Raw genomic sequence first — 57,671 nt, forward strand, 5'->3', positions numbered from 1 at the left:
CCTGGGGCTTTGTGGGCAGTGCCACTGTTGTTTTTCTCTATTTTTACTTGTTTTATCAAGTTTTAGTAGCTGGCTTGCGGAGCAATTCGCGTTTCTGTATGTACATCTGTGTCGCCCTCATTTTTTCGCTGGTCTTTCAAACGGTGGAGAATATCGGTGCGGTGATTGGACTGTTGCCGTTAAAAGGTATTCCGCTTCCGTTTTTAAGTCAAGGAGGCACTTCGTTAGTGATGGCTATCACTTCTTTAGGATTTGTCAAAGGAAGAGAAGCCGCTACCTGAAAACACAAATAAAAACCAAGACTGGAACTCGCTTGCCGACAAGCTCTAGTCTTGGTTTTTACTATTGAAATTGTTTTTGGCATTCAGCCAAAAGTTGTTGAAGTTGTCGACTCATGTAACGTTCTTTTAAATAATAAACTGCCATGTTTCGTTTAGGTAGTTCTTGGTAAGTTAGTGTATGAATCGAATTGTCTAAAAGTTGAATATTTGTGTATTCGGGGACAATAGCGAAACTATCGGAATGAGACACCAAGTGAGTAATAAGTGAAAGAGTATCCACTTGAATGACTTTCTCTGGAGAAAAATTAGAAAACGTAGTATCTAGCCAATTGGTTAATTTGTTTTGCTCGGAAAATTCGGTATTTAAACGGACGAAGGGGTACATTGTTAGTTCTTTTAAAATTTCTTCCGTCGTAGCTTTGGCCAAAGCTGGATGATCGTTTCTTAAAATGAATTGATAATTTGCTGTAAATAAATCAATTTTACCAATATGTTCAGGTAATGGTAAGTCAGCAAAGGAAATACCAAAATCTGCATCCATTGTTTCCAAGGATTGAAGAATATTTTCTGTAATAATAGTGTGGACTTGTAAGTTGGATGAACGATCCGTTAATGTTGTCATTAGTAAGTCATTCAATTTATATTCTAAATCACAGAGATAAGTGGCTACATAAATATGGTTGGAAGAATGATTAATTTCTTTTAGCTCTTCTTCAATTGAGACCAACTCATTGGTGATGCGCCAACAATATTTTTCTAAAATTAATCCAGCTGGCGTTAAGGTGGTAGTTTGACCTTGGCGATTAAAAAGTTCCGCGCCTAACGTTGCTTCAAGAATTTTTATTTGCTTACTTAGGGCAGCTTGAGAAATTGCTAAATTTTCGGCTGCTTTAGTAAATTGTTTCACTTTGCATAACTCTAAAAAATAATGTAAACGAAATAGTTCCATGGGAATTCCTCCTTTTTCTATTCCTAGAATAAATAACGTAATTGTTCGAATAAATAACGGTGTGCTTCACAATGTCCGTGATGATTATTCTGAACTAAATAGATGGCTCGTTCTGGACTATCTTCCAGAGGAATACCAACTAAGTTACGTCTGTTTAGTTCATCAGTGAGTGAATAGGGAAGGATGCTACAGGCTTTTTCTCGTTGGACCATGTCTAAGACTAAATGAAGAGAAGGGAGTTCGATGACGATTTGCCGATTTTCCCAATTGATTTTACGTTCCCAACGTTTAAACACTTTTTTTTCATATACTTGATCGGAATATGCAGCAAAAGGTAAAGAACGAATTTCGTCAATCGTTACGCTATCGGCATGGGCTAAAGGATGATTTTTATTGACACAAAGGAGATAGCTTTCTGTATAAATTAATTCTTTCTCTAATGGAATCGAGGTATCCAAAAATATCCCAATCCCAATGTCAATTAAATCTGTTTCCAAAGCTGTTTCAAGATCGTAATAATACTTAAAATCAATACTTACATACGGATAGGATTGATTAAATAACAACAAGACTTCTCCAAATGCTTTATCTATATCAATTAAGTTTGTTCCAATCCGAATGGTCGTTGTCGATCCTTGGGTCACTAATTCATTAATCTCTTCTTGCGCTTCCTTAATGAGTGCAAAAATCATTTCTGTTCGCTTGGCGACGACTTCGCCTGCTGGAGAAAGCCGACAATGTTTCTTGTCTCTTAAAATTAATGAAGCACCTAATTCACGTTCCAACTCCTTGAGCTGGGTACTTAAATAAGGTTGACTCGTATGGAGCTTTTGAGAAGCTAAAGTAAAACTCGCATACTTTGAAACTGCCATAAAATATTCTAGTTGTTGTAATTTCATTTTCCTCACCGCCGTTTCTTTAACTATACAAAAAATAGCAGAAGAAAAGCTTCTCGACAAGGCTATCTGACGGTCTTTAGATTAATTTAACCAGTTATGATTCTATGAATAAATACGAATCATACCAGAAAACCATAGTAAATAAGCGGATTATTTTTCTTTTTGTTACTGAATGGACAAAAAGTTATCTGCTAAAAACTTTTTCTATATCGTTATTTTTTCAAGGAAGAATTATACTTGTTGTTGTAATTAAATAAGATTTGTTAGGTGAGGCTCCTATACAAACATAGGCTACTGCCCAAAAATGTCGAGAGACGCCAATGGGTAGAACAGGAACTGTCGAATGAAGGCTTTTCTTAAGGTAGCTAAAAGCAATCGCTTTTTACGTTGTATAGTGCTAAAGCTCAACGATAAGAACGATTATTCTTTGACACGTTGAGTTTTCAGCGTGTCTTTTTTTGTGGAAAGGGTGAGGAAAATGGAAGATGAACCGATCGTCAATTCAAGTCAACAACAGATAAATGAGGTGAAAGAAAATGGAAAAGAAAATGCGTCACTTGGGCCATGACTATAGTTACAAAAAGTTTGCCCATTCAGAAGTAGAAAAAGTTTTACAACGTTTCGGCTCAACTTGGGATGGCATTAAACACCAAGATATTGAAGAATTACAAGAACGTTATGGCCGCAACAAAATTATGAATGAAAAAAAAGCTTCACGGCTGCGACTTTTTATAAAATCGTATATCACGCCGTTTACTTTGGTGTTACTAGCACTAGCCACGATTTCATTTTTTACAGAATATGTCTATGCTGCGCCAGAGGAAAAAGATGTTACTGGCGTGTTAATTATGTTAGCGATGGTCATCTTAAGCGGCACGATGAGTTTTGTCCAATCAGTCAAATCAAGCAATGCAGTTGAAAAATTACAAAATATGATTAAAGTTACAGCGACAGTCATTCGTGACAAGAAGCAAATGGAAATTCCTATCGAGGAAGTTGTGTGTGGCGACTTAGTCCAACTATCCGCTGGCGATATGATTCCAGCCGATTTACGTTTAATCCAATCTAAGGACTTATTTGTTTCCCAATCATCCTTGACTGGAGAGAGTTTTCCCATTGAAAAACACGCGACTCATCAAAAAGATAGTGATCAAATTGATACAGAATACGACAATCTTTTGTTTTTAGGAACAAATGTCATTAGTGGCACTGGTTTGGGCATTGTCATTAAAGTTGGTAATCAAACTTTATTCGGACGGATGGCTTCTGATAACGGAGAAGAGCAGCAGCAGACGAGTTTTGAAACAGGAATTAATAAAACAACGTGGGTGCTGATTCGCTTTATGTTGGTTATTACGCCAACTGTTTTTCTAATTAATGGGTTAACAAAAGGCGATTGGGTGGAAGCGTTAATGTTTGCGATTGCCACAGCTGTCGGCTTGACACCAGAAATGTTACCTATGATTGTAACAACCAATTTAGTCAAAGGTTCTCGAGAAATGGCTAAAGAAGGCACGATTATGAAAAATGTCAATGCCATTCAAAATTTTGGCGGGATGGATGTACTTTGTACGGATAAAACAGGTACCTTAACACAAGATAAAGTAATTTTAGAATACCACTATAATATTGGGTGCCAAGAAGATCAAAAAGTCTTGGATTTAGCATTTCTAAACAGTTATTTTCAAACAGGTTTGCGTAATTTAATGGATAACGCCGTTATTCAAGCGGCGACGCAAGAAAGTGATATACAATCAGATGATTTTTATAAAGTAGATGAAATTCCTTTCGATTTCAATCGACGTCGAATGAGCGTGATTATCAAAGAGTTTAAAACGCGAGAAACACGCTTAATTACCAAAGGTGCGGTTGAAGAAATGCTCTTGGTCTGCACACAGGTACTTTTAGATGGCGAAATTGTGCCCTTAACAGAGACGCTGCGTCAAAAAATTACCAAAGACGTTGAAGCTTTAAATCGAGATGGTTTGCGCGTTCTAGCAATTGCCGATAAAAAAGTCGAAGCGGCTGAATGGGAGTATACAACTAAAGATGAATCAGAGTTGATTTTACAAGGCTATCTTGCCTTCTTGGATCCGCCAAAAGAAACAGCAGCGGCAGCTATTCACGCCTTGCATCAACATAATGTAGCTGTGAAAGTATTAACGGGGGACAATCAGTATGTGACACATTCTGTTTGTAAAGAAGTTGGTCTGGCTGGCGAAAAAATTATTACAGGAAATGAACTTCAACAATTAAACCAAGAAGAATTAAGAAAAACCGTTCAAGCGTATAATATTTTCGCCAAAATTACGCCTGACCAAAAAGTTCGTATTGTAAATGCGTTAACTGAAAATGGTCAAACTGTTGGCTTTTTAGGTGATGGAATAAATGATGCTGGAGCAATGCGTGCTGCTGATGTAGGAATCTCTGTTGATACAGCTGTCGATGTGGCGAAAGAATCGGCGGATGTAATTTTATTGAGAAAAGATTTAATGGTTTTAGAAAAAGGAATTTTATCTGGACGGCGCGTGTTTACGAACACGATGAAGTACGTCAAATTAACAGCAAGTTCTAATTTTGGCAATGTGTTTTCCGTGATCCCAGCAAGTATCTTTTTACCATTTTTACCGATTGCTCCGATTCAATCGCTATTATTAAATCTAATTTACGATACTTCGTGTATGTCAGTTCCTTGGGACAAAGTAGATGAAGAATACGTAGAAAAACCAAAAAAATGGGAACCAAAATCAATTGGTAATTTTATGCGTTGGTTTGGCCCAACGAGTTCTATTTTTGATATTGTTACCTATTTATTTATGTATTTCATTGTGTGTCCGGCTATCCTAGGTGGCTCATTCTTTGAATTAAATGGAGCAGATCAATTGCTCTTTATCGGTATTTTCCATGCAGGGTGGTTCATTGAGTCCTTATGGTCCCAAATGCTCGTCTTGCATTTCCTACGAACAGAAAAAATGCCTTTCCTTCAAAGTAGTGCTTCTGGAATTATGACGTTAGTCACTACAGCAGGGATTGTTCTCGGAACTGTTTTACCCTTTACCGCTTTCGGTGCAGAACTAGGATTTGTCGGTTTATCACCAAGCTATTTCTTGTATTTAATCCCGACAATTGTTGCTTATTTAGCACTGGTTGCGTTCATTAAAGTTTTATACGTCAAACGTTACGGTCAATTACTGTAACTGATTTGTACTATTATATATAGAAAAATTTTTTTACTTTTCTTTCAAGGTTGAGGAGGTGTCGGTTTTTATGACAGCTCCTCGTTGTTGTTTAAAGTAACTGTGCGAATTTTTTTATGGATTTATTTGTCATTTACAGTTAGTATGGCTAGTAGAGACTTTCCAAAAAGAACGAGCTTTTTGGTAATAAGGAGATAAAACGAGCTAATGACAAAAACAAACCAACTTTCAACTTCAACGCCGATGTTCGATCGGTCGGCCTATATTCATATTCCATTTTGTGAGCATATTTGTTATTATTGCGATTTTAACAAGGTCTTTTTAGAAGGACAACCAGTTGATGAATATATTCAGAGTTTATTAAAAGAAATTCAACTTACGCAAGCATTGTATCCAGAACAAGAAATGAAAACCATCTATATTGGCGGAGGCACGCCAACTTCATTATCAGCGAAACAGTTAGATGTGCTACTAAAAGGGGTTCGCGAACAGCTAACGTTTGATGACCGAAATGAATTTACGGTGGAAGCAAACCCTGGTGATTTAACCCAAGAAAAATTACAAGTCATGAAAAACTATGGCGTCAATCGTCTTTCGATGGGCGTTCAGACATTTGATGATCGCTTGCTCAAAAAAATCGGTCGCAAGCACACCGCCGCAGATGTTTATGAAACAATGAAATTTTTAGAGAAAGAAAATTTTACCAATGTCAGTATTGACTTAATCTATGCTTTACCTGGACAAACATTGGAAAGTTTTCGCGATACTTTGACAAGAGCCTTAGCATTGGACTTGCCGCACTATTCGCTTTATTCATTAATTCTTGAAAATAAAACAATGTTCATGAACTGGGTTCGTCAAGGACGGTTACAGCTGCCTGAAGAAGAAATCGAAGCACAAATGTTTGACGAAACGATTGAAGCAATGGAGAAAAAAGGACGTCACCAATATGAAGTTAGTAATTTTGCTTTAACAGGAAAAGAAAGCCAGCATAATCTGGCTTATTGGAATAATGACCACTACTATGGATTTGGCGCAGGTGCCAGCGGCTATCTTGGGCAAACTCGTTACAAAAATCACGGTCCAATCCAACATTATTTGAAACCCTTGCGAGAAAATCAATTGCCAATTGTGGAGACTGAAGAATTAACTCGTCTAAATCAAATAGAAGAGGAGTTATTTTTAGGCTTACGTAAAAAAGTAGGCATTTCTAAACAAAAATTCCAACAAAAATTTCATGAACCAATTGAAGCAATTTATGGAGAGGTCATTCAACGCTTAATCAAAGAAGAATTATTAATTGAAGAAGCAGATATCTTACGTTTAACGAAAAAAGGACTATTTGTGGGGAATAATGTTTTTGAAGCTTTTTTGTTAAGTGAAAAAGAGTAAAAAAATAAAAAAATCATCAAAGTGTGACAAAGCATTTCGATGATTTTTTTATTACAAAAGTTGGTATTGATGGTTTTTGAAGGTGGTTTGTAGCAATTAGCACTCTTGCGTGAAGAGTGCTAAAAAGTTGCGTATTTCCCTTGACAAAAAGGTAAGGACTTGTTATATTAGTATATGTAGTTAGCACTTAGATGTTAAGAGTGCTAATGAAGGGTGGTAATAACGATGATTACAGAAAGACAACAAAATATCTTGAGACTTATCATCCAAAATTACACGAACACGGGCTTACCTGTCGGTTCTAAGAAATTGATGGAGGATGGCATTGCCTCTAGTTCTGCCACAATTCGTAATGATATGAAAGCATTAGAAGAATACGGCTTATTAGCTAAGACTCATTCTTCTTCAGGGCGAATTCCCTCAATGGCTGGTTATCGTTACTACGTGGATCATCTTTTACAACCAACACAAGTAGAAGAGAACGAACTTAGAAGAATCCGTCAATCTTTTGGAAAAGAATTTCATGAGATTAATGATATTATTCGACAATCCGCTGAAATTCTATCAGAATTGACAAGTTATACTGCTTTTTCATTAGGACCTGAAGTGAAAGAACGGAAATTAACCGGCTTTCGAATGGTTCCTTTGAATGATCGGCAAGTCCTTGCTATTATAGTGACAGATAAAGGCAATGTTGAAAACCAAGTATTTGCCATTCCTGCCGCTGTTTCTAGCCAAGATCTTGAAAAAATGACACAAATCATCAATGATAAGTTGGTTGGACAACCTTTGTTGACCGTTTATCATCGTTTGCGGACGGAGATTCCGATGATTTTACATCGCTATTTCCAAACGCCAGAAGGAATGATGAACTTATTCGATGAGATGTTAGGACATGCCTTTGAAGAAAAAGTCTTTGTCGGTGGTCGCATGAATTTGTTAGATTTTGGCATCAAACAAGATATTGAACAATTGAAATCTGTCTATTCCTTTATGCAAAATTCTGATGAGCTGACGCATTTATTAAATGGTTCTGCAACAACAGAAAATCCAATTGTTTTTCGTATCGGCTCAGAAATTGGCAACAATCTCTTAGAAGATATGAGCATGATCACTGCTACGTATGAAGTATCAGGACATGGCAAAGGAACAATTGCCCTGCTAGGACCAACCAGTATGCCGTATTCAAAAATATTCGGTTTGGTAGACACGTTTCGACATGAGCTAGCTTCACAACTAGGTGACTATTACCGTTTTTTAGGTAATTAAGCAAACCTTGTTAGGATAAGAAGTAGATGCATAAAGAGAAAGGAAGTTGCTGAAGTGAGTAAAAAAGAAGAGAAGCAAGAAGAATTACAAGAAGAAATGGAAGCTGTTGATGCTGCTGGCGTTTCTGAAGTAGAAGTTGAAGCAACAGAGATTGAAAATCTTAAAGCAGAGCTTTCCGAAATGGAAGACAAGTTCTTGCGGGCAAGAGCCGAAATTGCTAATATGAGCAATCGAAATAAAAACGAACGAGAATTATTAGTTCGTTACCGCTCACAAGATTTAGGTAAAAAGATTTTACCATCCATTGATAATTTAGAACGAGCAATGGCTATTGAAGTATCAGATGAACAAGGCGAAAGCTTGAAAAAAGGTATTTCGATGGTGCTAGAAAGTATTACTGTGGCTTTAAAAGAAGAAGGAATTGAAGAAATCCCAGCAATGGGTGAAACCTTTGATCCAAATTTACATCAAGCCGTTCAAACAGTCCCTGCTTCTGAAGAAACCCCAGCAGATACCATTGTTGAAGTTCTACAAAAAGGGTACAAATTACAAGATCGTGTGTTACGACCATCAATGGTCATTGTTGCACAATAACAAACGTTAATTAAAAATATATTATTATAGAAAACTAATACAGATTGGAGATATTCACTATGAGTAAAATTATTGGTATTGACTTAGGAACAACAAACTCAGCTGTCGCAGTACTAGAAGGCGGCGAAGCGAAAATTATTGCAAACCCAGAAGGTAACCGCACAACTCCTTCGGTCGTTTCATTCAAAAACGGTGAAATTCAAGTGGGCGAAGTAGCAAAACGTCAAGCTGTTACAAATCCTAACACGATTTCATCTATTAAACGTCACATGGGTGAAGCTGGCTACAAAGTTGATGTTGAAGGAAAATCATATACACCACAAGAAGTTTCTGCAATGATCTTACAATATTTAAAAGGTTTTGCTGAAGACTATTTAGGTGAAAAAGTTGAAAAAGCAGTTATTACAGTTCCTGCATATTTCAACGATGCGCAACGTCAAGCAACAAAAGATGCTGGTAAAATTGCTGGTTTAGAAGTAGAACGGATCGTTAACGAACCAACAGCAGCAGCTTTAGCTTATGGCTTAGATAAAACAGACAAAGATGAAAAAATTCTTGTCTTTGACCTTGGTGGTGGTACATTCGACGTGTCAATCCTTGAATTAGGCGATGGCGTTTTCGATGTATTATCAACAGCCGGTGATAACAACCTAGGTGGGGATGACTTTGATAATAAAATCATTGACTACATGGTTGCAGAATTTAAAAAAGAAAATGGCATTGACTTAGCTAACGATAAAATGGCATTACAACGTTTGAAAGATGCTGCTGAAAAAGCGAAAAAAGACTTATCAGGTGTAACAAGCACACAAATCAGCTTGCCATTTATTACTGCTGGCGAAGCAGGACCATTGCACTTAGAAATGAACTTAACTCGTGCAAAATTTGATGAATTAACAAGTGATTTAGTTGAACGTACAAAAGTACCAGTACGTCAAGCCTTGAAAGATGCTGGTTTAAATCCTTCTGAAATCGACGAAGTTATCCTAGTTGGTGGTTCAACACGTATTCCAGCTGTAGTTGAAGCTGTTCGCAAAGAAACAAACAAAGAACCAAACAAATCAGTTAACCCTGACGAAGTAGTAGCAATGGGTGCTGCAATCCAAGGTGGCGTAATCACTGGTGATGTTAAAGACGTTGTCTTATTAGACGTAACACCGTTGTCATTAGGGATTGAAACAATGGGTGGCGTATTTACAAAATTAATTGATCGTAACACTACGATTCCAACAAGTAAATCACAAGTATTCTCAACTGCTGCTGACAATCAACCAGCTGTTGATATTCACGTTTTACAAGGTGAACGTCCAATGGCCGCTGATAATAAAACATTAGGTCGTTTCCAATTAACAGATATTCCTGCAGCTCCTCGTGGTGTGCCACAAATTGAAGTAAGCTTTGACATTGATAAAAACGGGATTGTAAATGTTCGTGCGAAAGACTTAGGCACTCAAAAAGAACAAACAATCACGATTAAATCTTCTTCAGGTTTATCTGATGATGAAATCGAACGTATGGTGAAAGATGCTGAAGCAAACGCTGAAGCAGATAAACAACGTAAAGAAGAAGTTGACTTACGTAACGATGCAGATGCTTTATTATTCACTGTTGATAAAACATTGAAAGAATTAGAAGGCAAAGTAGATGCTGAAGAAGTGAAAAAAGCAGAAGATGCGCGTGATGAATTAAAAGCAGCCATCGAAGCAAACGATATCGAACAAATGAAAGCAAAACGTGATTCATTGAATGAAATCGTCCAAAACTTAACAGTAAAACTTTACGAACAAGCTGCGCAACAACAAGCACAAGAAAATCCTGAAGCTGCCCAAGGTGGCGCTGATGATGTTGTTGATGCTGATTTTGAAGAAGTAAATGGTGATGACAAATAATCAATAACAATTGATTTTAGGGACTGGATCATTAGTACAATGACTAATGTCCCAGTCCCTTGTCTTTTGTGAGAAAATCAACCACAATCAAGTTAGCAAGAAACTATTTAGGTTTTGAAAGAACTGTGGTATGATTACAACGATGTTAAACAAGCTGAAAATACCTATTCACAGCTAGTAACACTGATTCAAGGTGTGACAGATAATCCAACCAGAGAGACCGAAAGCAATCGATGAATTTGGCTGGTTCTAAACACATTGTAAAGTTTGAAGAAAGTTGGAGGGAAGTCAATGGCGACGAAACGAGATTATTATGAAGTGCTAGGATTAGCAAAAGGTGCTTCAGATGATGAAATTAAAAAAGCATACCGCAAACTTTCCAAAAAGTACCATCCAGATATTAACAAAGAAGCCGATGCGGAAGAAAAATTTAAAGAAGTTTCTGAAGCGTATGAAGTATTAAGTGATCCACAGAAAAAAGCGGCCTATGACCAATATGGCCATGCAGGAACTGATCCTAATTACGGTGGCGGCGCTGGTGGCTTTGGCGGTTTCGGTGGCGGCGGATTTAGCAGTAGTGGTTTTGGTGGATTCGAAGATATTTTCGATTCATTCTTTGGCGGCGGCGGTGGCCGTTCTGTTGATCCAAATGCACCAAGACAAGGCGCCGATTTACAATATACAATTCAATTGAAATTTGAAGAAGCTATTTTCGGTGTCGAAAAAGAGATTAAGTACAATCGAGAAGATACTTGTGCAACCTGTGGCGGTAATGGCGCCAAACCAGGCACACACCCAGAAACTTGTCATAAATGTCATGGCTCTGGAACAATCAATGTTGAACGTCAAACGCCATTAGGTCGTATGATGAGTCGTCAAACTTGTGATGTGTGTCATGGCACAGGGAAAGAAATTAAAGAACCATGTCCAACTTGTCATGGCACAGGTCATGAGAAAAAAGCACATACTGTCAAAGTAAATGTGCCTGCTGGAGTAGAAGACGGTCAACAAATGCGCTTAGCTAACCAAGGAGAAGCGGGTACCAATGGTGGACCATATGGTGATTTATATGTAGTCTTTCGTGTTGAAGATAGTGATATTTTCGATCGAGATGGCGCAGAAATCTACTATGATTTACCAGTAAGTTTCGTCCAAGCGGCTCTAGGGGACGAAGTAACTGTCCCAACTGTTCATGGTGACGTGAAATTAAAAATTCCGGCTGGAACACAAACTGGCACAAACTTCCGCTTAAGAGGCAAAGGTGCGCCACGTTTACGTGGTGGGGGCAATGGTGATCAACACGTGAAAGTGAAATTAATAACACCAAAAAATCTTAATGAAGAACAAAAGGATGCCCTACGAGCTTTTGCAAAAGCTGGCGGACAAAATGTAACTGAACAACAAGAAGAAGGCTTCTTTGATAAAATGAAAGATGCGTTTGGCGGTAAGAAGAAAAAATAAACCAATCGAGTCAGAGACAAAAGTAGTTAGCTCCAAGTGTTCATCACTCTTGAAAGCTAAATTGCAACGAGTAATTGCAGATACTGCTTTTGTTTAGCTGATTATTTTAAGATTTAGAGAGTGGGACATAAGTCGTTTTGACTTATGTCCTATTTTCGTTTTTTATTTCCAAACATTTTACGAGAATATTTTAAAATTTAGCGTATACTTAATATAAGCAAGTTAGGAGGGCTTATTTATGAAACCATATGTTTATGTAATCAGTGATATTCATGGACAAGCAGATTTGTTTGATGCCTTACTTACAGACTATGACCCAGTCGAGCATCAGCTAGTTTTAATTGGTGATTTAAACGACCGTGGTCCGCATTCTAAAGCCTGTTTTCTCAAAGGAAAAGAACTTGTCGAGCAACACGGCGCTGTTTATTTACGAGGCAATCATGAAGAATATTTTTTGCAGTTTCTTCAAAATCCAGAGGACTGGTTTGCAGGATATGTTCGCAATGGTGGCAAGGAAACAATTGAAAGCCTCTTGCATCCAGGAGCTACTGCAGAATACTCACCAACAGAAATGGCCTTAATGATCCGTAGTCGCTATCCAGAGTTAATTGATTTTTTAACAAAACGACCGCTTTATTTTGAATGGCAGCATTACTTATTTGTGCATGCTGGGGTTGATTTAACGATGGAAGATTGGCGGCAAACAGCACCTAAGGATTTTTTGTGGATTCGCGAACCCTTTCATCAAGGGAAAAATAATACAGGCAAGACCATTGTTTTTGGTCATACCATTACTCCGATGTTACATGGTGATATGCAGACCACGGACCTTTGGCAAAGTGATGGAAAAATTGGCATAGATGGTGGTGCTATTTTTGGTGGCTCTGTGCATGGTGTGATTTTTTATGAAAAAGGCATTGTCCAAGATATCGAATATCAAAAACGCACCCCTGCGTGGCAACCAGAATTTTGATTCCTTAATCGTATGAATCAGTTACCTCACTTCTATATTTAGAAGCAAAAATATGCTAAAATAGATAAGTATGCATAAGAAAAGAGGTATCTAGTTAATGGCAGAAGCTTATAACGAAGAAGTAGTAGCGCTACTTCAAAAAGAATTGACAACGTATCGTTCAAAACAAATAACAACGGTTTTAACTTTATTAAATGAAGGAAATACAGTTCCTTTTATTGCCCGTTACCGGAAAGAAATGACTGGAAGTTTAGATGAAGTCCAAATCCGTGAAATAGAAGAACGTTATCATTATTTACAAAACTTGAAAAAGCGGAAAGAAGAAGTTCTCCGTTTAATTGAAGAGCAAGGAAAACTAACAAAAGAACTCAAAACAGATATTCAAAAAGCAGTAAAAATGCAACAAGTGGAAGATTTGTATCGACCATATAAACAAAAACGTCGGACTAAAGCGACTATCGCGAAAGAAAAAGGGTTGGAACCATTAGCAGATTGGTTGCTCTCTTTACCTGAAAACGCGGATATCTTAGCCAAAGCGGCTACTTTTATTAATGAAGAAAAAGAAGTTGCAACCGCCGAGATAGCCTTGCAAGGTGCTCATGAAATTTTAGCAGAACGTATTAGCGATGAACCAAAATACCGAACATGGTTACGTGATTATATGGTTAAACATGCGCAATACTTTAGCGTAGTTAAGGATGAAGAAAAAGACGAAAAGCGGACCTATGAAATGTATTACGATTTTGCAGAACCAGTTAGCAAAATGGTGCCGCACCGTGTCTTAGCAACGAATCGTGGTGAAAAAGAAGACATTTTAAAGGTTTCCCTTGTCGCTGATGAAACAAAAATTAATGATTATTTCCAACGTCAACTAATCGGCAAGCAAGCAACAAGCTTAGCTGCTCCATACATTGAGGCTGCTTATTTAGATAGCTATAAACGATTCATTGGACCAGCGATTGAACGGGAGATTCGCAATGAATTAACAGAAAAAGCTGATGAACAAGCGATTGCAATTTTCGGTGAAAATTTACGTAATTTATTATTACAGTCACCACTTAAAGGAAAAGTTGTTCTAGGATTTGACCCGGCTTATCGGACAGGCTGTAAATTAGCAGTTGTCGATGAAACTGGTAAAGTTTTAGCAATTCAAGTGATTTATCCACATAAACCAGCGACTGCTGCGAAACGTGAAGCCGCTGGTCCAGCCTTTAAAAAGATCATTGAAGACTATCAAGTGGACATGGTAGCTATTGGAAACGGAACGGCAAGTCGTGAATCTGAATTGTTTGTGGCAGAGCAATTAAAGGCGGTGAAGCGGGACGTCTTTTACGTGATTGTTAATGAAGCAGGGGCTTCCGTTTACTCTGCGAGTGAAGTGGCTCGTAAAGAGTTTCCTGATTTACAAGTCGAAGAACGAAGTGCGGTCAGCATTGCACGTCGTTTACAAGATCCGTTGGCAGAATTAGTAAAAATTGATCCCAAAGCAGTCGGGGTTGGTCAATATCAGCATGACGTATCGCAAAAACGTCTTGCCGAGCAATTGGATTTTGTTGTGGAAACTGCAGTAAACCAAGTTGGTGTCGATGTGAATACAGCGAGTGCTCAACTTTTACAACATATTTCTGGCTTAAATAAAACAACGGCGCAAAACTTAGTCACTTATCGTGATGAAAATGGTGTCTTTACAGCACGAAATCAAGTCAAAAAAGTACCTCGTTTAGGACCAAAAGCATTTGAACAAGCAATTGGCTTTTTACGAATTCCTAATGGCAAAAATGTGTTAGATAACACTGGCATTCACCCAGAAAGTTATCCAGTAGCACAAGCAATTTTAGAAAAAGCAGAGATTGCTTCTAAAGAATTAGGGACAGCAGAAGCTATCGAAAAATTGAAACAGTTACCAGTGAATCAATTAGCTACTGAGTTAGAAGTAGGTTCAGAAACACTCACGGATATTATTGCTAGTTTAATCCAACCAGGTCGTGATATGCGCGATGAGATGTCAGCACCACTTTTACGTAAAGACGTGTTGACAATGGAAGATTTGAAACCAGGAATGGAAATGCAAGGGACTGTTCGAAACGTAATTGACTTTGGCGCGTTTGTCGATATTGGTGTGAAGCAAGATGGCTTAGTCCACATTTCTAAGTTAAGTACTAAATTTGTTAAGCACCCAACGGATGTTGTTGCGGTGGGGGATGTAGTCACAGTTTGGGTAGAAGATGTTGACTTGAAAAAGGGGCGTATTAGTTTAACTATGTTGCCTCGGGCTGATAGAAAAGAGTAGCAATGAAAGAGTCTCAACCAGTCTTGATGACAGATCAAGCGCTTCAAACGCTAGTGGAAAAAATTTCAATCGTATTTTTTCAGAAACCTTTTCTGCATCAAGCTACATTTAATCGGCGGTTAAAAACTACGGGCGGTCGCTATCATTTAGCTTCGCATCACCTGGATTTTAATCCAACTGTCTTTTTAAAGTATGGACAAGAGGAACTGGAAAAAGTCATTAAGCATGAGTTATGTCACTATCATTTACATTTAGCTGGCAAAGGCTATCAGCATAAAGATAAGGACTTTAAAGAGTTATTGGCTAAGACTGGCGGTGCCCGTTACGCACCGCCTCTAGTAGAACGGAAAAAAGCAGTTTTTCATCAGTACCAATGTCAGTCTTGTGGAGAAGTCATCCTCAGAAAACGACGAATTGATACGACACGATATGTCTGCGGAAAATGTCATGGGCGTTTGTCCTGGCAAGCGAAAAAAGAACAAATCTAACGATTCTGGTCTTTGTTATCTTGACAAAGACCAGTAATTATTTTAGGATAAATAAGTGCTCTTAAAATGCAGATGTGTTGGAATTGGCAGACAAGCATGATTGAGGGTCATGTGGACAGATGTCCGTGTGGGTTCGAGTCCCATCATCTGCATCAACTAGTATAACAAGAGGTCGGGACAGAAGTGTTTAACTCCGAGAAATAAGAAGGAATTTCCGAAAATTGTTCTATAATTTTTGGAGAATTTCGGCTTATTTCCGAAGAAGTTGCTTCTGTTCCCGCCGTTTATCAGTTTTTGAGCGTGGAGCGAAAATCCAAAGTGATTTTTGTCCCACGCTCTTGTTTATTACGGAAAAACCATCAATTTTTTATTAAATTCTGATATTTATTATTGCTTTTTCATTATAGTTGGCGTAACTTTAGAGTATAAATTTGTGAAGCGAGGGAGTCCGTGTGAGAAATTTTAAAAAATCTGATAAATTAAATAACGTAAGTTACGATGTCCGTGGTCCTGTTTTAGAAGAAGCAGAACGCATGCAAGAAGAGGGCATACGTATTTTGAAATTAAATACAGGGAATCCAGCGCCATTTGGTTTTGATGCCCCAAATGAAATTGTGCGCGACATGATTGTAAATGTTCGCGATTCAGAAGGTTATTCCGATTCAAAAGGTATTTTTTCTGCAAGAAAAGCGATTGAACAATATTGCCAATTAAAAAAATTTCCTAATGTAACGATTAATGATATTTACACTGGTAATGGCGTGAGTGAACTAATTACCATGTGTATGCAAGGCTTGTTAAATAACGGCGATGAAGTACTTGTGCCAATGCCAGACTATCCTTTATGGACTGCATCTGTTTCTTTGGCGGGCGGTACGCCCGTTCATTATATTTGTGATGAGCAAGCAGAATGGTATCCAGACATTGATGATATAAAATCAAAAATAACTTCGAATACAAAAGCAATCGTTATTATCAATCCCAATAATCCGACTGGTGCTTTATATCCGAAAGAGTTATTACTAGAAATTGTCGAAGTGGCACGTCAAAATGATTTAATTATTTACTCTGATGAAATTTATGATCGTTTGGTCATGGACGGTTTGGTTCATGTACCGATTGCTACATTAGCACCTGATTTATTTGTCGTAACATTGAATGGTTTGTCAAAATCACATCGAGTGGCAGGCTTCCGATGCGGTTGGATGGTGTTAAGTGGAGATAAATCACGAGTAAAAGGGTATATCGAAGGGCTAAATATGCTTGCTTCCATGCGGTTATGCTCGAATGTGTTGTCACAACAAATCATTCAAACCGCATTAGGCGGCTATCAAAGTGTCGATGATTTACTTTTACCAGGTGGCAGAATTTACGAACAACGAGAATTTATTTACAATGCGATAAATGATATTCCTGGTTTATCAGCCGTGAAGCCTAAAGCAGCTTTCTATATTTTCCCGAAAATTGATACGGCCAAATTCGACATTTATGATGATGAAAAATTTGTTTTAGATTTCTTACACAAACATCATATTTTATTAGTCCATGGTGGTGGCTTCAACTGGCAACAACCAGATCACTTCCGTATTGTTTATTTACCGAAGATGGAAGACTTAAAAACTACAGCAGATAAAATGCGTGAATTTTTAAGTACCTACAAACAAAAATAAAAGAACTACCAAAAAATAGCCTCTAACGAAGCTATTTTTTGGTAGTTCTTGTTTTATCAACAATACTATTCTGCGGTTTCACATGCTTTTTTACTAATAATCATTCGGTTGGTATATTTTTCTTCCATATCAGGACTAGGATTTGCTACTACGATGAGATAAGAATTTTCATACTCCTTCTCCACAAAGCCTGAATAATTTGTTTTTTCCCAAATGAAGTGAACCTTTTTCTCTTCGGCCATACAATAACACTCCTTTTTAATAAAAATGAACCTATTTATTTTCTAAGAAAACCTTAGATAATGTTCTTGCAGTATATTATGCAATAAAGTACAATAAAAGCATAATGCGAATTCGCATATTTTGACAAAATCCCCATTTTGCAAGGAAAATGGCCGATATAAATAGGAGCTATTGTGATGAATTCTTTAGGTGCAGTTATTAAAGAAATTAGAAAAAATAGAAAATTGACACAGAAAATGTTATCAGAAGACATCTGTTCGCAAAGTGTTTTAAGTCGCATTGAAAACAATGAAGAGTTGCCAAACGTTCTCGTAATGCAACAACTTTGTGATCGTTTAGGTGTGACTGTTGACCAGATTATGCGTTATAAATCTGGTGATGTGCACGTTGTTACGTATTCATTTGAAAAAATGGCTGAATATTTTCGCCATAAAAAATATCAATTATTATTAAATTATTTAAAGGAAAATCGTATTGAAGAACAATTGTATTTAGATACGGACTGGCAAAAATATTATTATTATTTAGGTAGTTGTGAATTGTTTGTTCTAAATGATTATGAAAAAGCTATTGCTAGCTTGCGTAAAGGGTTATCTTTCACCTATAAAGCTGATAAGTTAAATGTTTCTGATTTAGAGATTCAATTAATTAGTTGTCTAGGTGCTACTTATGGTTACATGGGCAATCGAGTAGAAGCAGAACGATTTTTAAGTTTGAGTATTCATTATTTTAATCAATTGCCAAATGAACGCAGTAATGCAGAATTAACGAAAATATTTTTTAATTATGCTGATTTCTTATTCAAAAATTATACAGAAAAAGATGCCGAAATTTATGTGGATCAAGGAATTACTTGGGCCCGCAAAAAAAATAGTTATTATTATTTAAGTGAATTATTAAATCTAAAATATTTAGTTTTAATGAGAAAGAATAAACATGAAGAAGCAGAACGTTATCTGAACTTAGCACAACAAATGAAAAATGTGGAAAGTGGCAATCTTTAAAAAATCCTCAGAATTGCTTAAAAGGTCTACACCATTTCTTGACTTTTGTACTGATTAAGAGTACTTTTGAAGTAAGTAAAATAAAGAAAGAAGGATGAAGATGAAAACATTTATCTTTGCAGACAAGTTCTTTTTAAAAAGCGATGTTAAAGGACCTGGTTATTTAGAAATCACGGATGGTATCTTTGGTAATTATACAAAAGATGAACCGCAAGGGGACGTAAAAATTATTCGTGAGGAAGGCAAATGGATTGCCCCAGGTTTAGTGGATACTCATATTCATGGTTACATGAATCATGACGTAATGGATAACGATGCAGAAGGCATTAAAGTGATGTCTGAAGGCTTATTATCTTGTGGTGTAACTTCATTTTTACCAACAACATTAACTTCAAGTAAAGAACGTTTAACAGACGTTGCACGTACGATTGGTCAAGTCTACCAAGAAGTACCTGGTGCAAAAATTCAAGGGATTTACTTTGAAGGACCTTTCTTTACTGAAGAACATAAAGGCGCACAAAATCCAAGTTATTTTGGAGATCCAGACCTTGATACATTCCACGAATGGCAAGAAGCTTCAGGCGGAATTATTAAGAAAATTGCGTTGGCACCAGAACGTAATGGTGTGAAAGAATTTGTTGAAACCGTTACAGATGAAGGTGTCGTTGTTGCTTTAGGCCATAGTAATGCGACCTTAGAAGAAGCTGATGTGGCAGTTGAAGCAGGCGCTAGCGTTTTTGTTCATGCATATAATGGGATGCGTGGCTTAAATCACCGTGAACCAGGGATGGTTGGTGCATTGTTAACGTTACAACACGTTTTCTCTGAATTAATTTGTGATGGACACCATGTACATCCGCAAGCGGCTGAAGTATTGATGGAAAAAGCGGGCCATGATCACGTTGCGTTAATTACAGACTGCATGATGGCTGGCGGTATGCCAGATGGCAACTACAATTTAGGTGAATTTCCTGTTGTGGTAGCAGAAGGAACGGCTCGTTTGGATACTGGGAACTTAGCAGGAAGTATTTTAAAACTAAAAGAAGCAATTAAAAATGTAGTTGATTGGGGTATTGCAACACCTGCACAAGCAATTATGATGGCTTCATTAGTTCCTGCGATCAGCTGTAAAATTGATGATCAATGTGGCATGATTGCAAATGGTCGCGATGCTGACTTTATCGTATTAGAACCAACCATGGAATTAGCAGCCACTTATTTAGATGGCGTAGAACGTTATCGAGCATAAGACACAAGAAAAAGCTTGCGGAAATTTATCCGCAAGCTTTTTTTATAATTCTTTTGGTAAAATCGCAGAAGTGATTTCTTTGTTTTCATAGGCAATAAAAAAATCGATTAATTGCTTGTCAAATTGCTCAATATCCTCTTTGTAAAGGGAGCTAGGAATCACAAAGGTTTGCTCTAGGGTGCCTGCTAGATAATCGCCATCTAAACTTTGGGCGACAACTAAAAATTCTTGTTCGCGCCAATGTTCCACATCTGTTTCAGAAATGGTTTCCGGAGAGGCTAAAAATTTACAATTTTCGACAAACTGTTCATCAATTTCTTCACTGAAAGTTAATTCAGCATCCTCTTCTTGAGGTTGAGAGAGGATTGCTTGCAAAAATGTTTGTGGTTTTGCATCGGGTAATGTTTCTTTTAGCTGTTCAAAATCCAATGAAAGTTCCTCCTTATTGTTTGTTTAAAATAGTTACTGAAAAATCAATGGGTGAATTTGTTTTAAGGCTTTTGGCTTCTAAGATGATTTTTTCAGCCAACAAATCGTTTCCGTTATATACAGGTGTCACGCGATAGCGAACGTTTTCGCCGCGATCAAGAGCTGCCCGAATCTGATTTTCATATTTCGTCATATAAGGAGTGTTGACAGGATTCTGATACAAGGTGGTTAAGTTACGTGGATCATCACCACTGCCTCCCATTTGACGGCCGATTAGGTGGCCACGCGAATGATTAGCTTTTCCTGAAATGAAACCAGCTGGTCGAATATCTTTATTAGCGGAAGTTCCTGTATTGACCATTGCGGGTTTTAATAGCGCATCAGCGCCTGTCGCTCGTTTTAGACGATCTAGAGAATGATAAGTAATCCAGCCGTTTGAGTTATCCTTTAATTCCTCTGCTGAAAATGTGGCTTTACCATTTTCAATGGGTCCAGGATTATCTCCTTTTGGTGCTGGTGTGCTTGAGGGGGTGGTTGTTTGTGGTTGAACATTAAATAAATCTTGTAAAGCATCAGGAACTTTAATGCCAACCGCGCCTAAAATTAAAATGATTAATGCGCCAATCAGCATGATGGTTGAATTAAATGGTGGTTTCTTCTTTCTGTTTGCCATAACGTGCTCCTCTAATTTTATACTTGCAATAGTCCAAATTTAAGTGGACCATCTTTTCTATTATACGTAAATTTGCTAAAAAATCAAAAAAGGCTTTTCTTTGAAAGACTTGTTTTCTCAGATATGTTACTATTTTAATGTAGAAGGGAAGGGATAGTGGATGGCCTATATTGAAGTCAAAAATGAATACAAGCGTTACCAAATGGGAGAGACAACTATTACTGCGAATGACGGCATTTCTTTTGAAGTGGAAAAAGGAGAAGTAGCGGTTATTTTAGGCCCCAGCGGTGCTGGAAAATCAACTGTTTTAAATATTCTTGGTGGAATGGACAGCTGTGATGAAGGGGAAATTATTATTGATGGCACAGATATCGCTCAGTTTTCAGAGAAACAATTAACCACTTATCGACGCAATGATGTCGGGTTTGTTTTCCAATTTTACAATTTAGTCCCAAATTTAACGGCAAAAGAAAATGTCGAATTGGCTTCGCAAATCGTTGCGGATGCGTTGGATTCGACCACTGTTTTACAATCGGTGGGTTTAGGGGAACGTTTAGATAATTTTCCAGCGCAACTTTCTGGTGGTGAACAACAACGAGTGACCATCGCCCGTGCGATTGCTAAAAAGCCCAAGTTACTTTTATGTGATGAACCGACAGGAGCACTGGATTATGAAACAGGGAAACAAATTTTAACTATTTTGCAAAATACTGCTCGTGAAACTGGAACGACCGTCTTAATTATTACCCACAATTCAGCCATTGCAGAAATGGCCGATCGGGTAATTCGAATTAATGATGCGAAAGTTCGCGAAATGACTGTGAATGATCAGCCTAAATTGGTTGCTGAAATTGAATGGTAGGTGCCTAAAATGAAGAAAACAGCGCTAATTAAAACAAGCTTACGTGAAATTAGACAATCTACTACACGATTTTTATCGATTATGGGGATTATTTTCCTTGGTGTAATGGTTTTTGTTGGTTTGAAAGCTACTGGACCAGATATGATTAAAACCGCGAATAATTATTACCAGAAAGAGCAGCTTCCAGATGCGCGAATAATTTCTACAATGGGACTGGAAAAGAAAGATTTAACAACTCTACAGTCTTTAAAAGATGTCGAAACAGTTGTGCCGCGGTATACAATAGATGCCACGATTGGGCCGCAAAATAATGCAGTAAAATTGTTTGGCTATCGAAAAAATCAAGCAGGATCGCTTAACTATCAAGTAGTTGACGGTCGGTTACCTAAACAAACAAATGAAATTGCATTAGATACATTAGCGAAAACTAGATATGACTATAAAATGGGTGATAAAATCACTTTAAACGATGCAGCGATTAAAGAAAAAGGACTGACGCAAACCCATTTTACTGTTGTCGGATTTATCAATTCACCAGAATATATTGATAATACATCCAGGGGAACCACAACGGTCGGTTCTGGAACGTTAAACTTTTTTGGCGTGGTTTCGGAAAAAGCCTTTGACAGTCAACGGTATCCAGAATTGCTAATCTCATTTCGTTCATTAAAACATCAAAATACGTATTCCTCTGATTATGAAAAGAAAAGAGAGCAGGCCTTAAATCAGGTAAAAGAGGCACTGAAAAATCGGCCAGAAGAACAGGTTGCGGCTCTGCGTGATTCGGCTCAGCCGGACATTAACCAAGGTCGGCAAGCGCTGGAAACGGGAAAACAAGCACTTGCGCAGTTGGAGCAACAACCAGGAATTCCAGCTGAGATGCTTGAAAAGCAAAAAGACGAATTGGCTAAACAGGAACAACTGTTGGCTGAAAAAGAAACAGAGCTAGCCAATTTGAAAGCCCCAACGTATTATTATTTTACCAGGGAAGACAATCCAGGATTTTCTGAATATCAAGATAACGCTGATCGGATTTCTTCTTTAGCCACGCTATTCCCGTTGTTCTTTTTCCTAATTGCGGCATTAGTCAGCTTAACTACCATGACACGTATGGTGGAAGAAAAAAGAATGGAAATTGGTAGTTTGAAAGCTTTAGGTTATCGTAATCGTGAAATTGCTTCGATTTTTATTACCTATGCAACGGTTGCTAGCCTAACAGGTTCATTATTAGGATTGGCAGTTGGCTATTATCTATTCCCTAAAATAATTTTTGATGCCTACGGTCAAATGTACAATATTCCTGATTTAGTTACACCGTGGTACTTAAATTACAGTTTATGGGGCATCATTGTAGCCTTAGCTTGTACTGTGGGAGCGGCCTTAGTGACATTAAGAATCGATTTATTAAGTACCCCAGCTACCTTGCTAAGACCCAAAGCGCCGAAATCAGGTCAACGGATTTTACTAGAACGAATCCGCCCTTTATGGCAACGCATGAGCTTTATTCAAAAAGTGACCGCTAGAAATCTGTTCCGCTATAAACGACGGATGCTGATGACCGTTATCGGAATAGCTGGTTGTATGGGGCTGTTAATTGTTGGTTTTGGTTTACGCGATTCAATTGTGGATGTCGCTACAATTCAATTTAATAAAATCTGGCATTACCAAGCAGTCGTGACTTTTAAAGAGCAAACAACACCTGAAGAGACAAAAGAGTATCAAGAAACGTTGCGCAAAATGGATGGTTTGAATAAAACAATTCCGTTATATTCAGAAATCTTTAAAACGAAGGGCAAAGGCGCACCAACTCAAAATATTACTCTTTATGTGCCACAAGATCCTTCGAAAATGGCTGATTTTCAATTATTTAATGATCGAGTCACTGGAGAAAAATATTCCCTCAACGATGACGGTGTAATCATTAATGAAAAATTAGCTAAATTATTTGGCTATAAAGTCGGAGATCAATTAAATTTAGAAAATAGTGATAATCAAACCTATCACGTGAAAATTGCCGCGATTGCAGAGAACTACACGGGTCATTTTGTCTATATGACGCCGAAACTCTACCAGACGATGACGAAACAGAAGCCGGAGTATAATACAGAATTCCTACTTTTTGACAAAAAGTTATCCTCAAAACAAGAAACCTCAATCGGAGAGGCGTTGACAAAACAGCCGAAAGTGTTGAACATTACGTTTTTAACTGCGATGAAAGGTTCGTTTGATGATATGCTGAAAAGCCTTGATATTGTCATTTGGGTACTAATTGCTGTTTCTGGTTCTTTAGCGTTAATTGTGTTATATAATTTAACCAACATTAATGTTTCTGAACGGATTCGAGAACTTTCCACGATTAAGGTTTTAGGGTTTTACGATCGTGAAGTCACCACCTATGTTTACCGTGAAAACATTATTTTAACGTTCATTGGTATTATTGTTGGCTGCTTCTTTGGGAAAATTTTGCATCAGTATATTTTAGCAACCGTTGAAGTTGATTTAATTATGTTTTCGCCAATTATTCATTGGCCAAGTTATCTGTATTCCGCAGTCATCACCATGTGTTTCACGTTGTTTGTGATGGTCATTATGCATCGGAAATTGAAGAAAATCAATATGATTGAAGCGTTAAAATCAAATGAATAGAACATTTTAAAAAACGAGGAGTCCGTAGAAGTTCGATAATTCTAGGGCTGCTCGTTTATTGTTGCTTCTTTTATTAAGAAAAAATAGGTCTTAAGATGTATCTTTTGAGATTTATTTGGAAATTACTACTCTTTTTATTTAAAAATTGGTACACTATTACTAGGTTATAGCACAGAAAGGAGTGTGGGAAAAGTGTTAGAAGGTCTACCATTGGAAACGGTTTATTTTTATGCATTAGTGGGGAGCGCGGTCCTCGCTTTTTTACTAATTATTTTTGGGGATGTTTTTAATTTTGATGGACCGGTGGACCCAATGCTGATTATTCCATGGATTGCTTTTACCTCGCTGTTTGGGTACCTTGGGGAAGAATTAACAGCGGTGAATAGTTGGCTTATTTTAATTGTCAGTGGTATTCTTTCAACCATTATTGTTTTCTTCCTAAATTTTTATGTGTTGGTCCCTTTGAAAAATTCAGAGGCCACAATTTCTATTTCGGAAAAAGACATGGAGGGGCGTGTTGCTACTGTGATTACCCCAATTCCTGTCCGGGGAATGGGCGAGATTCAATTGAAGAGTGTCACAGGTTCGTTAAGTCGACCAGCAGCATTTTATGTGCCACAAGAAGTGGCTGCGCCAAGAGGTAGTGAGGTATTGATTATTGAATTGAAAGAACGGGTTTGTTATGTCATTCCTTACGAAGGCAGTCTAAAAATATAGAGTAGGAGAGAAGAAAATGGGGATTTTGTTACCGATTATTATTGCAGTTTTAGTATTATTAATGTTATTAATTGTGTTTGTTTCTAAATATCAGACAGCCAAACCTGATGAAGCGTTAATTATCAGCGGGAGCTATCTAGGCTCTAAAAATGTTCATGTAGACGAAGGTGGCAACAAAATTAAAATCGTTCGGGGCGGTGGTGCGTTTGTCTTACCAGTGTTCCAACGTTCAAATCGAATTAGTTTGCTTTCAAGCAAATTAGATGTTTCTACACCAGAAGTGTACACAGAACAAGGGGTTCCTGTGATGTGTGATGGGACATCAATCATTAAAATTGGTTCGTCAGTTGAAGAAATTGCGACAGCAGCGGAACAATTTTTAGGAAAAACAACAGAAGAATTAGAAAATGAAGCACGTGAAGTATTAGAAGGACATTTACGTTCGATTTTAGGTTCAATGACAGTGGAAGAAATTTACCAAAATCGTGATAAATTTAGCCAAAGTGTACAAGAAGTTGCCAGTGTTGACTTAGCTAAAATGGGCTTAGTTATTGTGTCGTTCACAATTAAAGAAGTTCGTGATAAAAATGGATACTTGGATTCATTAGGGAAACCAAGAATCGCTCAAGTTAAACGTGATGCAGATATTGCAGAAGCAGAAGCCTTGAAAGAAACTCGCATCAAAAAAGCGGAAGCAGAAAAAGAATCACAACAAGCGGAATTGCAACGTCAAACAGAAATTGCAGAAGCTTCAAAAGAAAAAGAATTGAAATTAGCGTTATACAAACAAGAACAAGACATTGCCAAAGCCAAAGCAGACCAAGCCTATAACTTGGAAAGCGCGCGTGCACAACAACACGTGGTGGAACAAGAAATGGAAGTCAAAGTCGTTGAACGTCAAAAACAAATTGAGTTAGAAGAAAAAGAAATTACGCGTCGTGAAAAACAATACGACTCAGAAGTGAAGAAAAAAGCCGATGCAGATCGTTATGCACGCGAACAAGAAGCTCTTGCTCAAAAGGCACGCGAAGTGGCAGAAGCCGAAGCAGAACGCTTCAAAGTTGAAGCATTAGCCGAAGCGGAAGCCAACAAAACGCGTTTAACAGGTCAAGCGCAAGCCGAAGCTATTTTAGCTCGTGGTGCAGCGGAAGCCGAAGCCAAACAAAAGATTGCTGATGCCTTCAAAGAATATGGTGAAGCAGCTGTGTTAAGTATGGTGATGGAAATGTTGCCACAATTAATGAAAGAAGCAGCACAACCATTGGGCAACATCGACAAGATTTCAGTGGTAGATACAGGCGCAGGTGGCGAAAATTCTGGCGCCAACCGTATTACCAATTATGCAACAAACTTGTTGGCTGGTACACAAGAAACACTAAAAGAAACAACGGGCCTCGACGTGAAAGAGCTAATTGAAAACTTTTCTAAAAAAGGTACCTCAAATAGCGTGAACTATCATGCAACAGAAGGTTCAGAAAAAGAATAGAAATCAGTCTTTGAGGAGTAGCGAATCGCATTTCGTTACTCCTTAATGCTGCATTGAAACGATAAACGAGCAATCTGACAGAGAAATAGCGAGTGCTTGTTTTGTTTCAAAGATTCTGATAACATAGAGTTCTTGGAGGGATAGAGATGTCAAAAAAGAATAAAGATATTGAAGTACGTGTCGAAGAAGAAAAAGCCCAATACAATGGAGCAAATGTTTTAATGAACAAATTATTTATTGGTAAAAAAGAAATCGGTCGTGTCATTCCGCAAAATGATAAAAAATTCATCATTGAAATTGATGGCAAGCAAGAAGGTACAGCAAAAAATCTGGACGAAGCCTTTGAAACAATTATTCGTCAATGGAATTTAAGTGAATAAAAAATAAATAACAATTTTTTTAAAAAAAGGGTTGCTTTTTTCTGGAAAAGATTGTATTATAACTAAGTCAGGTCGTTACAGCGACAATGACTTTTTGGAGGAATAGCGAAGTGGCTAAACGCGACGGACTGTAAATCCGTTCCTTAGGGTTCAGTGGTTCGAATCCACTTTCCTCCATTTTCTTTTTTGGGGTATAGCCAAGCGGTAAGGCAACGGACTTTGACTCCGTCATGCGTTGGTTCGAATCCAGCTACCCCAGTTTTCAGAACATTTCTGGTAGAGAGATGTTCTTTTTTTGTATAATTATATAACAAAAATGAGGTAAGATTTTCCTCATGTACAGGCTAGAAAAGTTTTCATTTATATAAGAATATGCTAAAGTATTAAGAAAGAATAGTCTGGAGTTGATAAGAATGAACTTTAAAGAAAAAATTACAGAAATGGTTGAAAATGTTTACGATTTAGCACGCGATGGTAAGTATGATGTCAAAGTTGACTTAATTCCTCGTAAAAAAGGCAACATCAAAAGTGGTGTTAAAGTCACTTCTTCAAGAAATACAGCCCACAATATCAAATGGCGTTCAAAAAACTAACTCGTCTTTAAAAGAAACACCGGAGCAGACAACATTATTGTCTACTCCGGTATTTTTATTTTTCTAATTCGATGCCTAAGACAGTTAAATGCCCATTACCAACTAATTTGATAACTAATTGGGCTAAGTGGTTGGGTGTCATATCCGTCTCGCTAGTAATCCACCAATGAAGGGTACCGATGAAGATAGAGGTCATGTATTCAATAACAAAATCTATCGGTACATCAATATCATTTTCGGTGATACGCAACTGCGAAAAAATCGTCGCATATTTTTCTTCGATAATTTCAGCTAAGCGTTTTCGAAAGTGTTCGTTGAAATTATTGTCCATGATAGTTAAGAAGAAAGATTTGTTCTCTTGAATATTAATATAGAGTTGCGTCAGAAGTTCTTCAATGTGCTTCACGCGGACACGGTTGCCATTAACCAGTTGTTGCGAATCAAGAATAGCGGTAAAAGCACTAAGCGTAAAGGTGAAGATTGCATCATATAAATGCTGTTTGTCTTTAAAGTGAGCATAAAAAGTCGCACGATTAATCATAGCTTCATCAGCAATATCCTGAATCGTCACCGCTTCGTAGCCTTTCGTTTCTACAAGTTTAAAAAAAGCTTCAATAATCATTTTTCTGGTTCGTTGTACTCTAAGGTCTGTTTTCTTTGCCATCATAAATTCCTTTCGAGATAGTCAACATTCGCGGAAACTTTGTTGTTTATCTCACAAAATAGGGTAAATTGCTTGTTGCAAATCATTTAGAACCTTTCTAAAATAGGTATATCTATTATAACAAACAGTTTGTATAATAATCAACAAACTGTTGGGAAATGAAGGGGTATTTTAATTGATGGTTATGAGAGCAGGGATTGATGTTGGGTCAACGACAGTAAAATTAGTATTTTTAAATAAACAAAATCAGCCTATTTTTACAAAATATGAACGCCATTTTTCAGATGTCAAAGCAGCAACGGAACGCATTTTAAAAGAAGGGCTAGCAAGGATCGGTGCAGACCAACCTGTGACAATGAGCATAACTGGCTCTGGTGGTATGGGGCTGGCTGAGGTATTAGGGATTCCCTTTGTTCAAGAGGTTATCGCGTGTACACGAACTGTTGAAACAATAATACCAGAAACGGATGTTGCTATTGAACTTGGCGGAGAAGATGCAAAAATCACTTTTTTTGATGGTGCTTTAGAGCAACGAATGAATGGTAGTTGTGCAGGTGGGACAGGCGCCTTCATCGATCAAATGGCTGTTTTACTTAAAACGGATGCCAATGGAGTGAATGAATTGGCGAAGAATTATCAAACTATTTATCCGATTGCTTCCCGCTGTGGGGTTTTTGCTAAAACGGATGTTCAACCTTTAATCAATGAAGGAGCAGCGAAAGAAGATATCGCGGCGAGTATTTTTCAAGCGGTAGTTAATCAAACAATCGCCGGGTTAGCTGCTGGTCGCAAAATTAAAGGTAAAGTAGCATTTTTAGGGGGACCTTTATTTTTCATGTCAGAATTGAGAAAACGGTTTGTTGAAACCTTAGCAATTCAGCCAGAAGATGTTATTTTTCCAGAACAACCGCAACTGTTTGTAGCAATGGGTGCAGCACTTTATTCAGAAGATGCAGCCGAATGTACATTGGAAGAATTAATTCAGCGCTTAGTGAACAGCCAGGCTACTGATTTACAGCCGAGCGACACGTTACCACCGTTATTTAACAGCGCAGAAGATTTAGCAGATTTTCGAGAAAGACACGCGCAAGCCCAAGCAAAGGAGAAACCTTTATCTCAACATACTGGCGTGACCTTTTTAGGGATTGATGCAGGCTCCACAACGACAAAAGTCGCATTGATTGATGAAGATGGCCATTTGTTGTTTTCTTTTTATGGTAATAACCAAGGGCAACCTTTAGAAACCACCATGACAGTACTGAAATCACTTTATCAACAACTGCCTGAAGAAGTTTTTATCGGAAAAGCGGCTGTTACAGGATATGGAGAACAGCTAATAAAAAATGCGTTAAAAGTCGATATTGGTGAAGTTGAAACGATGGCCCATTACAAAGCAGCCAACCATTTTCAGCCAGGTGTGGATTTTATTTTGGACATCGGGGGGCAAGATATGAAAGCGATGACCATTAAAAATGGCGTGCTTTCCTCCATTCAATTAAATGAAGCTTGTTCTTCTGGGTGCGGTTCTTTTATCGAAACCTTTGCGCAATCTTTAAAATATAATGTGAAGGATTTTGCTTTGGCGGCTTTAGAATCGCAAGCGCCTGTTGATTTAGGTTCTCGGTGTACTGTTTTTATGAACTCAAAAGTGAAACAAGTTCAAAAAGAAGGGGCCTCTGTCGGCAATATTTCTGCTGGACTATCTTATTCAGTCATCAAAAATGCCATTTATAAAGTCATTAAGGTTCGCCGACCTGAAGAGTTGGGAGAAAAGATTGTCTGCCAGGGAGGAACATTTTACAATGAAGCGGTCTTGAGAGCTTTTGAAAAAATTAGCGGTCGTGAAGTGGTTCGTCCATCTATTGCTGGTTTGATGGGGGCCTATGGAGCAGCGCTGATTGCTTTGGACGCTTATGAAATTGGGGAAGAAACCACGCTTCTTTCTTTAGAAGAGTTAGCGGCATTTACCTCTGAAAAGGAATTTACTCATTGCGGCTTGTGTGAAAACAATTGTCAATTAACGGTCACAGTGTTTTCGGACGGGCGCCAATTTATTACGGGAAATCGCTGTGAACGTGGTGCACGAATTAAAATTAAACGAGAAGAACGCAAAGTAAATTTGGTTGATTATAAGTACCGCAAGTTATTTAAGTACCGACCTTTGCGGGAAAATAAAGCGTTTCGTGGGCGCGTGGGTATCCCTAGAGTCCTAAACATGTATGAAAATTATCCTTTGTGGCATACATTTTTTACTGACTTGGGCTTTCGGGTCGAATTATCGCCACGTTCTAATAAGCAAATCTATGAACAAGGCCTTGAAACGATTCCCAGTGATACGGTTTGTTACCCAGCGAAAATGGCGCATGGACATATTCAAGCATTAATTGATGCGCAAGTGCCAATCATCTTTTATCCTGGTGTTGTTTTTGAACAGCAAGAAACAGTGGAAGCAGATAATCATTTTAATTGTCCAATTGTGCAAAGCTACCCAGATGTCATTCGAAATAATGTGGATGCCATCAGAGAGGGCCAAGTGGATTATCGAAATCCCTATCTTAATTTAGCGAATGAAGCTGCAGTTGCCAAAGTTTTAGCTGAAAATTTTGCTGATTTAGGGATTTCCTTAGAAGAAATTCAAACAGCGCTGCATCATGGTTATCAAGAATTAGCAGCTTTTAAAAAAGAAATTCAAGAAAAAGGCGAAGAAACGTTAGCCATGTTAACTGAAAAAGGCCAGAGAGGAATTGTCTTATCGGGACGACCGTATCACTTGGATCCAGAAATTAATCACGGCATTGCCGAAGTCATTACACAGGAAGGATTCCATGTCTTGACAGAAGACAGTATCTCGCATCTTGGAGACGTGCAGAATTTACGTGTGGTGAATCAATGGGTCTATCATTCTCGCTTATATGCGGCGGCTAAAGTAGTGGCTAAGACGAAAAATTTAGAACTTGTCCAACTGAATTCCTTTGGTTGCGGCTTAGATGCTGTGACAACCGATCAAGTAGAAGAAATCATGGATCGGTCTGGCAAAATTTATACAGTCCTCAAAATCGATGAAGGCGCGAATTTGGGCGCAATTCGTATTCGGTTGCGCTCCTTGAAAGCGGCTGTCAATGAGCGGGAGAAGCAACAGTTTGTTCCGCATATGCAAATGGAAGAGCCGGAGAAAATTGTGTTTACAAAACAAATGAAAAAAACACATACCTTACTGTTACCAATGCTTAGCCCGATTCATCAATCTGGATTAGTCGATGTAGCATTACAAGCTTCTGGGTATCATGTCGTCTGTTTGCCTGCTCAAGACAAAGAAGCTGTGAATGTCGGGTTAAAATATGTCAATAATGATGCGTGTTACCCAGCAATTATTTCCATCGGACAACTAGTTGAAGCTTTGGAAAGTGGTCAATATGATTTGGATAATGTCAGTGTCTTAATGACGCAAACAGGGGGCGGTTGTCGCGCAACGAATTACATTCCATTATTACGAAAAGCCTTAAATGATGCTGGTTTTTCTCAAGTTCCTGTAGTTTCAGTTTCGATGGGCAATAAAGGAGTCGAATCCAATCCAGGATTTAAATTTACGTTGCCAATGATCAAGCGCTTAGTAGTTGCCTTTTTATATGGTGACTTATTCGAACGAGTAGTTTATCGAACAAGACCTTATGAAACAGAAAAAGGAATGGTGGATCAACTGCACCAAGATTGGCTAAAAAGAGTGGAAGCCAATGTCCGGAATGGTTCGCTGACACAATTTAATCACTTCATGAAAAAAATTATTCGGACGTTTGATGAAATTCCTTTACAAGAGATAAAAAAACCAAAAGTCGGTGTGGTCGGGGAAATTTTAGTGAAATATTCGCCGACAGCGAATAATGATATTGTGCGTTTGTTAGAAGAAGAAGGTGCTGAAGCAGTTGTGCCAGATATTGTTGGCTTTATGAACTATTCATTGTACAATCAAATTTGGAAATACGAAAATATGGGCATGTCAAAACAAAGCAAACGTTTAGCAGAATTTGCGATAAAAATCATTGAATTGGTAGAAAAACCAATGGATAAGGCATTGAGAAAATCTGTCCGTTTTGATGGTATTCATTCCATTTATGATATGGCAGCAGAAGCAAGTAAAATTTTATCAATTGGTAATCATACGGGTGAAGGTTGGTTTTTAACAGCTGAAATGATTGAGCTCTTAAAACATGAGGTGAATAACATCGTTTGTATGCAGCCGTTTGGATGTTTACCAAACCATATTGTTGGAAAAGGGGTCGTGAAAGAGCTACGACGTCAATATCCGCAAGCAAACATTGCGGCGGTGGATTATGATCCAGGGGTATCTTTGGTCAATCAGTTGAACCGAATCCGTTTGATGATGGCCACAGCGAACAAGTTGTTGAAAGAAGAAAATGTAAAAAGATAATAACTAATAGAAATTCGTTTAAAAACATTTGACTTGGTCACTTTTTACTGACTAAGCCAAATGTTTTTGTTATAAAAAGAAAGCATGCAACTAGACCAACTTTGATAAAAATTCCAATTCCTCTTTTATTTATCATTTTTTGGTTGTTTACACGGTCTATACCAGTTATAATAGAAGAGGAGATGAACGAAGAGGAGGAAGCGTAAATGGTTCAAAATATACCAATTTATATTCAAATTCACGATAAAATCAAAGAAGATATTGAAAAAGGTGTCTGGAGTATCGGGGATCGTTTGCCCTCTGAGCGAGAATTAGCCTTGAAATTTGATGTTAGTCGAATGACCTTACGCCAAGCCATTCAGACTTTAGCAGACGAAGGGATTTTAGAACGAAAAATTGGTTCAGGAACATATGTAGCACGTAAGAAAGTTCAAGAAACAATGACAGGTACCACTAGTTTTACAGAAATTACCTTGTCTCAAAATCGCGTTCCTTCTAGTCGGACGGTGTCTTATTTTGTAGCGAAACCTAGTTCTAGTGAGATGGAAAAATTACAACTAGGTCCAGAAGATTCAATTTTACGAATGGAAAGAATTCGTTTTGCGGATGACATTCCGATTTGTTTTGAGGTGGCGAGTATTCCTTATTCATTGGTCTCGCAATATGGCAAATCTGAAATCACGAACTCTTTTTATAAAACACTTGAAGCCAAATCTGGCCACAAAATTGGCCACTCTAACCAAACAATCTCTGCTGTTCAAGCATCGGAGCAGATCGCAGAATATTTAGAGATTAAACGAGGTGATGCGATTCTGCGTGTGCGCCAAGTATCCTATTTTGAAAACGGACTACCTTTTGAATATGTTCGTACGCAGTATGCAGGAAGTCGATTTGAGTTTTATTTAGAGAAGTAGAGAAATGATAAGTATAGAAAAATGCCAAGAAATAGGCTGAGGTAAGATATTTTAACCTCCAAAAGTTGTATCTGAAAAATACAATTTTTGGAGGTTATTTTTTATGAACTTATCAGGTAGAATTCAAATTAAAATTAGTGAAAGCATCTCAATTCAAATAAATATTGAATAGAGTAGCAAGTCTGAATACCAGAAAAGTGAGATGGTTTGTCCCGCTATAAATATTGTTAAAAAATAAACTTATAATAGCTGCTAGTTTATTTGCTTTTATTCTTTTTTTTGGCTGTAGTTCATTTTTGTCCATTTTTTACATTTCTTTTTTAAACTGTAACCTAATATAAGATATACCCGTTCAACGCTTTAATCAAACAGTTGCAAAATCAGCAGTTGTTTTGCAAATTGTTACATTGAAATTGTTAGTTATTACCAATCAATAATACTTATGATTGTCAAAGTTATTATATAGATATACTGAAAGAGAAATTTATTTTCTTTTTCAATAAAAAGTTTAGCGGAAGGAGTGATGCGGAATGAAAAAAATTAACGTACGTAAAGCCGATACAGTTGATGCAACAGCATGGTGGATTATTATCTAATTTGATAACCAAATAACGGTTAGACGAGATAGAAATATCTCGTCATTTTTTTAATAAGGAGTGAAAAAAATGAAGTATAAATATCCCAGAATAAAACCAATCTATCCATTATATCAATTAAATAAAGAGAGATTTAGAGTTGGGCCCAATTAGGAATCACTATTGAATTTGATGATGATGAAGGTCTAATCGAGGAGACGTTTCCTGGTAGAATGATTGAAGATAGATACTTAGCTAATGTGAATTACTTTAGTAGGTACTGTAAAGCTGATGATGATAGATTTGAAATACAGGAAAAGATAAATAACTTGAAAATACTATTATTAGGTCTTGGTGGAGGAGGATCAAATATTCTAACTTTACTAGCGGGTCTTGGCCCCAAGATGATCAGAATGGTGGACTATGACCGAGTTGAAGCAAGTAATTTAGGTCGTCAATTACTATATAGAGAAGCAGATATTGGTGAGAAGAAAACTGTAGTTGCTAAAAGATCCATTAATGAAATGAACTCAAATATTAACGTTGAAACTGTAGATAAAAAAATAATAGATGTGAATGATGTTGTTGAATTGACAGAAGGAATAGATATCATTGTTTGCGCTATTGATGAACCCCCTTTCCTTATACATAGAATTGTGAATGAAGCTATTGTAAAAGTTGGTTTGCCGTGCGTGTTTGGTGCCTCACAGGTTAGCCGAGGAAGAGTATACACTGTAATACCCCAGAAAACAGGATGCTTTGATTGCATGAATTTGAACTTCAGTAAAAATGACCCTAAATTTGTTGAACAATTTGTAGGTTTTAGAAATATTCAATTTGCTCCCCCATCCATAGCTTATGGTCCTGGTATCTTTCAATTAACAGCATCAATTGTAGATGAGTTAATAAGAGTGGTAACAAGATATGCTGAGCCAAAAAGTTTGGGAACGCAATATGAAATTAACTATGAGGACGGAAACTCGTTCACGCATAAAACTTGGCCAAGGTTTGAGAGTGAATGTCCAACTTGTGGTAAAGGAGATGTCTCCCAATGGGAAATATTTCAATATTATCAAGAGAAGAAATAGGCCGAGACTATACCGAAGCTCGTACGTTAAAACGTAAGCTAAACAATGGCGATTGGGTTTATGTATCAGAAGAAAATCAACTATTAGTGTTGAGTGATGAAGTGGCGAGACAAATTAATTCATCCGAACTAATCGAAGAAGAGGTACTTAATGAATTAGTTGAAAATAAAATTATGATAAAAAAAGCCGATCAGAGAGATGATTATAAGCCGCTATTTGTCGAGCCTAAGAATATCTTATTTAAAAGCTCCTCTTTCCTGATTGATGTTAACGGTATTGTTGCGTTTACGATTAGCATATTTTTATTCGTAATCAAGGGGTCTCCTTTTGGAAGTGCAGTAAATGTTTTGTTTACAAATCCTTTAAAATTTCTTCTAATTGCTATTCTTGTCTCAATCGTATCTACAACTTTTCATGAATTTATGCACATTATATTTTCAAGGAATTCAAGGAAAATCAATTTAAACATAGTTAAAGCCGTTGCTACGATACCTATGACTCATGTATGGACGTGGAGTAGGTTTGGTAGAATCACGGCGATCACCTCTGGAATGTCGTCGGATGCAATATTCTTGTTATTTTTTTTGATTATGAATAATAAAAGTGTTGGAGTTAATTCTATTGCGGCATCAATACTTATAACAAGGATATTGTGGCAATTTATCATTATACAAAAAACAGATATTAACATTTTGATTTCTTTTGTGGTTGATAATCCTTTCTACTTTGAAGAGGTCGCAATTATGAAATTAATCATTATTAAAGTAATAAGCATAAGTGTGCTAGCAATGATAATTTGGTTATGGTTCCAACCTGTTATCAACCAATTTAATTAAGTCTAAATATAGGAGGTTTGCTTTGAATCAACAGTTAGAATTACATTCGCTAAGTAAAAAGTACAAGAAATCAGAGAGCTATGCAAATGATAATATAAATTTGCGCTTTAATAAAGGTGAAATAACTGCCATAGCTGGACATAACGGCGCTGGTAAAACAACAATGTTGAATCAGATTATAGGTATAACGAAATCAACAAAGGGCTCTATAACATTTAATGGTCTATCATTTGCGAGAGATAGTAAAATTGCAAGAGAATATGTCTCTATGATGCCTCAACTACATGCTCCCTTGGCAGGTATAACGATGGCTCAATCTGTCGAGTCAATAATAAGAATAAGAGGAGGCAGTCAGAAAATAGCTGAAGAAGAGTGTATTAAAATTTTAAAAGAATTAAAAATAGATGGATGGAAAGATATACCAGGACAGAAACTTTCAGGCGGACTTAGAAGGCTCACTTCATTTGCAATGGCCGTTGTATATCCTTCTCCAATAATAGTCCTTGACGAACCTACTAATGATGTGGATCCTATTAGACGGCAAAAAATATGGAGATATCTGAAAGAATTATCTAATAAGGGGCATATAATCATCGTGGTCACACACAATATTTTAGAAGTTGAAAAATATGCTGATAGATATATTTTAATGAATCATGGAAAGGTTCTTGAGGATAAGAACTTAAAAAAACAGTCTATAAAAATAAACGATCGAAATTATATGACTGTTAACTTTCTTAATCTAAGTGATTTGAAGAGTGTAATAGTACCGAGTGCAATTCAGACTAACATAAACGATGAGGAATTAATGATAGAAATGGAATTAGAGAACAGTCAAGTGTTAGAAGCAGTTGACTGGGTCATGAAATTAGTAATAGAAAGAAAAGTTCAAAATTATAAAGTTTCCCCAAAATCCTTAAATGAAACCTATGGAGAGTTAATAGATGAAAATGATAAAAAATTATAGAAGAAAATCAATGATTAAGGAATTATTTGCTTTAGTAGGGTGGAGTTTATTAAGACATAAATACTTATTGCCTGTTTTTACATTAACTCAAGTATTTCTATCATTAGCAATTGTCTACGGGTTAGCACTTCTAATACCAGATGTGAATAATCAGACAGCTATCTATCTGTCATCTGGAGCAACTACTCTTGGGATTATTGCGGTAGGGTGCGTTCTTGCTGCTCAAATAGTAAGTACAGCAAAACAGGAGGGCATTGTGGACTATCAAAGGACATTGCCAGTTTCTCGGTTGAACATATTAATTTCCGACTTTATAATTTGGGGAATGGCCTCACTACCTGGGGTGTTTATGTCATTTTTAGCGGCATATTTAAGATTCGATGTCCAAATTAGATTCTCAATGAAGGCCCTAGCTATTCTTAGTCTAATTCAATTATGTATGATCTCTATAGGTTTTGCTTTGGCATATTGGCTAACACCTAATGTAGTAGGATTAGCAACTCAGATAATTATGATAGGTGGACTTTTATTCTCGCCTATTACTTATCCAACAGATAGATTGCCTTCTGCTTTAGTGAACTTTTTTGAATTTTTACCATTTGTTCCATCGAGTAATTTGATAAGATCACTGTTTTATGAACAGAATACTGTTAATGTTTCTAATATTATTGTAGTTTGTTTTTGGTTCGTGTTAACTACATTACTTTCACTTATTTCATTGTCAAGAAGGGACTGAATTGCAAAATGCAAACAATAAATATAAATAATTTATATAAAAAAGTAAGTGATACATTCAATTTAAAGGTTGATCAATTAGATTTAGAAGTAGGGAAAATTTATGGATTAGTTGGTCCGAATGGTGCAGGTAAAACAACTTTGATGAAATGTCTATGTAGTTTGCTTAGACCTGATAGTGGAATACTTAAAATAGACAATCGGCAAGTAGAAATAGCAGACCCTAAAATATTATTGCAGGTGGGTACTAACTTTGTTAACTCAGATAGTTTAAATGGATTTATGCTTGAAGATATATACAATGACCATGCTTTTTATTACAAGTTAAAAAATTTGTTAATGATAGAGACTCTATTAATGGATGTTGGTCTAAATGTAAATAAAAAAAGAAAGTTTAATACAATGTCTTTAGGAATGAAACAAAGGTTTTTGCTAGGTCTTGCTACAGCTCACAACCCTTCATTAGTATTATTAGATGAGCCATTTAACGGTTTAGATCCTGATGGTGTAGAGTTATTTATTGAGAATGTTAAGACCTTGTCCGAAAATAGAGTGTTGATAATTAGTAGTCATATATTGAGAGATATGGAAACATTTCTTGATGACGTTATATTTATAGAGAAAGGCAATGTACAAGAACCAAAATCAATGGTTGAGATTCGAGAAGAGTATAGAGAGGGGTTGAAAGAGTATTATGATGAACAAAAGAGAAAACATGATTAGTGACTCAAAATTGAATGTTTATAGATATGAATTAGATAAAATTAAAAATGTTTGGTTTAAAGTTTTCTTAATTACACTGGTAATCCAAATGTTATTTTTTATGTTTTTCTCATTTGTGGGAATATTTGATGAAAGTGCTGATACGATCTCGTCATTTCAAGGAATTATAGCATTATCGAACACTGTTTCTATGTGCGGCATATCAATTTATGGAGCTGTATTACTAAGGAAAGAGCTTGTACGATTTTATGTTGGCAATCACCGGAATAGAACGTTTCTTTTTCCGATTGATCGAAAAGAGCTTCTCGTAAAAAAAACAAGTTCTTTTTACGTGATAATCTTATCTAGCTTTGGAAGTGCGCTTCTTATTTCATTTGTGACTGAGGTTTTGCTTAACTTAATTTTGAAGTTTCATAGTTCAAATTTATTTTTTGAAATTTACCTTGGTCTTATTACCATAGTTACAAGTTGTAGTCTACTATTCGTAATTTTGATATTGTCAGAAATAATTTCAATTTGGAAACAATCGGAAATTGCTTCAATAATAACGTCAGTGGTACTAATGCTAATATATTCGAATTTTTCTGCTATGGGTCTTATGAATTTTCCAACTATAACGTTCCTATTTTCAACGATTATGGGATTGATGCTTGTTTGGTTATTTTTGAAATTTTCTGATAAATTATGCGACATGGAAGTATACTAAAAAATGCGGTGATTTACTTGATTAGTTATCACCGCATTTGTTTCCTTTGTATACATTAAATATAACTATAGTTACAAAATATCTACGTTCTTTCGTCCAGTGACGTTGAATACCACCTAATTGTTGTAAGAGATCATCAATGTTTTTCATTCCTAAACCTTTATTTTTTCTATGTTTTCTTGTAAAAATTTCTTCAGAATTATAGTTATTAGATACTTCAATAAATAAATCATTATTGACTTGCTTGATAATTATATTGACATATCTGTCAATCGGCTTGATTCTCTTCGATGCTTGTATGGCGTTATCAATTATATTTCCAATTACAATAGTTAGAACGTCATTATTAATTTTTATATTTTTAGAGACAAATATCTGATGATCAACATTAATTTGATTCTTTCTTGCTTCAGCAAGCTTTTCATTCAATAGGTAGTTTAATACTCCATCGGCAGCATAAGTTTTTGTTGGTGGTTCTAAAATATCAAAACTACTCTTAATATAATCGATAGCTTCATTAACTTCTTCATTTTCGATAAGTCCGAGGATTGTTAAGTATTGATTCTTCAAATCATGTTTTAATTTTAAAACGTTAGTTCTGTTTCTCTTTATTTCATTTAAAATTCTATACTCCACTTCGATATTTTTTTCTCAAAGTAAGATTATATTGATTTTTTTGATATTCTATAGTGATTTTATAAAGAAAAATTACACAGATGTTTAAAAATATGACACTAATCGTAATAGTAATCTCAGAAATTTTGTCATTGTTGTTTCCTATTAAAAGCCCAAATAAAATGATTATTGATAGTATGGGAATAGGTAATAAAATCACAATAAATGATAAGTTTGTCGATAATTCAGACTTTGCTTCTTTAACTATTGAAAATTTAAGTATGACTATCCAGGCTACCCCAATCAAAGTTGTAATTGTTATTGAAGTTATGAAAAAAGTAGGGCTACCATAGGATGTTAATTCTGCATTTAAAATTATTTTCGTAAAGTGTAACGACAATACTTCACAGATTAAATTTATTGATATAAGTGTCATTGTCCATACGGCCGAGTCGAGATAAGGGACCGAGTGTAGCATAGCAATAGTGTAAGTTAAAATGAAACTTAGTAATAAGTTAAGATACGGTAAATAAATGTTCGGTATGTAAGCATTGGATAATATAATCGTAACCATGGCTGATATGATTATAACAATCCAGATGACATTATAAAATTCTCTATGATTTTTAATAGCTGTTGACCAATTAGAAAAAAAATAAGAGATAAGAAATAAATAAACTAACAAACTTAGGCTTCGTAATGTTATATCAAGCATTATATCTTTCCTCTCATGGACATAACTATACTTTTATGAGCGGCGGCTTTGAAGCGCCTACTTATTGGTATTTCAATACATTTTTCTTTAGAATCCATTAATAGGAAATTTTTTCCTAACTCTTTTATATAAGCGCAATTTATTATGAAAGAAGAGTGGACTTGCACAAAATTCGTATCAAGTTGTTCGTTTATCTGATTCGTTGACATATAGGGTTTGTAGATTTCTCCAACTGTATGAATCAATACTTGTCTTTTATCTTTTTCGAAATAAATGATATCTTTGGTTGGTATTTTATAAGTAACTTTGTTACTAGAAAATACAAAGTAATTTCTTTTTTTTCTAGCTGTTGTCTCAGTTTTTCCAAAACTTGGTGCAACCGATCTTCCGTAGGCGGTTTCAATAAATAATCAAAAGTTTGTACTTGGAAGACTTCTTCCATGTATTCTTTGTAACTCGTCAAAAAAACGATAGGTGATAAAATATCACGTTCTCGGATTTTTTTTGCCAAGTCTATTCCGCTCATTTCACTCATTTCTATATCTAAAATAAAAAAGTCAAAATTTTCTTGGTCAAGTTGATTGACTAACTTGAGAGGATTGTAGTAGGTATAGGTTTCAAATATATTTGGGTTATAATTAAATAGCATCGTGTTTATTTTTTCGGTTAACGTTGGATTGTCATCACAAATAGCAACTTTCAACAATAAAACCTCCTTTTTTTCATTCTATATATATTATGAATTAAATTATCTTTAAAAACAATCATTTTTTGTTAGCACAACTGATAAACCGACATAAGTAATCTGGATAAAAATATCAAAAATTCAGGTTACTGACAAACATTTAATTAGCATCTAAAAAATAATCATGTAAATTAAATGAGCAACGAAAACATCTGTTAGGGTGCTATCAATTTTTTTAAAATCTACATATGATTAAAACTTGATGCTATAATGTTACTAGTAAGGTTAATGTATACCATAGCAGTATTTGAGAAAAGTAGAAGTGTTTCTGATGTTAGATATGTGGGCTGTGTGTTGACTGATTTTCCTTTGAAGTTGAATAATAAGTTCGTGAATAATCGGAAATACTATATTTTTTCTGGTGAACAGATGGATTAGTGAAGATTGATACTGAACAGTCAATTGTTTTAAAAAAAGTGATTTTCAAATGGTAATAAAAGTATATTTAAAGGAACTCGAATTTTCAGAAAGTAGCTTCAAACTTAGTTTGAAAGAATAGCTTTCGGCTATAAAAAAAGTTAAAAGGAGCCTGCCATGTTACAGAAATACATAGAAATTTTAACAAGAGACGAGGCCATCTTTCGTAAAAAGCCAGATGGAACAGAAGTAAATTATTTTCTATTTCCAGAGTTTGAAATACATATAAATAGCTTGCCAGGAAAAACTGTGCAAGGTTGGCATAAGCATCACAAAATCGAGGAAGTTTTACTTGTGCAGTCGGGAAAAGTGAAAATAGAAGAGCTAGAAAATCAGCAAATTGTTTCAAGAATTTGTGCAGAAGGAGAACTTATTCGGATGCATAATAGTCTTCATCGGATTAGTAATCCTGATACGTTATCTGTATCATTTACAGTATTTCGTTTTGTTCCACAAGGGCAAAATCAACAAGAATGCATAAAAAATGATAAAGAAGAATTCTCTGATGCGGCAGTACAACGGCTTCTAAAAATCAATGATTCGTTGTGATCGTTATTTTTAAACTTTTCTTTTCCCCCTCCTAGAAAACACAAAACCGTGGTACAATAACTTACGTAATAGACACACCTACTCCGAATGTCAAAAAAGGGCAGAAAAGTAGACAAGAAATTGTTTAAGGAGTAAAGTAAACTTACTTAAAATTTTGGGGGAAATAAAATGTATGATGTAATTATCATTGGTGCCGGTCCTGCTGGGATGACGGCAGCACTTTATGCATCACGGTCTAATCTTTCTGTATTGATGATTGAACGCGGTGCGCCTGGTGGGCAAATGAACAACACTGCTGAGGTAGAGAATTACCCAGGCTTTGATTCTATTATGGGTCCAGAATTGGCCTATAAAATGTATGAAAATGTAGAAAAATTTGGTACGGAAAATGCGTATGGTATTGTGATGGGCATTGAAGACCACGGATCCTATAAAGAAGTGATTTGTGATGACAAATCTTATGAAGCTAAAGCGGTAATTATTGCAACAGGCTGTGAACACCGAAAATTGGGTGTAAAAGGCGAAGAAGAATTTGCTGGCCGTGGTGTTTCTTATTGTGCCGTTTGTGATGGTGCTTTCTTTAAAAATAAACGCTTAGTAGTCGTTGGCGGCGGCGATTCTGCAGTTGAAGAAGCAATCTATTTAACGCAATTTGCTTCTGAAGTAGTGATTGTTCACCGTCGTGATGAATTGCGTGCGCAAAAAATCATTCAAGATCGTGCCTTTGCAAATGAAAAGATTTCCTTTGTTTGGGATACAGTTGTCGAAGAAATTGTTGGCAATGAAATGGTCGTGACAGGTGTGAAAGCACGGAATGTCAAAACAGATGAAGTTTCTGAAATTGAAGCAAACGGCGTGTTCATTTACGTGGGGCTAGATCCATTAACAGAACCATTTAAAAAAGCTGGTATTACGAATGAGGCTGGTTGGATTGAAACAGACCAAGAAATGAGAACAAAAATTCCTGGTGTTTATGCCATTGGTGATGTCCGTGAAAAAACATTGCGTCAAATCACGACAGCGGTCGGTGAAGGCGGTATTGCTGGACAACAAGTATTTAACTATATTGAAGAATTAAAATAAAAAAATGCTTTTGCCTTTAATAATAAGGGCAAAAGCATTTTTTTAATAGGTTCCTTTAATGACAAAATAAGAGCCGCGAATGGTTCCAGCTAATTTTGATTTTTGACGAGCAAATTTGAATTTTCCTTCAAATTCTGCAGGGATTGCCATACCATCTGAAAGTTTAAACCCAACGGCGCGTTTGCCTTCCTCAGCTAATGTGTACATCACGTTAACTGCTAAGCCGTTTTCATAAAATACATAGGCCATTTTTATGCCATCTAAAGTGAAAGAAGAAATTTCAAGTGGCTTGTACGGGAAATGTAATTCTCGTTCTAATAAAATTTTTTCAATCCAGGCCAATGTTTCTGGAGCTTCAGAGGCAGGGACGGTCGTAAAGCGATGTTTGTATTTATTCCAAAAATAGCGAGCTTCATTCGCTCTTAGTCCAGCAAGGGCAGGTGCCACTGGTGAACTTTCTAAACCAATAGTGGCTACTTCTTTAAAATCAACTGTATAAACCATGAATTGATACTCCCATCTTTTCTTTTAAACTAAGTATAACGGTAGCAGGGGTAACGAACAATTATTATTACTTAAAAGAATGAAATTGGGACAGAACGATCGGCTTCGGAAAATGTTAAGGTTTCCGAATGCGTAGGTTCTGTCCCAAAGAGTATTTTAAGATTTGGTTATTTCGTGATAAGTTATACGCTTGTGCTTATTCGTTGGCATCTAAGGTAACTTTTTCATCTGCCGTAGTTGTTTTAACATCTACTGTATAAACAAGTTTATTGTTATTTTTGGTTAACTTCCAAGTCAAAATACGTGGAGAAAGTCCTCCAACTTCTTTTTTTGCTTTGGCTAAAACGTCGTTAACAGCGCCTAATTCTTTGACTTCAGCAGCTGAAAAGGCTGTCTCGTTTTCTCCAAGTTGATTTGCTTCAGTATTTTTGGTGACTTTTCCTGTTTCAGGATTCACGTAAAGTGTTTCTGTATCGTTAGTAAAGATATAGCTGTAGTCACTTGCTGGTTCTGTATCAAATTGGACATTTACTAATGGTTTGCTGTTGCCAGCTTCTTTTTCATAGATTTCAGCAGCTTGCTGCAAACTAACTTTGTACTTAGTATCTGTGACAGCATCTTTTCCTATGCCACAACTAGCTAAAATAAAAATAGCTCCTAAAAGTGAAAAAAATAGTAAAAATGGTTTTTTTAACATGAAATTACCTCGTTTCTTTTTATTAAACATTCACAATCATTTAGTATACGGTGGTTTTATAAAAATTACAAACAAAAAATAATCCTTTAAGAGAAATTAAAGGATTATTTTTTGTTATTTATTCTGCACGTAAAGCAACTGCCGCATCTTTTTTCGCTGCCATTCGGGCAGGAATATGGCCACCAATCATGGTTAAGATTGTGCTAATTACAATCAAAATAATCCCGTGAATTGGATTTAAGGTGGCAACATTTTCTAAATCAGTCAGGTTATAGAGCACTGCATTGATCGGAAATGTTGCGAGAAAGGCAATCACAACACCAAGAATACCAGAGGCAACGCCTAAAATAGCAGTTTCGGCATCGAACACCCGGGTAATATCTTTTTTACGAGCTCCTAACGCTTTCAGGATACCGATTTCTTTGGTCCGCTCAATGACAGAAGTATAGGTGATAATCCCAATCATAATCATACTTGTAACAAGGGAAATCCCAGCAAATGCAATCAGCACATAAGTGATGGCATCCATTAAACCACCTGTTAAGCGGGTCATTGTTCCAGCTAAATCAGAATAGATGATTTGGTCTTTTTTATCTTTTCCTTTGTTATAAGCATCTAAATAATCAAGAATTTTATCTTTTGATTTGAAGTCGTTTGGATAAATCATAATACTTGAAGGGATTTCATTCGCTCCTAAATAAGACAACAGGTTTTCTTTCGCGGAAGCATCTAATGTTTCGTTAGTCATAACGTTAGTGTTGCTGGCTTCTTGCGCTTTAACAATATCAGAGGTTTTGTTTTTGGCAATCATATTAGTTGAAAGTGCATCGCTATAAGCAATTCCAGGTGCTAATAGATTCATTGTTGAAGAATCTTTAATTCGCAAAATCCCTGAAATTGTTAATTCAGTATTTTCTGGGTTATCGTAAACAGCTTGCAAATCTTGGTTAGGAATGAAGTTGCCTGTCGGTAATTTGGTGTAAAATGCATTATTATTGGCTAACTTCATTTTTGTGCCGACAATGTCTGAAAAGGCAATCTTTTGATTATCTTTCGCGTCAAAGCCAAGATTTTTTAAAGCATTAATATTGGTGGTATTGTTACTATCAACGATTAAAACGACATCGGTTTCTTTTTCTGGATAATTTCCTTCAAGCAACGAGTAATTGTCTTTTAAGAAATTGTTTTTTCCATTTTCTAGTTGTTTAGGAAAAGCAGAAACGCCGACGCCAGTTTGGGCAGCCATCATAGAAGCCATCGCGTTTGATTGGCCGTCGGGTGCATCGTTTGAAAATTTGACAGCTTGTGCTTTCCCGTTGATTTCTCTTAATAAGTTCATATTGACTAGACGAGTATAGCCGATATTATTACTTAATTCAGGATCAATGTGATTGACATAGTCAATAAACTTTTGATCAATTAAATTCGTGTGTTGCGCACGGTCCGCATCGCTAATTTTAGCAGTCACTTCTTTTTCTTTCGGGAAGGTGCCTTTTTTGTCCTGATTATTGAAACTTTCTGGATCTTGATCTGTCGCTATTTTAGAAATGGTAATCGGAAATTGCGCTAACGTTTCCGACTGAGTTTTATCAATTTGTTTCTGGAATCCTGTTGAAAGAGAAAGGACAATCGCAATACTGATAATTCCGATACTTGAAGCAAAGGCGGTTAAAAAAGTTCGCCCTTTTTTAGTGCGGATATTATTAAAAGATAAACGCAGCGCAGTCGTGAATTTCATTTTGGTGCGTTTCAATTCGAAAGGTTCTTTTTTTTCATGTTCAATATGAGGACGCGAGTCATGACGAATTTGGCCATCTGAAAATTCAATAATTCGATCAGCGTATTCGTGAGCTAATTCAGGATTGTGGGTCACCATAATAACTAATTTTTCTTTCGAAAGTTCTTGGATAAGTGCCATAATTTGCAGACTGGTTTCTGAATCCAATGCACCAGTTGGTTCATCACAAAGTAAAATATCGGGATCATTAGCTAAAGCGCGAGCAATGGCAACCCGTTGCATTTGACCGCCAGATAATTGGGAAGGTTTTTTATGGATATGGTCCTTCAAACCGACACGGATGAGTGCATCTTCGGCTTTTTGGCGTCTTTCTGCTTTTGAAATACCACTCAGTGTCATACCAAGCTCGACATTATCCAAAATCCCTTGATGACTAATTAAGTTGTAACTTTGAAAAATAAAACCAATTGAGTTATTCCGATAAGCATCCCAGTCGGCTTCTTTAAAATTTTTTGTTGATTTGCCGTTAATGATTAAGTCACCAGAATCGTAATTGTCCAATCCGCCAATCACATTCAACATCGTCGTTTTACCAGAGCCGCTGGGACCCAGAATGGCTACAAATTCTTGTTTTCGAAAAGCGACAGAGACGCCATCTAAAGCTTTAGTGGTCGTTCCGCCGACAGTATAATATTTTTTTATCTCTTTGAGTTCTAGCATATTTTTCGCATCCTTCTTCCAATTTATCAACAACACAACCTTAAGTTAGTGTATAACGTAACATAATAGTTAACAAAAATCAATCATTACCATTTGATAATCAAGTGAATTTAGTATACACTAGGTGGGAAACGAGGGAGAACATATGGATAAAGAGAAGCATTCATCAAATTTAGATATTAGTGTCTTTACTGAAATTTTTTCATATATGAGCCAATTGCTTTTTAAAGACCTAGACTTGGAGGATCTAAAATTAACCAAGTTAGACATGTTAATTTTATTAATTGTGGCAACGAATGAAGGAATCAGTATGACAGAGTTAGCCAACCAAGTAGGAACGTCGAAAGTTCAAGTGAGTCGCTCTATTGCGAGGTTAGAAGAACGAGCGATTGTTCAACGTCGCCATAATCAGGAAAATCGTCGCGTGGTTAATGTTTATACGACAAAAGAAGGCGAGAAGCTCTTTAAGCAAAAAGAAAATCAAGTAAAACAGCAACTATCTGAAACGCTTAGTGTTCTTTCCTTAGAGGATTATCAAGAGGTCAATCAACACTTTTTGGCGGTCATGAAAATTTTGTCCAATTATCAAGCGCTACGAAGAAAAACGTGTAAGGAAAACAACGCCAAAAAATAAAAAACATCGTTTGGCTATAAACCAAACGATGTTTTTTCTAGCCTTTGACAGAGCCAGAAGTCACGCCTTCTACATAGAAACGTTGCATTAATATAAATAAAATAGTAATTGGAATGGCAATTAGCACACATCCAGCTGTAAAAGCCATGAATAGTGAATTGGCTGTTGATTTGGTCATCATCGAAAAGAGACCAATCGCAACGGTGTAATTTTCAACTTTATCACCCATAATAACTTTTGCGAAAATAAAATCCATCCAAGGGCCCATGAAGGCGGTTAAAGAAGTATAGACAATAATTGGTTTCGACAAGGGCAACGTAATTTTTGTGAAAATTTGCCACTTGTTGGCACCGTCAATCATAGCCGATTCGTCTAAAGCCATCGGAATGGTATCGAAGAAACCTTTGGCGATGTAAAAACCTAGCGCCGAGCCTGCAGAGTAAACCAGAATTAAAGCGAATAAACTTTCAGTTAAATTTAAGGCTTTTAAAATATAGTAAACGGCAATCATGCTCATAAAACCAGGGAACATATTTAAAACGAGCGCCACTTTTAAAAATGGTTTTCTTAAGCGGAAACGCAACCGGGACAGCGCATAAGCCATTGCGATTGTAATGAAAGTTGATAACAGACAGCTTGCGATGGAAACGAACAAGGTGTTCAAAAACCAACGGACAAAGGGGAAGTTGCCAGTCTGATTTGTTAATAATACTTTATAGTTTTCTAAAGTGAATGTTTTGGGAATGATATAGGGAACAAATGCACCGCCTTCGCCACGAAAACTTGTTAAGATAATCCACACAATAGGGAACATCCAAAAAACTGCTAAAATGGTTAGAATGATGTAAACGCTGGTAAGTGCAGTGCGTTGTTTTTTCTGGTAACTTTTTGCTTTAGCCATAAGTTACGCCTCCTTAAATGAATTCGTCCGTGTATAGGCAATTAAACTGAAGACTGCGGAGAGAATGAAGATTAAAATACCAATCACAGAGGCTAAATTGTAATCCATTGTATCGACAGTCAATTTGTATAGCCAGGTAACTAAAAGGTCAGTTGAGCCTGCACCGTAGAAGTTAGAATTGGCTGGCCCACCGCCTGTTAATAGATAAATGACATTGAAGTTATTGATGTTGCCAATAAACTGTTGAATCAGCGCCGGGGTCATCACAAATAGAATTTGTGGAAATGTAATACTTTTAAAAATTTGCCATTTATTGGCACCGTCAATTCTAGCTGCTTCGATTTGATCTTCAGGAAGATTTTGGATAATCCCTGTAGAGATTAACATCGTAGCAGGAATACCAATCCACATATTGACAACAATAATGGTTAATTTTGCCCAATTCGGATCTGTTAAGAAGGGGATAGAAGAATCGATTAAGCCCCAGTTTAACAACAGAGCATTGATAGGTCCGGAACCATTTAAGAGGTTTCGCATAATTAAAAGTGAAACAAACGGAGGTACGGCCATCGTGATAACAAAAATAGTCCGCCAAAACGCTTTATATTTTAAGCCTTTTGTATTGATAAGCAAGGCTAAAATGATTCCAAAAAAGAAACAAGTTGCGGTTGCGAAAACAGCCCAAATCAAGGTCCAGCCAAGTACTGGAAAGAACGTTGAAGCCATATCGCCTGTGATTACATTACCTAGATTTGCCAATCCAACCCAAGTAAAAAGGTTTTTCGGTGGCAAATGGTTATGGTCGTAGTTGGTAAAGGCAATTGAAATCATATACAACAACGGCAAGATGGTAAAGAAAAGAACGCCTAGTAAGGGGATCGTCATTAAAGTTGCATGGAAACGTTCGTTTAACAAGCTACGTAAATCATCCATAGTTGTTGGAATTTTTTTGCCGGCTGTCTTTAATTCATATAGGTGACGGGCGCTTTTTAAATTGATTACATATAAAATGATTAGCGATAAACAGACTAAAATTGCTGCAATTCCGAATAATAATAAGAGCATTGAATTATCGCCTTCTTTTAGAACTTCAATCCCTAAAGAATCATCATATACTAATCCTTGCTGTTGGGTCCCTAGTGTTCCTAGCATCATTAATGCGTGGAAACCATTACGGATTAACCAATAGATAAAGCCAATTTCAGCTGTTAAAAAGATGATTCCCTTTAACCACTGCTTGTTGGCGAAGTTTGCAGCACCCATAACTAAAAAAGATAGTTTTGTAGCGAAGTCGCCTTTTTTAAAGACCTCTCGAAATGACGTCTGGGCTTTCTTTTTCTTGAACATCTTCGTTCACTCACTTTCTACTTAAATAAAAAAGATAGAGGAAATGGGACAGCAGATTGAAGCTCGTCCCATTTCTTTACTCTTTTTATTCTTTTGCTTCTTTTGATGTGTCTTGGACTAATTTATCTAATTTTGCTTGATAATCCGCAGGTTTGATATTGCCTTTGTACGTATCATTGATCACTGCATCCATCGCAGGCCAGAATGAAACGATTTCTGGGATTTTTGGCATTACCACAGAGTGGGTTGGTTGCGCCATTTCTAAGATAGCTTTTGCAACAGTATCTTGTGTAATTTCTTCGTTTGTTTGTAATTTTTTGTTTGAAGGGACAAAGCCGATTTCTTTAAAGTAAGTCATTTGTGCTTTTTCGCTGGTTAAATAGTTTGCTAATGTCATTGCGGCCAATGGTGCTTGTGTTTGTTGGTTGACAGCAAAACTACGAACGCCCAAGAAAGCTTTCATTTGTTTTTCTCCATTGCCAAAATCAATGGTTGGATAGGCAGCAGCCCCCATTTTGTCGCCAAGAGCTTTTTCTACATCGTTTTTAGACCAAGGGCCAGAAAGGAAGGCATCCGTTTTGCCAGAACCTAGATTAGACAATGCTTCTGTATTTGATTGGATCACACCAGGATTATTTTTTTGATCGGCAATCCATTGTAATACTTCTATACCTTGTTGGTTGTTAAAGTTGGTACCTTTTGGATCTTCGCCATTTTCACCATATAAGTAATCGCCGTTACTCATAAATAGAGGACCGAAGATATAATTTGCGCCATCTTCGCCAAAATTGGTACCGATTTTGCCTTTTTCAGTTAAAGACTTCCAAGTTTTGATTTCCTCTGGAGAATACGTATCTTTGTTATAATAAAGAACTTGTGACTCTACGGCATAAGGGTAGGCATAGACTTTGTCTTTCCAAGTGACCCCTGCGACTGCCGAGTCAATATTATTTTCTTTGACTTCTTTTTCATATTTTGTGTTAGGGTAAATCAGACCAGCTTCTGCCATTTGACCAATTTGATCATGTGGCATCATGAAAACATCTGCGGCAGCTTTAGGATCTTTTGCAATGTCTTTTTTAGCATCTGCCGAATTTCCAGCAGTTAAGTTAACTTTAATATCGGGGTTTTCTTTTTCAAAATCGGCGACAACTTTTTTAAAGACGCCCATATATTCAGTATCAACCCATAATTTTACGTCACCAGCTGCTTTGTTTGCTGAACCGCTTTCATTTTCAGCTTTCGTTTTTTCTGCGCCACCACAGGCAGTAAGTAAAACCGCGGAAGCACTTAAAAGGATACCGCCCATTAAAATCTTTTTCCAATTCGCTTTCATTTTTGAACCCTCCAAAAATTATTTTTTACAAGTCTTATTATGCAACCGATTGCGGAAATAATCAAGTGTTTTTCATCGAGAAAGTTAAAAAAGTTTTTTTGTTATAAATAACATACTGTTTATTTAAAGTGGTGTATACCACTAATTAAGCATTTTAAATAAAAAAATAAAAAAGGGTATACAAATGCAATCGTTTGCGCTAAAATGTGTTCGAGTATTAGAAAATACACGAAAAGCGACAATTAAAGGAGAGAATTAAATGAACACTGCTGCAATCTACCATCGTCCAGAAAGTGAATTTGCTTATCTTTATACAGAAGAAACAATGCATATTCGTTTGCGTACGGCAAAAGGCGACATTGCCTCTGTCCAATTAGTGCAAGGAGATCCTTATCTTTTAGGGAAAGAAAAGTGGTACCAACAGTCGTTAACCATGGAGAAGTTAGTATCTACGGAGTTATATGATTACTGGTTTATTGCATTAAGTGCAAAATTTAAACGCCTTTCATATGCTTTTACTTTAGTAGGGACGGATGGCTTGACGGCGTTTTATGGCGAACACGGCATTTATCCTTTAGAAGAAAAGTATTTAGCGATGGCGAATAATTATTTTCGGATGCCGTATTTTCATGAAATCGATCGTTTTAAAGCACCTGAATGGGTAAAAGAAACGGTTTGGTATCAAATATTTCCAGAGCGTTTTGCAAATGGTGATCCCGCCAATGATCCTAAAGGGACGTTGCCGTGGGGATCTAAAAGACCAGATCGACAAGATTTTTTTGGTGGGGATTTGCAAGGGGTGCTAGATCATCTTGATTACATTGAAGATTTAGGTGTTAACGGCTTATATTTTTGCCCGATTTTTGAAGCGTTTTCTAATCACAAATATGATACGATTGATTATTTAAAAATTGACCCAGCTTTTGGTGATGGCGCTACCTTTAAGCGTTTAGTCGAAGAGTGTCATCGACGGGGCATTAAGATTATGTTGGACGCCGTTTTTAATCATATGGGGGACGCTTCGCCTCAATGGCAAGATGTGTTAAAAAATGGCCAGGACTCAATTTATGCCGATTGGTTCCACGTAAATGAGTTTCCAGCTAGCTATGAAGAAAGTGCTGATTTTGAAGAAGCAAGCAACATTACCTATGATACTTTTGCATTCACTCCGCATATGCCTAAATTAAATACAGCAAATCCAGAAGTGCAAGCCTATCTTTTAGAAATTGCTCGTTATTGGATTGAGGAATATGATATTGACGCCTGGCGTTTAGATGTGGCAAACGAAGTGGATCATGCGTTCTGGAAAAAATTCCGGCAAACATGTGATGACGCAAAAGAAGATTTTTATATTTTAGGAGAAATTTGGCACTCGTCGCAAAGCTGGCTCCAAGGAGACGAATTTCATGCAGTGATGAATTATGCATACACAGATGCGATTATGGGCTACTTTGTCAAGCAAGAACTGTCCTTGGAAAAGATGCTTTCTGAAATGAACAACCAGTTAATGCTCTATCGACAACAAACGAATCAAATGCAGTTTAATGTTTTAGATTCCCACGATACACCACGCTTATTGCATGAAACGAAAGAGGATAAAGAGCTGATGCGCCAAGTATTAGCGTTTACGTATATTCAACCAGGCGTCCCTTGTCTTTACTATGGTGATGAAATTGGTATGACAGGTGATATGGATCCTGATTGTCGTCGTTGTATGGTTTGGGAGGAAAATCAGCAAGATTTGGATTTGAAGGAATTTGTAAAATCATTGATTGCCCTTCGCAAAAAGTATGCGGCTGTTTTTTCTGGTGGAACAATCGATTGGACAGGCACTTCTTTTGAAACGGGGTTGATTAGACTCGCTTGTCGTTTGGATGAACAAACGATCTATGGGATTTTTAATACTGGCCAAGAGACACAATTTGTTGATAGAACTGATCGAGAAGTTTTGCTAAGTTCTTCTATCGAAACTGCTTCAGAACAGATAATGGTTTTACCAAAAGGTTTTCTTTTATATCAAGCATAATAATTAAGCAAAGGAATGTGAAGAAGAATGGAAAAACATTGGTGGCAAGAAGTCGTGGTTTATCAGATTTATCCTCGCAGTTTTAAGGATAGCAATGGAGATGGCATTGGAGATTTACCAGGAATTATTGAAAAATTGGATTATTTGGAAACGTTAGGCATTGGGGCTATTTGGTTATCACCAGTTTATCAATCACCCAATGATGACAATGGTTATGACATTTCTGATTATGAAGCGATTATGACAGAGTTTGGGACGATGGCGGATATGGATCGTCTAATTGAGGAAGCGAAAAAGCGAAAGATTGAAATTATTATGGACTTAGTGGTTAACCATACCTCAGATGAACATCGTTGGTTTATTGAAGCGAAAAAAAGCAAGGAGAACCCCTACCGAGACTATTATGTATGGGCTGATCCTGCTTCAGATGGCGGTGCGCCTAACCGATTGAAATCTGCCTTTTCGGGTTCGGCGTGGACGTTTGATGAAGCGAGTGGGCAATACTATTTGCATTTGTTTAGTAAAAAACAACCAGATTTAAATTGGGAAAACCAACAAATGCGTCAGTCGGTTTACGAGATGATGAATTTTTGGATTGATAAAGGAATTGGCGGTTTCCGTTTAGATGTAATTGACTTAGTGGGTAAAATTCCAGGAGAAGAGATCACCGCGAATGGGCCTCATTTACATCGTTATTTACAAGAAATGAACGCCGCGACATTTGGCGGCAAAGAGCTGTTAACTGTAGGTGAAACATGGGGGGCCACACCTGAGATTGCAAAAATGTACTCTAGTCCAGAGCGTCATGAATTATCTATGATTTTTCAGTTTGAACATATGAGCTTGGATCAACAACCAGGTAAAGAAAAATGGGACCTTCAGCCAATGGAAGTTGCCAAGTTGAAACAGGTTTTTGCAAAATGGCAAACAGAATTAGGAAATGATGGCTGGAATTCTTTGTTTTGGAATAACCATGATTTACCGAGAATGATTTCACGTTGGGGAAATGATCAGGAATATTGGTTGGAAAGTAGTAAGTTATTCGCTATTTTACTGCACATGATGAAAGGCACACCTTATATTTATCAAGGGGAAGAAATTGGTATGACCAATACGCCGATTACAGATATTCGTGAAGCGCGGGACATCGAAACGATTAACATGTACCATGAGTATCTAGAAAAAGGATATTCTAAAGAAGAAATTTTGCTGAAAATTAATACTAAAGGTCGTGATAATGCACGCCGGCCTATGCAGTGGACCGCTGAAAAAAATGCGGGCTTTACGACTGGTACACCTTGGATTGATGTTAATCCCAATTATCAAACGATTAACGTCGCTGCTGCTTTGGCAGATAAAAATTCACTATTCTATACGTACCAAGAAATGATTCGTTTGAGAAAAGAACATCCTTTAATTGTTTGGGGCAACTTTGAATTGCTAGAAACAGTGGACGAAGTGATCAGTTTTTATCGTACCTATGGTGAGGAACGCTGGCTTGTTGTAACGAACTTTTCTGACAAAGTTCAGCCATTTTCTGCAGACGTTCATGTAGAACAAGTAATGATTGAAAATATGCCGACAGATGTCACTGCTTTAGCAGACTATTCGTTAGCGCCTTGGCAAGCATTTGTTGTGAAAGTGAGTCAATAAGATGGAACAATGGTGGAAAAATGCTGTCGGTTATCAAATTTATCCTCGGAGTTTTAAAGATAGCAACGGGGATGGCATTGGTGATTTGCAGGGAATTATTGAGAAATTACCGTATTTAAAAGAACTAGGGGTCGATTTTTTATGGTTAAATCCGATTTACACTTCGCCAAACGTTGACAATGGTTATGATATTGCGGATTATCAAGGGATTCAGCCAGAATTTGGTACGATGGAAGATTTTCAAGAACTTTTGGACCAAGCGCATCAATTAGGTTTGAAGATTATTCTTGATCTGGTAGTCAATCATACCAGTGATCAACATCCGTGGTTTGTTGAAGCAAAAAAAAGTTTAGATAATCCGTATCGTGAGTATTATTTATGGGCCGATGCGACACCAGAACGTATGCCGAATGAATGGCAAAGCTTTTTTGGTGGCTCGACTTGGACGTATGACGCGGGTACAAAGCAAGCATATTTTCATGTGTTTGCAAAAGAGCAACCTGATTTGAACTGGAAAAATCCTAAAGTTCGTGAAGAGATTTATGCGATGATTCGCTGGTGGTTAGATTTGGGAATTGATGGTTTCCGATTGGATGCGATTAGTCATATCCAAAAAGAACCTTGGGATTTTAAAATTACCACGAATCCGTGGGCTCCATTTATGAATGTAAAAGGCATTGAAGACTATATGCTGGATTTGAAAGCTATTTTTGCTGAGTATGACATCATGACAGTGGGGGAAGCTAGTGGCGTTTCAAGTAAAAAAGCGGTGGAATGGACCAATGATGCGGGCTATCTGAATATGATTTTTGAATTAGAGCACAATGTTCGAGAAGGAAAGCCAGGAGAAGAACGGTTAAATATTTTAGGCTATAAAAAAGTAATGGCTCGCTGGCAAAAGCATTTAGGGACAGAAGGCTGGAATGCATTATATGTAGAAAATCATGATAATCCCAGAATCAATTCAATTTTAGGCAATGAAACCTCTCATTCTGCTAAGGCGATTGGAACAATCGCCTTGCTCTTGCGAGGAACACCGTTTATTTATCAAGGACAGGAAATCGGCATGGTTAATTATCCGTTTCAACAGATTGACGAGTTAGATGCTAAAGATTCTCATAACCATTATCGTTTGCTTATAGAAAGTGGCTACGATGCGAAACAAGCATTAAAAGAAGTGGCGCATTGGACGCGGGACCATTCGCGTACGCCTATGCAGTGGACGAGTCAAGAGGCAAGTTCATTCACCTCGGGGCATCCGTGGTTAGCAATTCATCCCAATTTCAAAGAAATAAATGTGGCTGACCAAGAAACGGATGCGCAATCCGTGTTGAATTATTATAAAAAGTTAATTGCGTTGCGGAAAGACAATCCGGTCTTTACAGATGGACAGTTTGAACTATTAGCGCCCAATCATCCGTCTGTTTTTGCTTTTTTAAGAAAAACAACTGAGGCAACAGCGTTAGTGATTGTCAATTTAAGTGGAGAAAAGTGCCAATTTGACTTGCCGAATAAATTACTAGGCAGAAAGTGGCAACAATTATTAGGGAATCAAGATTTTACGGTGAAGAAACGGATGCAGTTAGCACCTTATCAGGCAGGCGTCTTCCAATAACTGATTTGTTCTATAACGAGTGCAAGAGGCTTACTTTTAAGTGGGGCTCTTGCACTCGTTTTTAGGAACTTCAACAACCGAGAGACTTCATAAATAATTGAATTTTTACAGAAATGCGTTATACTTACTTTGGGTAAGTTATTTAATTTTTATGAAAGTAGGGGGAAATGATGCCGAAAACACGTGTAGAAGCATTTACAGATGCAGTCATTGCGATTATTTTAACGTTATTAATTTTAGAATTAAAAATTCCTGAAAAAGCAGATTGGTCTGCTCTGACTCAATCTGGACACAAAATCATTATTTATTTAATTAGTTTTGTTACTTTATTGATTTATTGGAACAATCATCATCATTTATTTCAAAGTGTCCGTAAAATTGATGGACGTGTCCTTTGGATGAATAATTTTCTAATTTTGACGTTGACGTTTTTCCCGTTTGTTACTGGTTGGGTAGGTGAACATCCGTTTTCTTGGCCGCCACAAGCTTTGTATGGCTTAGTAGTATTAGGAGCTGATGTTGCTTATTATCTAGTGGTGCGGGCATTGATTCAGGCAAATGGGCCCAAATCCGAAGTACAACGTTTGTTTGGCCACTATCCAAAATTAACGCTTTCGATTGTGTTGAATATTATTGCGTTGATTGTGGGCAAACTGGTAGCGCCAATCGCTGTCCTGATTATTGATACGATTGTTTTAGTCATGTGGTTTATTCCTGAGCGAAAAGCAGAAATAAAGGAAATTTTAAAGTAGTCATTTTTTATTTATAACAAAAAAGTCATAAATCTTTTGACAAGAATGTCAAACTCCTCTATTATAAGAAGTGGATAAAAACTGAATAATTGTTAGGTGAGGCTCCTATTTGGACAAATGCTGCTGCCGCGAAAGGATCGAGAGACCCTTAGTTGGTTGAACAGGAATAATCGTGAAGGTTATTCATAATGTAGCTGATACATGTTATCTACGCCCTATAGTGCTAAAGCTCAACGATAGAGAATCTTATTTAAAGATGGTATTTTGGGACGTACTCTATTGTTGAGTAGGTCCTTTTTTGTGTGTTTGGCAAAAAAGCAATTATTCACTGGAAGTATAAATAAGAAAAAGAAAGG

At 36.8% G+C, this 57,671-nt stretch carries 50 protein-coding genes, 3 tRNA genes, 1 pseudogene and 2 riboswitches (1 of these 56 running past the window's edge); of the genes and pseudogenes, 39 read left to right on the forward strand and 15 right to left on the reverse strand.

From position 1 onward, the window contains the following. On the forward strand, positions 1-281 hold the end of the coding sequence (locus IGK27_RS05450) for an FtsW/RodA/SpoVE family cell cycle protein (protein ID WP_002357833.1). Its footprint begins 868 nt before the window's first position; only the last 281 of its 1,149 coding nucleotides appear in the window; its start codon lies beyond the left edge, outside the window; it ends in the stop codon at positions 279-281. A gap of 61 nt (positions 282-342) precedes the next feature. Here IGK27_RS05450 and IGK27_RS05455 read toward each other — a convergent pair whose 3' ends face one another. After that, complete coding sequence (locus IGK27_RS05455; protein WP_002357832.1) at positions 343-1,230, reverse strand: LysR family transcriptional regulator; 888 nt, start codon at positions 1,228-1,230, stop codon at positions 343-345. A 23-nt stretch (positions 1,231-1,253) separates the two neighbouring features. After that, the gene (locus IGK27_RS05460; protein ID WP_002382245.1) at positions 1,254-2,129 is read right to left on the reverse strand and encodes a LysR family transcriptional regulator; all 876 of its coding nucleotides are present in this window, start codon (positions 2,127-2,129) and stop codon (positions 1,254-1,256) included. A gap of 252 nt (positions 2,130-2,381) precedes the next feature. Next, positions 2,382-2,552, forward strand: a riboswitch (M-box (ykoK) riboswitch). Positions 2,553-2,665: 113 nt separating this feature from the next. On the opposite strand from IGK27_RS05460, the gene mgtA reads away from it, so the two are divergent. From mgtA to IGK27_RS05520, 12 genes are all read left to right on the forward strand, one after another. Then, positions 2,666-5,326 carry a magnesium-translocating P-type ATPase gene (gene mgtA, locus IGK27_RS05465; RefSeq protein ID WP_002357830.1) on the forward strand — a complete coding sequence of 887 codons (2,661 nt, stop codon included), beginning with the start codon at positions 2,666-2,668 and terminating at the stop codon, positions 5,324-5,326. Positions 5,327-5,569: 243 nt separating this feature from the next. Then, positions 5,570-6,718, forward strand: a complete 1,149-nt coding sequence (hemW, locus tag IGK27_RS05470; RefSeq protein ID WP_002357829.1) for a radical SAM family heme chaperone HemW — start codon at positions 5,570-5,572, stop codon at positions 6,716-6,718. Positions 6,719-6,943: 225 nt separating this feature from the next. Next, positions 6,944-7,987, forward strand: coding sequence for a heat-inducible transcriptional repressor HrcA (gene hrcA / locus IGK27_RS05475; protein WP_002357828.1), 1,044 nt, complete (start codon positions 6,944-6,946; stop codon positions 7,985-7,987). Positions 7,988-8,041: 54 nt separating this feature from the next. Further along, a complete protein-coding gene (gene grpE / locus IGK27_RS05480) occupies positions 8,042-8,581 on the forward strand; it encodes a nucleotide exchange factor GrpE (protein ID WP_002357827.1) in 540 nt (179 codons plus the stop codon). A 59-nt stretch (positions 8,582-8,640) separates the two neighbouring features. Next, positions 8,641-10,470, forward strand: coding sequence for a molecular chaperone DnaK (gene dnaK, locus IGK27_RS05485; RefSeq protein ID WP_002357825.1), 1,830 nt, complete (start codon positions 8,641-8,643; stop codon positions 10,468-10,470). 114 nt (positions 10,471-10,584) lie between these two features. Then, positions 10,585-10,707, forward strand: coding sequence for a hypothetical protein (locus IGK27_RS05490; RefSeq protein WP_002357824.1), 123 nt, complete (start codon positions 10,585-10,587; stop codon positions 10,705-10,707). A 54-nt stretch (positions 10,708-10,761) separates the two neighbouring features. After that, positions 10,762-11,931, forward strand: coding sequence for a molecular chaperone DnaJ (gene dnaJ / locus IGK27_RS05495; protein ID WP_002357822.1), 1,170 nt, complete (start codon positions 10,762-10,764; stop codon positions 11,929-11,931). A 238-nt stretch (positions 11,932-12,169) separates the two neighbouring features. Continuing rightward, positions 12,170-12,904 (forward strand): metallophosphoesterase family protein, encoded by a 735-nt coding sequence (locus IGK27_RS05500; RefSeq protein WP_033626354.1) that lies wholly within the window; start codon positions 12,170-12,172, stop codon positions 12,902-12,904. Between the two features lie 97 nt (positions 12,905-13,001). Next, positions 13,002-15,194 carry a Tex family protein gene (locus tag IGK27_RS05505; RefSeq protein ID WP_033626353.1) on the forward strand — a complete coding sequence of 731 codons (2,193 nt, stop codon included), beginning with the start codon at positions 13,002-13,004 and terminating at the stop codon, positions 15,192-15,194. Between the two features lie 26 nt (positions 15,195-15,220). Continuing rightward, positions 15,221-15,682, forward strand: a complete 462-nt coding sequence (locus IGK27_RS05510; protein ID WP_002365561.1) for a SprT family protein — start codon at positions 15,221-15,223, stop codon at positions 15,680-15,682. Positions 15,683-15,750: 68 nt separating this feature from the next. Continuing rightward, positions 15,751-15,834: transfer RNA gene (locus tag IGK27_RS05515), tRNA-Leu, on the forward strand. A gap of 300 nt (positions 15,835-16,134) precedes the next feature. After that, the gene (locus IGK27_RS05520) at positions 16,135-17,352 is read left to right on the forward strand and encodes a pyridoxal phosphate-dependent aminotransferase (protein ID WP_002357817.1); all 1,218 of its coding nucleotides are present in this window, start codon (positions 16,135-16,137) and stop codon (positions 17,350-17,352) included. Positions 17,353-17,417: 65 nt separating this feature from the next. Here IGK27_RS05520 and IGK27_RS05525 read toward each other — a convergent pair whose 3' ends face one another. Next, entirely contained in the window at positions 17,418-17,594 is a 177-nt protein-coding gene (locus tag IGK27_RS05525) for a hypothetical protein (RefSeq protein WP_002357816.1), read from the reverse strand. Between the two features lie 177 nt (positions 17,595-17,771). Between IGK27_RS05525 and IGK27_RS05530 the strand changes: the two genes are divergently transcribed. Both IGK27_RS05530 and nagA read left to right on the forward strand, forming a co-directional pair. Then, on the forward strand, positions 17,772-18,599 hold the full coding sequence (locus tag IGK27_RS05530; RefSeq protein WP_002381942.1) for a helix-turn-helix domain-containing protein: 828 nt from the start codon (positions 17,772-17,774) through the stop codon (positions 18,597-18,599). A gap of 100 nt (positions 18,600-18,699) precedes the next feature. After that, a complete protein-coding gene (nagA, locus tag IGK27_RS05535; RefSeq protein ID WP_002357814.1) occupies positions 18,700-19,848 on the forward strand; it encodes an N-acetylglucosamine-6-phosphate deacetylase in 1,149 nt (382 codons plus the stop codon). Positions 19,849-19,890: 42 nt separating this feature from the next. Here the strand turns inward: nagA and IGK27_RS05540 are convergent, their stop codons facing one another. Beyond that, positions 19,891-20,277 (reverse strand): hypothetical protein, encoded by a 387-nt coding sequence (locus tag IGK27_RS05540; protein ID WP_002357813.1) that lies wholly within the window; start codon positions 20,275-20,277, stop codon positions 19,891-19,893. A gap of 13 nt (positions 20,278-20,290) precedes the next feature. Further along, on the reverse strand, positions 20,291-20,950 hold the full coding sequence (locus IGK27_RS05545) for a DNA/RNA non-specific endonuclease (RefSeq protein ID WP_430596435.1): 660 nt from the start codon (positions 20,948-20,950) through the stop codon (positions 20,291-20,293). A gap of 160 nt (positions 20,951-21,110) precedes the next feature. Between IGK27_RS05545 and IGK27_RS05550 the strand changes: the two genes are divergently transcribed. The 8 genes from IGK27_RS05550 (at position 21,111) to IGK27_RS05585 (ending at position 27,634) form a co-directional block, all read left to right on the forward strand. Further along, the gene (locus tag IGK27_RS05550; RefSeq protein ID WP_002360463.1) at positions 21,111-21,812 is read left to right on the forward strand and encodes an ABC transporter ATP-binding protein; all 702 of its coding nucleotides are present in this window, start codon (positions 21,111-21,113) and stop codon (positions 21,810-21,812) included. Positions 21,813-21,821: 9 nt separating this feature from the next. Beyond that, positions 21,822-24,458, forward strand: a complete 2,637-nt coding sequence (locus IGK27_RS05555; protein ID WP_033626446.1) for an FtsX-like permease family protein — start codon at positions 21,822-21,824, stop codon at positions 24,456-24,458. Between the two features lie 183 nt (positions 24,459-24,641). Then, positions 24,642-25,175: a hypothetical protein gene (locus IGK27_RS05560; RefSeq protein ID WP_002357809.1), complete on the forward strand. Its 534-nt coding sequence runs from the start codon at positions 24,642-24,644 to the stop codon at positions 25,173-25,175. Positions 25,176-25,191: 16 nt separating this feature from the next. Beyond that, a complete protein-coding gene (locus tag IGK27_RS05565) occupies positions 25,192-26,661 on the forward strand; it encodes a flotillin family protein (protein WP_002357808.1) in 1,470 nt (489 codons plus the stop codon). A 146-nt stretch (positions 26,662-26,807) separates the two neighbouring features. Continuing rightward, positions 26,808-27,041 (forward strand): DUF2969 domain-containing protein, encoded by a 234-nt coding sequence (locus IGK27_RS05570; RefSeq protein ID WP_002357806.1) that lies wholly within the window; start codon positions 26,808-26,810, stop codon positions 27,039-27,041. 96 nt (positions 27,042-27,137) lie between these two features. After that, positions 27,138-27,218, forward strand: a tRNA-Tyr gene (locus tag IGK27_RS05575). A 10-nt stretch (positions 27,219-27,228) separates the two neighbouring features. Beyond that, a tRNA-Gln gene (locus IGK27_RS05580) sits at positions 27,229-27,300 on the forward strand. Between the two features lie 154 nt (positions 27,301-27,454). Beyond that, positions 27,455-27,634: a hypothetical protein gene (locus IGK27_RS05585; RefSeq protein ID WP_002357804.1), complete on the forward strand. Its 180-nt coding sequence runs from the start codon at positions 27,455-27,457 to the stop codon at positions 27,632-27,634. Between the two features lie 55 nt (positions 27,635-27,689). Here the strand turns inward: IGK27_RS05585 and IGK27_RS05590 are convergent, their stop codons facing one another. After that, positions 27,690-28,301, reverse strand: coding sequence for a TetR/AcrR family transcriptional regulator (locus IGK27_RS05590; RefSeq protein ID WP_002357803.1), 612 nt, complete (start codon positions 28,299-28,301; stop codon positions 27,690-27,692). A gap of 175 nt (positions 28,302-28,476) precedes the next feature. On the opposite strand from IGK27_RS05590, the gene IGK27_RS05595 reads away from it, so the two are divergent. The 8 genes and pseudogenes from IGK27_RS05595 to IGK27_RS05630 all read left to right on the forward strand — a co-directional run bounded on the left by IGK27_RS05595 (position 28,477) and on the right by IGK27_RS05630 (position 39,268). Beyond that, positions 28,477-32,724, forward strand: a complete 4,248-nt coding sequence (locus IGK27_RS05595; protein WP_430596438.1) for an acyl-CoA dehydratase activase-related protein — start codon at positions 28,477-28,479, stop codon at positions 32,722-32,724. A 206-nt stretch (positions 32,725-32,930) separates the two neighbouring features. Then, on the forward strand, positions 32,931-33,638 hold the full coding sequence (locus tag IGK27_RS05600) for a GntR family transcriptional regulator (RefSeq protein ID WP_002357800.1): 708 nt from the start codon (positions 32,931-32,933) through the stop codon (positions 33,636-33,638). A gap of 665 nt (positions 33,639-34,303) precedes the next feature. Next, a pseudogene (locus tag IGK27_RS05605) lies at positions 34,304-35,301 on the forward strand (ThiF family adenylyltransferase). Beyond that, positions 35,265-36,137 carry a hypothetical protein gene (locus IGK27_RS05610; RefSeq protein ID WP_010777592.1) on the forward strand — a complete coding sequence of 291 codons (873 nt, stop codon included), beginning with the start codon at positions 35,265-35,267 and terminating at the stop codon, positions 36,135-36,137. Before IGK27_RS05605 ends, IGK27_RS05610 begins: the two are co-directional and overlap by 37 nt. Positions 36,138-36,159: 22 nt before the next feature. Beyond that, positions 36,160-37,104 (forward strand): ABC transporter ATP-binding protein, encoded by a 945-nt coding sequence (locus IGK27_RS05615; protein ID WP_002419797.1) that lies wholly within the window; start codon positions 36,160-36,162, stop codon positions 37,102-37,104. Beyond that, positions 37,082-37,840, forward strand: a complete 759-nt coding sequence (locus IGK27_RS05620; RefSeq protein ID WP_002382254.1) for an ABC transporter permease — start codon at positions 37,082-37,084, stop codon at positions 37,838-37,840. Before IGK27_RS05615 ends, IGK27_RS05620 begins: the two co-directional genes overlap by 23 nt. A gap of 8 nt (positions 37,841-37,848) precedes the next feature. Next, positions 37,849-38,562, forward strand: a complete 714-nt coding sequence (locus IGK27_RS05625) for an ATP-binding cassette domain-containing protein (RefSeq protein WP_002378341.1) — start codon at positions 37,849-37,851, stop codon at positions 38,560-38,562. After that, on the forward strand, positions 38,534-39,268 hold the full coding sequence (locus tag IGK27_RS05630; protein WP_002382255.1) for a hypothetical protein: 735 nt from the start codon (positions 38,534-38,536) through the stop codon (positions 39,266-39,268). Before IGK27_RS05625 ends, IGK27_RS05630 begins: the two co-directional genes overlap by 29 nt. 21 nt (positions 39,269-39,289) lie before the next feature. Here the strand turns inward: IGK27_RS05630 and IGK27_RS05635 are convergent, their stop codons facing one another. Further along, complete coding sequence (locus IGK27_RS05635; protein ID WP_002382257.1) at positions 39,290-39,904, reverse strand: sensor histidine kinase; 615 nt, start codon at positions 39,902-39,904, stop codon at positions 39,290-39,292. A gap of 92 nt (positions 39,905-39,996) precedes the next feature. Between IGK27_RS05635 and IGK27_RS05640 the strand changes: the two genes are divergently transcribed. Continuing rightward, positions 39,997-40,236 (forward strand): hypothetical protein, encoded by a 240-nt coding sequence (locus tag IGK27_RS05640; RefSeq protein WP_154018154.1) that lies wholly within the window; start codon positions 39,997-39,999, stop codon positions 40,234-40,236. 361 nt (positions 40,237-40,597) lie between these two features. Here IGK27_RS05640 and IGK27_RS05645 read toward each other — a convergent pair whose 3' ends face one another. Then, positions 40,598-40,843, reverse strand: coding sequence for a LytTR family DNA-binding domain-containing protein (locus IGK27_RS05645; protein ID WP_002397235.1), 246 nt, complete (start codon positions 40,841-40,843; stop codon positions 40,598-40,600). Further along, a complete protein-coding gene (locus tag IGK27_RS05650) occupies positions 40,840-41,301 on the reverse strand; it encodes a LytR/AlgR family response regulator transcription factor (protein WP_002397236.1) in 462 nt (153 codons plus the stop codon). Before IGK27_RS05650 ends, IGK27_RS05645 begins: the two co-directional genes overlap by 4 nt. A 576-nt stretch (positions 41,302-41,877) precedes the next feature. Here IGK27_RS05650 and IGK27_RS05655 point away from each other — a divergent pair. Together IGK27_RS05655 and trxB are read left to right on the forward strand one after the other, a co-directional pair. Beyond that, on the forward strand, positions 41,878-42,309 hold the full coding sequence (locus IGK27_RS05655) for a cupin domain-containing protein (protein WP_033626441.1): 432 nt from the start codon (positions 41,878-41,880) through the stop codon (positions 42,307-42,309). Positions 42,310-42,477: 168 nt separating this feature from the next. Further along, complete coding sequence (trxB, locus tag IGK27_RS05660) at positions 42,478-43,392, forward strand: thioredoxin-disulfide reductase (protein WP_002357780.1); 915 nt, start codon at positions 42,478-42,480, stop codon at positions 43,390-43,392. A 42-nt stretch (positions 43,393-43,434) separates the two neighbouring features. On the opposite strand, the gene IGK27_RS05665 is transcribed toward trxB, so the two are convergent. The 3 genes from IGK27_RS05665 to IGK27_RS05675 all read right to left on the reverse strand — a co-directional run bounded on the left by IGK27_RS05665 (position 43,435) and on the right by IGK27_RS05675 (position 47,051). Further along, positions 43,435-43,896 carry a hypothetical protein gene (locus IGK27_RS05665; RefSeq protein ID WP_002355960.1) on the reverse strand — a complete coding sequence of 154 codons (462 nt, stop codon included), beginning with the start codon at positions 43,894-43,896 and terminating at the stop codon, positions 43,435-43,437. Positions 43,897-44,092: 196 nt separating this feature from the next. After that, positions 44,093-44,593, reverse strand: a complete 501-nt coding sequence (gene camE / locus IGK27_RS05670) for a plasmid sex pheromone cAM373 precursor (protein ID WP_002364291.1) — start codon at positions 44,591-44,593, stop codon at positions 44,093-44,095. Positions 44,594-44,711: 118 nt separating this feature from the next. After that, the gene (locus IGK27_RS05675; RefSeq protein WP_002371231.1) at positions 44,712-47,051 is read right to left on the reverse strand and encodes an ATP-binding cassette domain-containing protein; all 2,340 of its coding nucleotides are present in this window, start codon (positions 47,049-47,051) and stop codon (positions 44,712-44,714) included. Positions 47,052-47,175: 124 nt separating this feature from the next. Between IGK27_RS05675 and IGK27_RS05680 the strand changes: the two genes are divergently transcribed. Continuing rightward, positions 47,176-47,685, forward strand: a complete 510-nt coding sequence (locus tag IGK27_RS05680) for a MarR family winged helix-turn-helix transcriptional regulator (RefSeq protein ID WP_161634192.1) — start codon at positions 47,176-47,178, stop codon at positions 47,683-47,685. A gap of 37 nt (positions 47,686-47,722) precedes the next feature. On the opposite strand, the gene IGK27_RS05685 is transcribed toward IGK27_RS05680, so the two are convergent. The 3 genes from IGK27_RS05685 to IGK27_RS05695 all read right to left on the reverse strand — a co-directional run bounded on the left by IGK27_RS05685 (position 47,723) and on the right by IGK27_RS05695 (position 51,269). Further along, positions 47,723-48,586, reverse strand: coding sequence for a sugar ABC transporter permease (locus tag IGK27_RS05685; RefSeq protein ID WP_002360454.1), 864 nt, complete (start codon positions 48,584-48,586; stop codon positions 47,723-47,725). 3 nt (positions 48,587-48,589) lie between these two features. Continuing rightward, a complete protein-coding gene (locus IGK27_RS05690) occupies positions 48,590-49,933 on the reverse strand; it encodes a carbohydrate ABC transporter permease (protein WP_002357775.1) in 1,344 nt (447 codons plus the stop codon). A gap of 85 nt (positions 49,934-50,018) precedes the next feature. Then, positions 50,019-51,269 carry an extracellular solute-binding protein gene (locus IGK27_RS05695; RefSeq protein ID WP_002382263.1) on the reverse strand — a complete coding sequence of 417 codons (1,251 nt, stop codon included), beginning with the start codon at positions 51,267-51,269 and terminating at the stop codon, positions 50,019-50,021. 259 nt (positions 51,270-51,528) lie between these two features. Here IGK27_RS05695 and IGK27_RS05700 point away from each other — a divergent pair, with 259 nt between their 5' ends. The 4 genes from IGK27_RS05700 (at position 51,529) to IGK27_RS05715 (ending at position 57,315) form a co-directional block, all read left to right on the forward strand. Next, positions 51,529-53,295 carry a glycoside hydrolase family 13 protein gene (locus tag IGK27_RS05700; RefSeq protein WP_033626444.1) on the forward strand — a complete coding sequence of 589 codons (1,767 nt, stop codon included), beginning with the start codon at positions 51,529-51,531 and terminating at the stop codon, positions 53,293-53,295. A 27-nt stretch (positions 53,296-53,322) separates the two neighbouring features. Next, the gene (locus IGK27_RS05705; RefSeq protein ID WP_002357772.1) at positions 53,323-54,948 is read left to right on the forward strand and encodes a glycoside hydrolase family 13 protein; all 1,626 of its coding nucleotides are present in this window, start codon (positions 53,323-53,325) and stop codon (positions 54,946-54,948) included. A gap of 1 nt (position 54,949) precedes the next feature. Continuing rightward, on the forward strand, positions 54,950-56,563 hold the full coding sequence (locus IGK27_RS05710; protein ID WP_033601348.1) for a glycoside hydrolase family 13 protein: 1,614 nt from the start codon (positions 54,950-54,952) through the stop codon (positions 56,561-56,563). Positions 56,564-56,733: 170 nt separating this feature from the next. Continuing rightward, on the forward strand, positions 56,734-57,315 hold the full coding sequence (locus IGK27_RS05715; RefSeq protein WP_002407466.1) for a TMEM175 family protein: 582 nt from the start codon (positions 56,734-56,736) through the stop codon (positions 57,313-57,315). 81 nt (positions 57,316-57,396) lie between these two features. Beyond that, a riboswitch (M-box (ykoK) riboswitch) is annotated at positions 57,397-57,564 on the forward strand. Positions 57,565-57,671: the final 107 nt, after the last annotated feature.

This window comes from Enterococcus sp. DIV0236 (assembly GCF_050558525.1).
GTDB classification, from domain to species: Bacteria; Bacillota; Bacilli; order Lactobacillales; family Enterococcaceae; genus Enterococcus; species Enterococcus faecalis.

Coding starts and splice junctions, on each gene's coding strand:
- IGK27_RS05625 (WP_002378341.1), top strand. CDS start 37,849: ATGCAAACAATAAATATAAATAATTTATATAAAAAAGTAAGTGATACA.
- IGK27_RS05555 (WP_033626446.1), top strand. CDS start 21,822: ATGAAGAAAACAGCGCTAATTAAAACAAGCTTACGTGAAATTAGACAA.
- IGK27_RS05665 (WP_002355960.1), bottom strand. CDS start 43,896: ATGGTTTATACAGTTGATTTTAAAGAAGTAGCCACTATTGGTTTAGAA.
- IGK27_RS05685 (WP_002360454.1), bottom strand. CDS start 48,586: ATGGCTAAAGCAAAAAGTTACCAGAAAAAACAACGCACTGCACTTACC.
- mgtA (WP_002357830.1), top strand. CDS start 2,666: ATGGAAAAGAAAATGCGTCACTTGGGCCATGACTATAGTTACAAAAAG.
- IGK27_RS05655 (WP_033626441.1), top strand. CDS start 41,878: ATGTTACAGAAATACATAGAAATTTTAACAAGAGACGAGGCCATCTTT.
- IGK27_RS05595 (WP_430596438.1), top strand. CDS start 28,477: ATGGTTATGAGAGCAGGGATTGATGTTGGGTCAACGACAGTAAAATTA.
- IGK27_RS05585 (WP_002357804.1), top strand. CDS start 27,455: ATGAACTTTAAAGAAAAAATTACAGAAATGGTTGAAAATGTTTACGAT.
- IGK27_RS05715 (WP_002407466.1), top strand. CDS start 56,734: ATGCCGAAAACACGTGTAGAAGCATTTACAGATGCAGTCATTGCGATT.
- IGK27_RS05460 (WP_002382245.1), bottom strand. CDS start 2,129: ATGAAATTACAACAACTAGAATATTTTATGGCAGTTTCAAAGTATGCG.
- IGK27_RS05510 (WP_002365561.1), top strand. CDS start 15,221: ATGACAGATCAAGCGCTTCAAACGCTAGTGGAAAAAATTTCAATCGTA.
- camE (WP_002364291.1), bottom strand. CDS start 44,593: ATGTTAAAAAAACCATTTTTACTATTTTTTTCACTTTTAGGAGCTATT.
- hemW (WP_002357829.1), top strand. CDS start 5,570: ATGTTCGATCGGTCGGCCTATATTCATATTCCATTTTGTGAGCATATT.
- IGK27_RS05695 (WP_002382263.1), bottom strand. CDS start 51,269: ATGAAAGCGAATTGGAAAAAGATTTTAATGGGCGGTATCCTTTTAAGT.
- IGK27_RS05505 (WP_033626353.1), top strand. CDS start 13,002: ATGGCAGAAGCTTATAACGAAGAAGTAGTAGCGCTACTTCAAAAAGAA.
- IGK27_RS05705 (WP_002357772.1), top strand. CDS start 53,323: ATGGAAAAACATTGGTGGCAAGAAGTCGTGGTTTATCAGATTTATCCT.
- trxB (WP_002357780.1), top strand. CDS start 42,478: ATGTATGATGTAATTATCATTGGTGCCGGTCCTGCTGGGATGACGGCA.
- IGK27_RS05455 (WP_002357832.1), bottom strand. CDS start 1,230: ATGGAACTATTTCGTTTACATTATTTTTTAGAGTTATGCAAAGTGAAA.
- IGK27_RS05620 (WP_002382254.1), top strand. CDS start 37,082: ATGAAAATGATAAAAAATTATAGAAGAAAATCAATGATTAAGGAATTA.
- IGK27_RS05710 (WP_033601348.1), top strand. CDS start 54,950: ATGGAACAATGGTGGAAAAATGCTGTCGGTTATCAAATTTATCCTCGG.
- IGK27_RS05570 (WP_002357806.1), top strand. CDS start 26,808: ATGTCAAAAAAGAATAAAGATATTGAAGTACGTGTCGAAGAAGAAAAA.
- IGK27_RS05545 (WP_430596435.1), bottom strand. CDS start 20,950: ATGGCAAACAGAAAGAAGAAACCACCATTTAATTCAACCATCATGCTG.
- IGK27_RS05550 (WP_002360463.1), top strand. CDS start 21,111: ATGGCCTATATTGAAGTCAAAAATGAATACAAGCGTTACCAAATGGGA.
- IGK27_RS05600 (WP_002357800.1), top strand. CDS start 32,931: ATGGTTCAAAATATACCAATTTATATTCAAATTCACGATAAAATCAAA.
- hrcA (WP_002357828.1), top strand. CDS start 6,944: ATGATTACAGAAAGACAACAAAATATCTTGAGACTTATCATCCAAAAT.
- IGK27_RS05530 (WP_002381942.1), top strand. CDS start 17,772: ATGAATTCTTTAGGTGCAGTTATTAAAGAAATTAGAAAAAATAGAAAA.
- IGK27_RS05630 (WP_002382255.1), top strand. CDS start 38,534: ATGATGAACAAAAGAGAAAACATGATTAGTGACTCAAAATTGAATGTT.
- IGK27_RS05565 (WP_002357808.1), top strand. CDS start 25,192: ATGGGGATTTTGTTACCGATTATTATTGCAGTTTTAGTATTATTAATG.
- IGK27_RS05500 (WP_033626354.1), top strand. CDS start 12,170: ATGAAACCATATGTTTATGTAATCAGTGATATTCATGGACAAGCAGAT.
- IGK27_RS05700 (WP_033626444.1), top strand. CDS start 51,529: ATGAACACTGCTGCAATCTACCATCGTCCAGAAAGTGAATTTGCTTAT.
- nagA (WP_002357814.1), top strand. CDS start 18,700: ATGAAAACATTTATCTTTGCAGACAAGTTCTTTTTAAAAAGCGATGTT.
- IGK27_RS05525 (WP_002357816.1), bottom strand. CDS start 17,594: ATGGCCGAAGAGAAAAAGGTTCACTTCATTTGGGAAAAAACAAATTAT.
- IGK27_RS05675 (WP_002371231.1), bottom strand. CDS start 47,051: ATGCTAGAACTCAAAGAGATAAAAAAATATTATACTGTCGGCGGAACG.
- IGK27_RS05590 (WP_002357803.1), bottom strand. CDS start 28,301: ATGATGGCAAAGAAAACAGACCTTAGAGTACAACGAACCAGAAAAATG.
- dnaJ (WP_002357822.1), top strand. CDS start 10,762: ATGGCGACGAAACGAGATTATTATGAAGTGCTAGGATTAGCAAAAGGT.
- IGK27_RS05690 (WP_002357775.1), bottom strand. CDS start 49,933: ATGTTCAAGAAAAAGAAAGCCCAGACGTCATTTCGAGAGGTCTTTAAA.
- IGK27_RS05640 (WP_154018154.1), top strand. CDS start 39,997: ATGACACTAATCGTAATAGTAATCTCAGAAATTTTGTCATTGTTGTTT.
- IGK27_RS05610 (WP_010777592.1), top strand. CDS start 35,265: ATGGGAAATATTTCAATATTATCAAGAGAAGAAATAGGCCGAGACTAT.
- dnaK (WP_002357825.1), top strand. CDS start 8,641: ATGAGTAAAATTATTGGTATTGACTTAGGAACAACAAACTCAGCTGTC.